We start from the raw sequence: 57,671 nt of genomic DNA, 5'->3' as shown, positions 1-57,671 counted from the left end.
GCCTTCACCTGGGGCGAGGCGCGCTGGACCGCGGGCGAGGATCAGCAAGGGGGTCATTCTGCCCGAATCTGGCAGAAGCGGCACGAAGGCTGGCGATTGATCGTCGACCTGCTGATCCCGGCTCCGCCTCCGGCCTGAGCGCCGGAACAGGCGCATCTCCAGCGGGTTCTCCGAAGTGCCACCCGGAGGAACGCACATGCCGCAGGCCGCTCATCACCAATCCTATTGGAACGCCACCACGCCGAGGACGTCCTATCCGCCGCTTTCCGGCACGGTCCAGGCGGACGTCGCCATCATCGGCGGCGGGATCGTCGGAGTAACGCTGGCGCGAATGCTGAAGGACCGCGACATCAGCTTCGCGCTGGTCGAAGCGCGCCACGTCGGTGAGGAGGTGACCGGAAAGTCGACCGCGAAAGTCACCTCGCAGCACAATGTGGCTTATACGAAGATTGCTCGAAAGTTCGGCGAGAAGGGCGCTGCCCATTATGCCGAAGCGAACGAAACCGGCCTGAGGACAATCGTCGATCTCGTCGGCCGCCACGGCCTGTCATGCAATCTGGAGCGCTGCGCCGCCGTCACGTATACGAGGGACGAGCGGCATGTGGCGGAGATCGAGCAGGAGGTCGACCTCGCCCGCCGCCTCGGCCTGCCGGCCTCGCTGACCCGCGACACCGGCCTTCCGTTCGACGTCCGGGCGGCAATGCGCTGGGAAGACCAAGCTCAGTTTCATCCGGTCCGCTACGTCAAGGGGTTGGCGGCCACCCTGCCCGGCGACGGCGGCCACGTTTTCGAGCAATCGCGAGTGGTGGACTGGGAAGCGCACAAGGTCTCCACCGAGACCGGCACCGTCGAGGCAAGGCATGTCGTCATGGCCACCCATCTTCCGCTAGGCCAGACCGGCCTCCTCTACGCCGAAACCCACCCTTTCATGCATCCGGTGATCATGGGCAGGGTCGAAGCCGGCCGGCTGCCGCGCGGAATGTATATCAACGTCGAGAGCCCGCGCCACTCGGTACGCGGCCACCGCGACGATCAGGGCCAGGACTGGATCATCTGCGCGGGACCGAGCTTCAAGCACGGCCATGTGCAGCAGGAGCAGGAGGCCTTCATCGAGATCGAGCGCTTCGCCGCCCAACATTTCGGGATGGTCGCGGAGTATCGGTGGACCAACGAGGATTATGCGCCGATCGATCACGCGCCGTTCGTCGGCTGGTCGTCGCGCTCGCCGGGCGCCTGCCTGGTGGCGACCGGATTCAACGCATGGGGAATCACCACCGGAACCGCCGCCGCGAACCTGCTCGCCGACCTGATCAGCGATCGCGACAATCCATGGCTGGAGCTGTTCGACGCCCGTCGGGTCAAGCCCATCGCCGGCGGAGCCGAGTTCGTGAAGAACAATGCCGAAGTCGCACGCGACCTGGTTGGCGGCTATCTCGCGCCCAAGCCCGGGGGCCTCGATGCGCTAGAGCCCGGCGAGGGCGCGATCCTCAAGATCGATGGCCGGAACGTCGCCGCCTATCGCGCCCCGGACGGGCAGATTCACGCCTTGTCGGCCGTGTGCACGCATATGGGATGCCTGGTCGGATGGAATTCGACCGATCGAAGCTGGGATTGTCCCTGTCACGGCTCCCGCTACGCGGTAGACGGATCGGTCATTCACGGCCCGGCCGTGAAGGCTCTCCAGCCGCACGGGAAGGCACAGTCAGACCCGGATCAGGCGACCCTGTCGGCATAGAGGAAGTGCCCGGGACCGAGCCGGGCCAAGGTCTCCTGGAGGCTCTGATGCGGAAGCGCGAAGCAGCCTTCGCTCCGGCCCAAGCGCCCGGTCTGTGCGACGACGCCGGGTTCCGCATACCAGGCAGTGTGAACGACGATCGCCCGCGCCTCCGCATTGCTGTTCGACGGATCCAGGCCGCGCACCCGCATCGAGCGGCCGTATTTTCCGTGATAATATTCGCTGGTCACATAGGCGCCGTTGGAGGTCGCCTCGGAACCGACGCGGTTCGAAAAGCTATGCAGGAAGCCGGTATGGCCCGGATCGGAGCCGCGTCCGTGCGAGACCAGGTGACGTGTCACGCGTCCGGTATTGGTGTCGAGAAGGAAGAAGCGGGGATCCGCGGAGACCCGGGTGAAATCGACGATGGCGACCACCTCGCCGTGGCGTATCCACGGGCGGTGCCGATCGAAGGCGGCACGAGCCCGGGTCACGATCCGCGGATCGAGGATCGGATCGACCATGACGCGAGGACGGGCCGGAACCGGCGCGGCTGGTGCCGGCGCGGTGGGCGCCGCCGAAGCGACGACCTGCGCGAGCAGCGGCGAGCTCGTCATCAAGCCGAGCGCTCCGGTCGCGGCTCCTGCCTCGATGATCTGCCGACGCGTCAACGACATGAAACACCCTCCCCGGTCATGGGCCAGAACCTACCCGATTTTCCGCTCGCCTCAATGAAAGAGATGTTATTTCCCAACGCTTTGCCGCGACAGCGCCGCGCTCTACCGCATTGTTGCGGAACAATTCCTAACGACTCTTTTCCGGCAGCGGCGAGGCGTGCCGGAACCGCGCCCAGTCCCGAGCGTCTCCGCCGCAGGAAGAGGAGATTCATGCCCGCCTTCGATCGCCTGTCGACGAAGCCGCCGCTCCCGCCGATGGAGGCCAAGCTGGTCGATTCGCTTCCGGACGGCGAAGGCTGGCAGTTCGAGCCCAAATGGGACGGCTTCCGCTGCCTCGTCTTTCGAGACGGCGACGAGGTGGTCCTGCAATCCAAGGCGGAGCGGCCGCTCGAACGCTATTTCCCCGAGATCGTCGCGGCGGTGAGGTCCGTCGAATCCCGGTCCTTCGTGCTCGACGGCGAGTTGATCATCCCCCTCGGCGGGATCCTGTCCTTCGATGCGTTGCAGATGCGCCTCCATCCCGCGGAGAGCCGGATCCGCAAGCTCGCGGCGGAAACCCCTGCTCAACTGATGCTGTTCGACTGTCTGGAGCATGAGGGCAAGGCGCTCCGGCAGCAGCCGCTCGACGCGCGGAGGCGCAACCTCGAGAGCTTCCACCGGCGCGCTGGGCGCGACGACCTGCTCATCTCTCCCTGCACTCTGGACCGGCGCCTGGCGCAAGCCTGGCTCGACGAGGCCGGCGGCGCGCTCGATGGCGTGATCGCCAAGCGGCGCGATGGCGCTTATGAGTCGGGGGAACGGGCGATGCTCAAGGTGAAGCAGATGAAGACTGCGGACTGCGTTGTCGGTGGCTTCCGCTATGCCGCCAAGGGCAAGCTGGTCGGATCGTTGCTGCTCGGCCTCCACGACGAGGATGGGAAGCTCCATCATGTCGGCTTCACCTCGGCCATTCCCGCCGGCGAAAAGCCCGCCCTCACCACGCGGCTCGAGAAGATGGTCGAACCTCCCGGCTTCACCGGTCGCGCCCCCGGCGGGCCGAGCCGCTGGAACACCGAGCGATCGGCGGAATGGAAGCCGGTGAGGCCGGAACTGGTCGCCGAGGTGCGCTACGATCATGTCTCCGGCGATCGCTTCCGCCACGGCACCAAGTTTCTGCGCTGGCGCCCCGACAAAGCACCCCGTCAATGCCGGATGGATCAGCTGCGCCACGAAGCGCCTCCCGCCGAGCTGGCCTCGCGGCTCGCGTTCCGATGAGCGAGCGGATCGTCGAAGGCGTCCGGCTCAGCCATCCGGACAAAGTGCTCTTCCCCGAACAAGGCATTACCAAGAGCGATCTCGCCGATCACTATGTCGCGGTCGCGCCCCACATGCTCCCTCACGTCGCAATGCGGCCGATAACGATGGTACGATGCCCGACCGGGCGCCAGAAGAACTGCTTCTACCAGCGCCACGCCGGCGCCGGCACGCCCCGGCAGATCGAGAAGATCGTGATTCCGGGATTTGATAATCCCTATCTGTTCATCCGCGACCTTCCAGGCCTCATCGCGCTCGTGCAGATCGGTGTGCTCGAAATCCATCCGTGGGGCGTCACGGCCGATCGTCCGGGCCGGCCAGACCGAGTCATCTTCGACCTCGATCCCGGCGAGGGCACCGCGTTTCGGGCCGTGGCGGCGGCGGCGATCGACGTCCGCGAGCGGCTCGATGCTCTCGGCCTCGTCAGCTTCGTCAAGACCACGGGCGGCAAGGGCCTGCATGTCGTGCTGCCGATCGAGCCGCAACATGAGTGGGCCTTCGTAAAGGACTGGGCGAAATCCCTGTCGGAGCAAATGGCCGCCGACTCACCGGACCTCTATCTGACACGCGCGGCGAAGGCGGAGCGGGTCGGGCGCATCTTCATCGACTATCTGCGCAATGATCCGACGGCGACCGCGGTTGCACCTTATTCGACGCGCGCCCGCCGCGGCGCTCCAGTGGCGATGCCGATCGATTGGGATCAGGTCGGCCCCGACCTCGATCCAGCGCTCTTCTCGGTGGAGACGGCCGCGGACCTGCTCGCCCGGCGCAAGGAAGACCCGTGGGCCGGCATGGCGCGCGTGAAACAGCGGCTTCCCAAGCGCCCGCCCTCCTGACTGGTTCTCACGCGCGGCCGCGACACCGGCGTCAGGGCCTCTGCGCCCCGACGGCGTTGAAAAGTTGGCGAGCCGCCGGCGCTTCTATTGCGCTCCGACGGACAAACGGCCATTTGGGGGCCGTCAAGTCAGACCCCGGCTGAACGAGGATATCGAGCTGAATTCCCACTTCGTCTACATAGTCGACGACGATCGCGACGTTCGCCGCTCCTTGAGCTTCATGCTGGGCGCTTCCGATATCCGTTCCCATCCGTTCGGATCGGGAGAAGATTTCCTGGACGCCCTTCCGGACCTTCAGCCGGGTTGCATCCTGCTCGACCTCAGGATGCCGCAAATGGACGGCTTTCACGTCATGGCGGAGCTGGGAAGCCGGGAAATAGACTGGCCGATCATCGTCATGACAGGTCACGGCGAGGTGCCGGTCGCGGTGCGGGCGATGAAGCTCGGGGCGATCGACTTCATTGAAAAGCCCTTTTCCGAGGAAGCCTTGCTCGGCTGCTTCGCCCGCGCCTTCGAGCTGCTGGATGCGCGCGAGGCGAGCGGACGCAAGCGGCGCGTCGCGCGCGACCGCGTCGGCCAGCTCACCGCGCGGGAGACGGACGTCCTTCGCGGCCTGCTCGCGGGCGAGTCCAACAAGCAGCTTGCCGCGCGCCTGGGCATCAGCCTCAGGACGGTGGAAATGCATCGCGGCAACATGATGGACCGCCTTCAAGTGGCAAGCCTCGCCGAGGCGCTGACGCTTGCCCTCGAAGCCGGGCTGGAGGCGGCGCCGGCAGCGAAGGAATGAAGATGAGCGCCTCGCGCGCGCAGGGCAGCAAGGCGACAGCAGGGCTCGACTCCGACGCCCTGCGCTCGGAGCTTCGCCGTCTCGAGGCCGAGGTTGCGCGATTGCGGTGCAGCGAGAAGATGTACCGGATCTCGGCCGCGATCAGCGGACAGCTGGCATGGTACGCCGATTCCGAAGGCCGACTCATCGCGATCAGCTCGGGCTTTTCGCCGCTGACCGGCATCCCGGAAGACAGGTTATTGGGCGGAGCATGGATCGAGGCGATCCATCCCGAGGATCGAGAGCTTTTCCAGGAGGCCTGGGCCCACAGCCTCCGGACCGGCGACAAGCTGTTCGTGCAATTCCGCAGCCTCCGCGCGGACGGAGCGGTAAGGATGGCGCTCGCGCGGGCGGTGGCCGAACGGAGCGAGGACGGGCGGATCCTGTGCTGGTACGGCCTGACCCAGGACGTCCATGAGGAGCAAGAGGCGGAGCAGGCGCGCTACGCGGCCGAAAGCCGGCTGCGCGAGAGCGAGCAGCTGCACCGCTTCACGCTGGAGTTGACCCGCCAGATCGTCTGGTCAGTGGAGCCGGACGGCAGCGGACTGATGCTGAGCCCACGCTACGCCGAAGTGACCGGGATGGATCCGACGGTCGAGCCGAGCCTGGCGATCCACCCCGACGACCGCGAGCGGATCGAATCGAGCTGGATGGAGGCGGTGGCGACCGGCGAGCCCTATAGCGCGGAGTGTCGGCTCGTCGTGCGCGGCGGGGACTATCGCTTCTATCGGCTGCGCGCGGCACCTCTCCGAGACCCGGCCGGACGGATCGTCCGCTGGTACGGGGTCAGCGAGGACATACATGAGGAGAGACAGGCAGAGCAGGCCCGGCGTGACGCCGAGCAGCGCTACCGGCTGGCGGTCCAGGCGACCAACGATGCCGTCTGGGACTATGACGTCGACAACGACATACTCGACTGGAGCGACAACAGCGCCAGGATCTTCGGCTCCCCCGAGGCGCCGATCGGCCATACCCGCCTGTCATGGTGGGTGACCCGCCTCCATCCCGACGATCGTGAGCGGATTTCCGAAAGTTTTCGCCGGGCGCTTCACGGGCATCGCAGTCACTGGTCGGCAAGCTACCGGTTCCAGCGCAGCGACGGCGGCTATGCCGACATTCTCGACCGCGGGTTCATCATCCGCAATGCGGACGGACGTGCCCTCCGGGCCGTGGGTGCGATGGCGGACGTCACCGAGCGCAACCGCGCCGAGGAAGAGATAATCCGGATGCAGTCCGAGCTTATCCATGTCTCGCGCCTCAGCGCGATGGGCGCGATGGCCTCGACTCTCGCGCACGAGCTCAATCAGCCGCTCACCGCGGCCAGCAATTTCATCAGTGGTGCAAGACGGCTCGTCGACGCGGAGACGGATCAGGCGGTCGAGCTCGTCGCGGCGCTCGAATCGGCCGGCTCGGCGACGCAGCGTGCCGGCGAGATCCTCCGGCGCCTGCGGGAACTCGTGTCGCGCGGCGCGGTGGCGGTGACCGTCGAGGATCTTCCTCGGCTGATCGAGGAAGCGAGCGTGCTCGGCTTCGTCGACGAGCGCTCGCTGGGGATAAGCCACCGGCTCGAGCTCGATCCGGCGGCGCGATGCGTGCACGCGGACCGGATCCAGATCCAGCAGGTCCTGATCAACCTTATCCGAAACGCGATCGACGCGATGGAGCAAAACCCTGAAGGCGAGATCGTCCTCTCGACCCGCGCCATGGGGGACATGGTGGAGGTCGCGGTCGCCGATGACGGCCCGGGGATAAGGCCGGAGCATTTCGGCAATCTGTTCTCACGCTTCATGACGACCAAGAGCGCCGGAATGGGGATCGGCCTTCCGATCAGTCGAACCATCGTCGAGCTGCACGGGGGGAAAATCTGGGCAGAGAATCGCCCGGGCGGCGGCGCCATCTTCCGATTCACCTTGCCCACGGCCTCCGAAGCGAAGCACAAGCCGCGCTGAGGCGTTGTCGTACGAGCGCATCTTTCGAGTCGCCGGGCCGCTTGCCTGGCGGGAGTGCGCCGAGCCACCCAGGAGGAGACAGGATATGGCCACCCAGCAAGCCACCCTCGCCGGCGGATGCTTCTGGTGCACCGAGGCGGTGTTCAACGACGTGATCGGCGTGACCGCCGTCGAGAGCGGCTATACCGGCGGACACATCGCCAATCCGACCTATCGCCAGGTCTGCGATGGCGACACCGGCCACGCCGAAGCGATCCGGATCACCTACGATGACGAAGCGATCAGCTACGACGACCTGCTCGACATCTTCTTCGCCACCCATGATCCTACCCAGCTCAACCGCCAGGGGAACGACGTCGGAACCCAGTATCGATCGGCCATCTTCCCGCATTCGCCCGAGCAGGAGGAAGCCGCACAGCGCGCCATCCAGCGCGCGCAGGCCGATTGGGACGCGCCGATCGTCACCCGGATCGAGCCGCTGGGCCAATGGTATCCGGCCGAAGATTACCACCAAGGCTATTGGGAGGGCGAGGGACAGCGCAGCCCCTATTGCCTGGCCGTCATCCCGCCCAAGCTTCGCAAGCTGCGCAAAAGCTTCGCGGAACGGCTGAAAAGCCAGCCGGCGGAGGGATGAGGCAGGCTCCGAGCAACGCTATTGCGCCCTGCCGACGAACGCCGGACTCCACCAACGCGAACCTTCCATCCTCGCCGGCGGATGGCCCTGGATTCCGAAGCCATGCGCGATCGCGCTAGCGGACTTTCGGTCTGCCGGGCCGAAGCGGCGCCGCGGCGCGCCTGAGCCGATCGTTGATCGCGGCGCCGATTCCCTCGTCCGGGATCGGCGCGACGGCGATCCTGGGACGATCGGCCCCATCCGCCTCGTGAAGACGTTCGAACAAGGCGGCGGCGGCTTCGACGAGGTCGCCCGAACCGCTCAGGCTGGAATCGCCTCGAACCTCCCCGAACCCGATCAGCCATTCGTCTGCCGCAGCAGCGCTTGCTTCGAGCCTGACCGGCTTGCCTGGCGCATAATGACTGGCAAGCTGTCCGGGCGCCTCGATCGGGCCGGGGGTGGTGGAAGCGGCAAGGCCGAGATCGATCGGCCCCGGCCTCAGCAGCCGCAGCCCTTCGGGTCCGACCGCCACGATGGTCGATTCGAGTCCATGCGCGGTCGGTCCGGCGTCGACGACAAGGGGAATGCGGCCGCCGAGGCTCGCCAGGACATGCTCGGCGCGGGTCGGGCTGATCCGGCCGCTTGCATTAGCGGACGGCGCGGCGAGCGGCTTGCCGGTCGCCGCCAGCAAGTCCCGCATCGCCGGATGCGACGGCACCCGGAGGGCGATCGTGGGCAGGCCTGCCGTCACCAGAGAGGCAGCCGAGGACCCGTTCCGGACCGGCAGCACCAAGGTGAGCGGACCCGGCCAGTAGATCTCGGCCAAGTTTCGCGCAGCAGCATCGACTTCGGCAAGCACCATCGCCTGGTCGAGATCGCGGACGTGGACGATCAAGGGATTGAAGGCCGGCCTTCCCTTCGCTTCGTAGATGCGCGCTACGGCCGCACCGTCGGTCGCATCGGCGGCGAGGCCGTAGACGGTCTCGGTGGGAACGGCGACCGGCAGCCCCGCTCGAATCAGCCGCGCCGCCTCCGCGATCGCCTCGGGCCCGTAGGGAAGGAGCTGCGTTTGCACCATGTCCCACGCGGGCTATAGCGCGGGTCCAAGCAGCGCAACTTCCGGCGGAACCCGCATGACCTATTCGCCTCCCGTCGAGGAACAGAAATTTCTGCTCCGGCACATCGTCGGCATCGAAGAGCTGGCCCATCATTCCCCCTTCTCCGAAGCGACGCCGGACTTGGTCGACGCGATCGTCTCCGGCGCCGGCGACTTCGCCGCGGGCGTGTTCGCGCCCTTGAACCGGGTCGGCGACGAGGTTGGCGCGAAATGGACTCCCGACGGGGTCGTTCTTCCGGAGGGCTTTCGGGAGGCCTATCGCGCCTATGTCGAAGGCGGCTGGAACACGATCGCCGGACCGGTCGAGTTCGGCGGACAGGGCCTTCCGCTGAGCCTCGCGACGGTAGTGATGGAGGATCTCGGATCGGCGAACATGGGCTTCTCGCTGGTCGTGATGCTGTCGCCAGGGGCGGTCGAAGCCTTGCTCCACCATGGAAGCGCGGCGCTGCAGCAGGCCTGGCTGCCGAAGCTGGTCAGCGGTGAATATAGCGGCACGATGAACCTGACCGAACCCCAGGCCGGGTCGGACGTGGGGGCGCTCAAGACCCGCGCCGAGCCGGCGGATGACGGCAGCTATCGGATCAAGGGCCAGAAGATCTTCATTACCTTCGGCGACCACGATCTCGCGGACAATATCGTGCACCTGGTGCTCGCCCGCCTGCCCGACGCACCGCGCGGCACCAAGGGCATCTCGCTGTTCCTGGTGCCCCGGATCCTGCCCGACGGGAGCCCGAACGACCTTCGCTGCGTCTCGATCGAACACAAGCTCGGCATCCACGCCGCGCCGACCTGCGTCATGTCCTATGGCGACGAGGACCGCTGCACGGGCTGGCTGATCGGCGAGGAGAATAAGGGCATGGCGGCGATGTTCACGATGATGAACAACGCCCGCCTCTATGTCGGCCTGCAAGGCGTCTCCATCGCGGAGCGGGCGATGCAGCAGGCGGTCGCTTATGCCCGCGACCGGGTGCAGGGCTCGCGCGAGGGCCGGCCGGCGCGGATCGTCGAGCATCCCGACGTGCGGCGGATGCTGCTCAGGATGAAGGCGCTGACCCAAGGGGCGCGGGCGCTCGCTTATTACGCTTCGGGCCAGATCGACCGGGCAGGTGTCGGCGACGCGGCCGCTCAGGCGCGGGCCGACCTGCTGACGCCGCTGGTCAAGGCCTATGGCACCGATGTCGGCGTCGAGGTGACCAGCCTGGCGCTCCAGGTCCATGGCGGAATGGGCTATGTCGAGGAGACCGGCGCCGCCCAGCATTTTCGCGACGCCCGCATCTCGCCCATCTACGAAGGCACGAACGGCATACAGGCGGCCGACCTGGTGGGGCGCAAGATCGGATTGGAGGGCGGCGAGGTGCTCGGCCGGTTGATCGCCGACATGCGCGCCGACGCGCAAGGGCGGCCGGCGCTGGAGCGGCTGGTCGGCAGCTGCGCCGAAGCGGGCGAGCGCCTCGTGGCCGCGCCGGCCGACGATCGGCTTGCGGCCTCCTATCCATTCCTCACGATGCTCGCGACCGCCGTGGCCGGATGGCTGATGGCCCGGCAGCTCACCGCCCTCGACGGCTATGACGGCAATGCGGAGTTCGCCGCGATGAAGCGGGCCGCAGCGCTCTACTTTCTCGACCATGTCGTGCCGGAGGCTCAGGGAAAGTTCGCCGCAGCCATGGCCGGCGCCGACATCCTCTATTCGGTCAGCGAGGAGGCGTTCGCCGCCTGACAAGGCTGGCGCACCCCGGAGTCATTCCGGCGTGAGCCGGAACCCATGAACACCGGCCTTGCTCATGACGGCTTCGATTCAGGAGTCCCGATTTTTCCCGGGCGCTGGCCGGGACAGGCGTCGGGATGACTCCGTTCCGGGAGGCTCTACGGCTCAGACGCGCCGGGCGAGCTTGGTCGGGCGCTGACCCACCGTGCGCCAGATGCGCGGGCCCTGGTCGACGCGGAAGGCGCCCATCTTCTCGCCGGCTGCCTGAGTCTCGCGGCCGATGATGTAGGATTTCGACGTCTGGCCGGTCCGGCCGTCGCCCCAGTCGTAAAGCACGTTGACGGCGATCACCGGAATGAACAGCAGCCGCTCGTCGAGGCGCATCGCCCGGATATCCTCGCGCTTCATGCCGACAGTGCCCTGGATGACTCCGCTGACGCCGGCGGCAACGCCGGGGAGCTTGACCTTGGTGCTCTCGCGCCCTGCCGTGCGGAAGAAGGCCCCGATCTCCTTGTCCTGCTCGGCGCCCGCATTGAACAATTTCACGTCGATCCTGAGGTTGCGCGCCGCGCTCCCGCCCTTGTTGCTGATCTCCAGCTCGAAGGCGATCTCGGCTTCGGCCGCGGTGAAGGCGGCGCGCTCGGCCTTCAGCGCGAGCTCCAGCCAGGGCCGCGGCACCGGATCGGGCCGGGGTGGAGCCGGCGGCGGCGCAGCCAAGGAAGCGGCCGCCGGTTCGCCCACAGGCCCGGCAAAGGCACGGCGACGGCGGACGAACGCGAGGCCGAGCAGCGCCAGAGCGACGGCGGGCAAGGCGAAGTACCAGTAAGGCGTTCCACCCGACGAAGATTCGCTCTCAGCCGGCGCGATAGGCGCCACCGCACCGGCAGGGGCCGAGTACGGCGCCGGCGCTGCGGCGATCGGAGCGGGCGCCGTCGATTCGGTCTCCGGCGCAGGCTGAGGAGCAGCGGGCCCTTCCGCGGGCGACTCGGGAGCCGACGATCGGGCGCTTGACGCGGAAGGCTCCTGCCGCGGCCGGTCAGCCGGAGTCGGTGCGGCGGCGCGTTGCGGCGGCTCGGGACGGGCTTCGGCCGGACCTGGCGCGACGACGGGCGGCGGCGGCGCGACCGTGACGGGCTCCGCTTCGCTCGGCGGTCGCCCGGGAACGATCGTCTCCCGCGGTTGGAGGCTGAAATCCTTGAGCTGCGGCGGACCGATGATGCCGTCACTGCTGTTCTGCGCGTACGCGCCCGCCGTGGATGACAGGAGGATAGCGCCGAGCGCGGCCAACAGGCTCCGACTGTCCTTCACCATCAAAATGCTCGACCCCGCTGCCGCCGGAACCCTCGACCGGCGCGCTGACATAGGCGCCATGGCGCGTTATTTTAACGGGGAGTCAATGTCCTCCCGCTGAACGGCGGGTTCGGTGCGGCAAATCGGTCACAGTCTCGCGAACCGGTCAGTGAGAATCACCGTGCGCCGCGCCATTTTCCTGGGCACCGGTCATGTCGAGCCGCCTCAGCCGGACGCAGCGAGCGAGCTCCCGCTCTGGGCGCGTATAGCCGTCCGCGTCCGGAGATTCGGTCAGCCGCGCCTCCTCGCCGCGCAGGGACCAGGCCAGTGCCGGTTCGCCCGCGACTGCGGTGCGGTAGCGGACCCCGTATAAAGCGGGCGCCGCGGACATTTCGAGCGTGCGCGCGTCATAGCTGATCAGCGCCCGAGCGTGCCGATAGTCTCCGCCATTTTCATAGACGACATTCGCGACTCCGCCGTCCTGGCACAGATAGGGGACGATCGCCGGCGCGGCCTTGCGGGGTGCCGACGTGCCGGCGCCGTACACGATGGCGGGCATCGACAACAGCACCAGGGCCGCACAGGCTGACGACGACTTCATCGCTTCCTCCCTTCAGCTCAGGTATCGATGGTGCGGCAGCGCAAGGACGAAATCAAGCGACGCGGCCGGCGCATGATGCTCGAGGCAAGGTTCAGACGGTGATCCGGTCCGGCGGCGGCTCGGCAAACGCGACGGAGATGGCTCCATGGCCAGCAAAAAGGACCGCCAGTCCGGCGGCGAAGGAGAGCAGGAAGGCGCGAAACGGATGCATATTCTCGTCCTTTGATCGGGCCCACCGATTCTTCAGGCAACCGCCGGCCCGGGGCGTACGGGGGGGCATGTCGTGCCCCGCGCCGGCGGTCGCAGCCGCTCTGGCCTCGCCAGGTTTCAGCCGGATGCCGGGACATGGAGAATATTGTTTCGATTGTTACAGGAGCCGCACGATCCTTCCGGCGAAATTTTCTGCCGAAAGGATCGTGGTCCTTTCCGCGGCAGGTAACTCATCCGCGCGCGCATTCCGCGAACTCTGCCGCGAATGCCGAGGCGCCCGCATTTCGCAGGCGAGCTCAGGTCAGCGCACGCTCGACCAGATCCTGAGCGTCGAGCCCGAGTCGCCGCATGTGCGAGACGATGCGCGGCCATCTTCTCTCGAGGAAGTCCTTACGCTCGGAGGCGCGCAGACGATCGGCCGCCCCTGCGGCGACGAACATGCCGACCCCGCGCTTCACCACCACGAGCCCCTCCTCCTGGAAGGTCTGATAGGCCTTTGCGACCGTAAGAGGATTGGCTCCGAAATCCGCCGCCAGGCTGCGCACCGAAGGGAGCGGGTCGCCGTCGCGCACCTGTCCGTCGAGGATCATGGCGGCAATGCGATCTCGCAGGCGGAGATAGACTGGGCGCTCTTCGTTCATTGCGTAGTGCTGGACTAACACACCACCCGGGTCAAGTCCAGATTGTTCGCTAGACTGACAATTGCCGCCCTCGCACCGGATGCCGGCGTCCGATGTTCAGAAGTCCGCAGACTTGTCGAGCTGGGCCGCGTGTCGGTTCTGAAGCTTGCGCTCAACGAAGTTCCTTGGCCGACCGGCCTGGTCGCCTCCAGAAACCTGGTCGGTGGGCCAGGCGGCACGCGCGAAAAACGCTCACGAACTGATGTTGCCGCCTGGAACGAAGCTTCGGGAAACGACTCCAGCCACGTCTGCGGGACCATGGCCCCGAGGAGCGCATCAAGTCGCGGCAGCCGGATTTTCACATCTTGCGTCAACGGCGATCAGATCGGCAGCGGCCGCCACGAGCTTGCCAGGATCGAAGGGCTTTTCCAGAGCCGCCGCCGTAAAGCCTGCCGGCAGGTGGCTCGCCTCATAGCCGCTGACGAACAGGAACGGAATTTCGCTCCTGACCAGCGCCTGGGCGATATCGTCCACCATCTCCCCTTGCAGATTGCCGTCCAACAATGCGCCATCGATCGGGATCTTGCCGATGAATTCCAGTGCCTGATCGGCGGTCGCGGCAGGCCCGATTACTTCTGCGCCTGCGTCGCGCAGGATCGAAACAAGCTCCAACGCAACCAGGGGCTCGTCCTCTATCACAAGGAAGCGCCTGCCCTCGACCGACCGGGACGCGGATCTCGTCGGGGCCGAAGCAGGGCGCACGCACCTGGCAGCTTCCGGCGACTTGATCTTGCTGCGGCTTGAAGCGCCCGCACCGATGGGGAGGCGAAGCTTCCAATGGACACCCTCGGGACCATAAGAAGCATGCGACGTGCCGCGCTCGGCCTTGATGCTGCGTTCGATCAAAGCCGTGCCGAATCCGCGCCGCGACGGCGGGCTCACCGGCGGACCGCCGATCTCGATCCAGTCGATCTCCAGCATGTCGTTCTCGACCCGCCAGCCGAGCTGCACCTTGCCCACGGAATTTGAGAGCGCGCCATATTTGTTCGCGTTCGTCGCGAGCTCGTGGAGAACCAGGGCGAGGTGAAGCGCCGGCTCCGCCGCGAGATCCAGGTCCGGGCCCGACACGTCCAACCGCGCCGCGTCGATCGTCCCGATCTGAAGCTGCGCCTCGACCATGTCGCGCAGGTTGGCGCCCTTCCACGTGGTTCCGCTGAGCAGCGAATGCGCGCGGGCCAGAGCATGAATGCGGCCGATGAAGATCGGCGCGAACTCGGAAGGGCCCGAGGAGTGGCGCAGTGTCTGCGTGGCGATCGCCTGGACCGAGGCCAGCGTGTTCTTCACGCGGTGATTGAGCTCGCCGATCAGCAGCCGCTGCGTTTCCTCCGCCCGCTTGCGCTCGGTAACGTCGAGGATCTGGACATTGATGGAGGAGAGCCGGCCGCTCCCGTCAAGCAGCGCCGAACAATACCATTCGCAGTCGAACAGCCTGCCGTCCGCATGCATCACGCGGTAGCCACACATCTCGCGGAGACGTCGGCCACGGGCCATATCCGCGACCAACTCTGCGAGCGCGGAATCATCCTCCTGGGGAAGCCAGTGCAGCTCCGCGGGGCGGCGTCCGACCGCCTGGCTGGCGCTGCGTCCGAACAGTCGCTCGGCACCCTGGGACCAGGCGAGAATATGCAGGTCCGGATCGAACTCGACGATGGCGAGCGGAGAGTTGTCGCCATGCGCCTGCAGCCGGTTCAGCGCCGCGGCAAGCGCATCGCGCTGGCGCGCCAACTCCTGCCGCTGGCGCGCCAGCTCACAGAAAATCTCTACCTTGCTTCGCACGATGTGCGCATCGACGGGCTTGAGCAGATAATCGACGGCACCCGTCTCATATCCGCGGAACCGGCGACGCTCGTCGGTCGCGACGGCGGTCAGGAAGATGATCGGTATGCCGCGCGTGCGTTCGGTGCCGCGCATCAGTTCTGCCAGCTCGAAGCCATCCATGCCGGGCATCTGCACGTCGAGCAGAGCGAGCGCGACTTCATGCAGCAGCAGCAATTCGAGCGCCTCGGGCCCGGTCTGCGCCCGGAGCAGCTCGATTCCGTCGCCGCCGAGCAGCGCTTCCAGCGCGTTCAGATTCTCCTCGACATCATCGACAATCAACAGTTTCACCGGATCAAGCCGCATGGCTAATCTCCCGAGCGGCTTGCGGGATCCTGCGATAGACTTTCTCGCCGGGATCATACTCCGCAAAACGGGCGGCCTGATGCGAGAAGCGCAAGGTCTCCTTCGAACCGAGGCCGAGAAAGCCACCGCGCACCAGCGAATCCCCGAACAGGCCGAGCGCCCGATCCTGCAGGTCACGATCGAAATATATGAGGACGTTCCGGCTCGACACGAGGTGGACCTCGGCGAATACCTCGTCGGTGGCGAGGCTGTGCTCGGCGAACACGGCGCGTGCGCGCAGCGATTTGTCGAACATGGCGGCGCCATAGGCTGCGGTGTAATAATCCGACAGCGACGACCTTCCGCCTGAATGGCGGTGGTTCGCAGTGAATTGTGGAATGCGGTCCAGCTCATACACCCCGGCCCGCGCCTTCTCCAGCGCGGCGGGGCTGATATCCGTGCAGTAGAAGATGGTCCTTTCCTCCAGCCCTTCCTCGCGGAACAGGATGGCCAACGAATAGAATTCCTCGCCATTCGCGCAGCCTGCGATCCAGACCTTCAGTGAAGGATAGGTTCGCAGGTGCGGCACGACCTTCTCGCGCAACGCCCGGAAATAGCCCGGGTCGCGGAACATCTCGCTGACCTGGATGGTGAGAAAGCCCATCAATTCGGCGAAGACGGCGGGCTCGCGCAGCATGCGGTGCTGAAGCTGGGACAGGCTCGCGCAGCCGAACCGGGACTGCGCCCGTGCCAGACGCCGCCGGAGCGATGCGCGCGAATAACCGCGAAAATCGTAATGATACTGGCGCCAGATCGCTTCCAGGAGCAACTCGAGCTCGATCTCCTCGTGAGGAAGCAAAGCAGGACTCATCGCGGCATCCAGACCCGCACCAGCGAGAGCAGCTTATCCACGTCGAGCGGCTTGGCGAGATAGTCGTTCGCGCCCGCCGCCAGGCACTCCAGCTGGTCGCGCGCCATTGCCTTGGCGGTGAGCGCGATGATCGGCAAGTTCTTCCAGCGCTCGTGGGTGCGGATCTCGCGCATGGCGGTGAGCCCGTCCATCTCGGGCATCATGACATCCATCAGGACCAGATCGATTGTGTGTCCTGCGTCCGACAGGCTCTCCTCCAAGGCCTTCAGCGCTTCACGCCCGTTGCGGGCGATCCGGATCCGAACCCCGTGCGGCTCGAACAGGCTGGTGAGCGCATAGACGTTGCGGATGTCGTCCTCCACAACCAGGATTTGCCGCCCTTCGAGCGCGGAATCCCGATTGAGCGACCTTTCGATCAGCTTCTGCTGCGACTCCGGCAGATCCGACACGACCTGGTGCAGGAACAATGTCACTTCGTCGAGCAGTCGCTCGGGCGACTTGGCGCCCTTGACGATGATCGACTTCGAATATTTGCGAAGCCGCAGCTCCTCGTCCGGCGAGAGGTCGCGGCCTGTGTAGATGATCACCGGAGGAAAACCGACGCTCTCGTCGACGCTGAGACGCTCGAGCAGGTCGAGCCCGGACGTGTCCGGGAGATTGAGGTCGAGCACCATGCAGTCGAACGTTTCCAGGCCCAGCCGTTCCAGGCAGGCCGCGGCCGTGTGTGCCTCGATCGTCTCGACCTCGCGCGAGGCAAGGAGCAGCTTGATGCTTTGCGCCTGCTGCGTGTCGTCCTCGACCACCAGCACGCGCCGCATCCGCTGCGCCATGCGCGCCTCGAGCCCTTCGAGCATCTCGATCAGCTGCTCGCGCTTCACCGGCTTCAGGAGATAGCCGACGGCGCCGCCGGAGAGGGCCGGCAGCGTATCCTCTTTCACCGACACCACGTGGACCGGAATGTGGCGCGTGCGCACGTCCCGCTTGATCCGGTCAAGCACCGAAAGCCCGGTATGATCTGGAAGGCTCATGTCGAGGATCACGGCGTCGGGAAGGTACTGGCGGGCCATCAGCGCACCCTCGTCCGCCGTGCCTGCAACCAGGCACTGGAAGCCCAGCTCGCGCGTGAGATCGCAGAGGATCTTGGCGAACGCCGGGTCGTCTTCCACGACCAGGATCACGCGCTTGTCTCCGGAAAGCCGCTCGCGATCGTCATCAAAGGGCGGTGGCGCGCTCTTCGATGTCGAGGGGACGGTCCGCTCGGTCGCGGATGCCGAGGGGCTCGCCGGCCGGCGCGGAGGCGCCTCCTTGACCAGAGCCGCGTCATAGATTTTCGGCAGGACCAGGCTGAACGCGCTTCCCTCGCCGACCGCGCTCGCGACGTCGACCTCGCCACCCAGCAACCGGGCCAGCTCTCGGGAAATCGAAAGGCCGAGGCCGGTGCCGCCATGCTTGCGGCTGACGGTGCCGTCCGCCTGGCGGAACGCCTCGAAGATCACCTGCTGCTGATCGGGCGCGATTCCGACCCCCGTATCGCGCACTGTGAAGGCGAACCGCCCGTCGTCCACCGCAGCGACGCTGAGGACGATTTCGCCCCGCTCGGTGAACTTGATCGCGTTCGACAGGAAGTTCTTGAGCACCTGCTCGACGCGTTGCGGATCGGTCTCGACCTCAGCGGGCATATTCGGCGCGATCTCGGTCCGGAGCGCCAGACCCTTGGCGTCGGCGGCGGCATCGAAGGCGGCCTTGAGCTTTTCCACGAGCGGCGCGACCCGGATCCGACGCGGCTGCAGCTCGAGCCGCCCCGCCTCGATCTTGGAGATGTCGAGCACGTCGTTGATCAGCGCGAGCAGATCGTTGCCGGAGGTTTCGATCGTCTCGGCATGTCTGACCTGATCGGGGGTCAGATTGCCGGTCCGATTCTCCGCCAGCAGGCGCGCCATGATCAGCAGCGAGTTCAATGGCGTGCGCAGCTCGTGCGACATGTTCGCCAGGAATTCCGACTTGTAGCGGCTCGCCTGCTCGAGCTCCAGCGCCTGCGTCTTGAGAGAGCCTTGGGCGCGCGCAAGGTCATCGCGCTGCGTCTCGAGTGCCTGCGCCTGTTCCTCCAGCTGGGAATTGGCTTCCTCGAGCTCGGACTGCTGCGCCTCTAGTCGAGCCTGCGACTCCAGCAATGCCTTGCTCTGCGCTTCGAGCTCCTCGTTGCTCGAACGCAGTTCTTCGCTTTGCGCCTGGAGCTCCTCCGCCTGCTGCTGGGTTTCTTCGAGAAGTTCCTGCAGGCGTGCGCGATATTTGCCGGATCGGACGGTGACGCCCAGCTGGTCCGAAATGCGATCCAGGAGCTCGGACACTTCGCCGGTCCCGCCGCGCCGAAGGCCGAGCTCGACCACCGCATTGACTTCGCCGTCCGTACAGGCGGTCGCGATAAGGAGCTGGCGCGGCCGAGACTGACCGAACGAAGATCCGAAGTAGAGATAATCCTCGGGCACGTCGTCGACGATGAAGCCGCGCCGATCCTGCGCCGCCTGGCCAAGCAATCCGTCCGACAGGCGGAAACGCTCCGGTACCCGTGCGTCTTCCGGAACGCCGTAGGTCGCGTAGCGACGGAACTCGTCGCCCTCGCGGATGAACATCGCGCCGGCCGAAGCGTCGACATATTCGGCCAGGAAGCGCAGCGCGCTGGCGCTCAGCTCATGCAGCGGCTGCTCGCCTCCCACCGCTTGCGCCAGACCCACCTGCCCGGCCTGGAGCCACTCCTGTGTGCGGATCGCCAGCCGATTGCGAATGAAGAGGAAGCCGACACCGGCCAGCAGCCACGTCGTCACCAGCCCGAGCGTGCGGTTCAGCTGGGCAATTTCGGGATCGACGCCGGTCGGCGCCAGAAAAAAGCCGATGACGACCAGGAAGGTCGAAAGGCCGGCGACCGCGAGCGGCACGAGCGGCCGCGACGCAAAATAGGCGAAGACCGTCGGAAGGAGATAGATGACCCAGACGGCGGTACCGAGCGGCAGCAGAAGATCGGCGGCGAAGGGCACCGCCAGGAACATGACAAGGGCGCCGTACAGCCACGGCTCGTGCTTCAATCCGGGATTGAATCTCATTCGCACTGTTCCGAGGGATTGGGGGGCCTATATACAGTTTGGTTCCCGACACGCAACGACAGCCGGTCGAGCGGCGGAACGTTGCGCATGAGCGCCAGTCCGTCGGCCGCCGCGCCGCGAGATGGGTAGCGCGCCCCGGGTAAGTCGGACGCGCGTCAGTGCTGCCACTCGCTCACCACCTCCTCATATTCGGGCCTCGGCCGCTCCTCGAGCGTGATTGCCGGGGTCCCGATGAAGATGAACCCGGCAATGCGCTCCGGCGGAGCGCCGAAGGCGCGCAGAACGGCGTCGGAATAAGCCGCCCAGCCGGTGACCCAGCCCGCCGCATAGCCGAAGGCATGGGCGGCAAGGATCAGGTTCATGCAGGCCGCGCCGCAGGACAGCTCCTGTTCCCACAGCGGGATTTTGGCATTGTCCTTGGGACTCGACAAAGCGACGACGAGCTCGGGCGCCTGGTGGGCGAAGCGGTCGACAGCCTCCACCTCCAGCCGGCCGGGAGTGGGCGTGCCGAGACGATAGGCATCCTGCAGCATCGCGGCAAAGGAGTCCCGACGCGACCGGGGCACGTGCACGAAACGCCACGGATGGAGCTTGCCATGATCGGGCGAGCGGATCGCGATCTCCAATATCCGGCGCAGCTCGTCGGGGCTCGGGCCGGGATCGACCAAGTCGCGCGGCCGGCCGGAGCGCCGCGTCCTGAGCAGGTCGAGCGTGGAGGATCGGTCGTTGAACATGGCGGTCCTTTTGCTGAGCGGCCCCAGGCCCGGTACCGTTCGGGCCGATGGCCGGACGAACGCTGTTTCAGGATAAACGCATCGAAGTCCAGTCGGCCCCGATGATCGAAGCCACGAAGAAGTCGGCACCTCACGATGCTCCGCCACCCGCCAAAGACGGACGGGGATCCTTCCCGGCCGAATTCGGGAAGGAATATCAGGGCCGCGATTCCATCGCCCGCCCCGGCCGCTCACAGCAAAATTCAACCCGCGATGGCTGGCCTTCGACCCCGTTTCCACCTCTCCAGCAGCCGGGATGGGCAACAATCCCGCTTCACAAGTCGAGACAGGGCGTTAGGGTACAGCGCCATTCGGAGCGCCGCGCGGCGACCAGCAGCGATCAGAGAGGTGAGCGTGAACGGCTTCAAGGACATATCCCTTTGGGCAGAGGGCGATTGGATCGCGGCGATCGCCGCGACCGTGCTCGCCATATTTCTCATCGCCGGCGCCTATCTGGTCACGCGTCCGAAGCCCGAGGTGCTGAACCACCCCAAGGGCCTCTACATCCTGTTCTTCGCCGAGATGTGGGAGCGCTTCTCCTATTACGGAATGCGCGCCCTCCTGATCTTCTACCTGACGCAGCACTGGCTGTTCGCGGACGATGCCTCGAACATCATCTACGGCGCCTATACGAGCCTGGTCTACATCACGCCGGTGCTCGGCGGCTATCTCGCCGACCGCTATCTCGGCCAGCGCAAGGCGGTTCTGTTCGGCGCGGTCCTGCTGACCTGCGGGCACTTCCTGATGGCGTTCGAAGGCACGGGCGGCCAGAATGACGCGACGATCAACGTCTTCTGGCTGGCGCTTTCCTTCATCATCGTCGGATCGGGCTTCCTCAAGGCCAACATCTCGGTGATCGTCGGACAGCTCTATCCGCGCACCGACGTGCGCCGCGACGGCGCCTACACCATCTTCTACATGGGCATTAACACCGGCGCGGCGGTGGGCACGATCCTCGCCGGCTATCTCGGCCAGACTTTGGGCTGGCAGTACGGCTTCGGCGCGGCGGGCGTCGGCATGCTGCTCGGCCTGATCGTCTTCGTCATCGGCAAGCCGCTGCTGCTCGGCCGCGGCGAGGCGCCGGACGCCGCTGCCTTGCGCCGGCCGGTGGCCGGCCTGAAGCTCGAATGGCTGCTCTACGCCATCGGCCTCGTCGCGATCGCGGTGATGTGGGTGCTCATCCAATATCAGAGCGTCGTCGGAGGACTGCTGCTCGTCATGGGCATCGCCTTGCTGGGCTATGTGCTGATGCAGGCGTTCAAGCTCGACCCGGAGGCACGCGACCGGATCTTCGCGATCATCTTCCTCATCGCCCTGCAACCGCTCTTCTGGGGCCTGTTCGAGCAGGCCGGCGGCTCGCTCAACCTCTACACCGACCGCTATGTCGACCGAGCCGGCGTCCCGGCGTCGCTGTTCCAGTCGATCAACCCGATCTACATCATCCTGCTGGCGCCGCTCTTCGCCTGGATGTGGACCGCGCTCGGCAAGCGGGGCCTGGAGCCGTCGACACCGGCCAAGTTCGGCCTAGGCCTGATCCAGCTCGGCGCGGGCTTCCTGGTGCTGGTGGCGGGCGCGATGTCGGTCGGCATGGGCAATCCCACGCCTGTGCTGTTCATCTTCCTCGTCTACCTGCTCCACACGATGGGCGAGCTGTGCCTGTCGCCGGTCGGCCTTTCGGCGATGAACCGGCTGGCGCCCCGCTACCTGGCTAGCCTGATCATGGGCGCCTGGTTCTTCGCCACCGCCGGAGGCAATTTCGTCGCCGGCATGATCGGCGCGGCGACTGGCGGCGAGCATGGCGCGATGACGCAGGAAGGGACGATGTCGGTCTATTCGACGATCGGCTGGATCGCGATCGCGATCGGGATCTTCGTCGTGCTGATCTCGCCGCTCGTGAAGCGACTGATGCATCTGTCGACGCTCCGCGACGAGGATGACCTTGCCGGCCAAAGCGAGCTTGCAGAGCCAGCCGCGCCCGGTATGCATCCGGAAACGGAAACCAAGCCGACGCCTGGGAGGGCCTGATGAAGTCACATTGGGGGATCGCGGCGGCCGCCGCCGTCGCGATGCTGGGCGGCTGCGCTGCCCAGACGGAAGGGCCGGCGACAGCGTCGTCGGAGAGGAGCTCGAACCGCTATACGCCGCCGGACGACCCCTATCCTTCCACCTATCGCGCCTATCCCGGCGTTCCGACTGCGATCACCGGCGCCACCGTCTTCGACGGCGAAGGTGGGCGGATCGACAACGGGACGGTGGTCCTGGTCGACGGACGCATCCAGGCGATCGGCGGCGCCGACACGCCGATCCCCGAGGGCGCGGTCCGGATCGACGGCACGGGACGCTGGGTCACGCCGGGCGTGATCGACGTCCATAGCCACCTGGGCGACTATCCGAGCCCGGGCGTCGAGGCGCATTCCGACGGCAACGAGGTCACCAGCCCGGTCCGCCCGGAAGTCTGGGCCGAGCACAGCGTCTGGCCGCAGGATCCCGGCTTCTCGCGCGCGCTCGTCAATGGCGGCGTGACGACGCTCCAGGTCCTGCCCGGATCGGCGAACCTTTTCGGCGGCCGAGGCGTCACCTTGCGCAACGTGCCCGCTCGTACGGTCCAGGGGATGCGCTTTCCCGGAGCGCCGCGCGGGCTCAAGATGGCCTGCGGCGAAAATCCGAAGCGCGTCTACGGGAACCGCAACCAGATGCCGGGCACGCGCATGGGCAATGTCGCCCTGATGCGCCAGACGTGGCAGCGTGCGGCGGAGTATCGCGACAAGCGCACGCGCGACCCCAGCACCGCCCGCGACCTGGCGCTCGAGACGCTGGTCGAGGTGCTCGAAGGCGACGTCCTCGTCCACAATCATTGCTACCGCGCCGACGAGATGGCGGTCATGATGGACATGGCACGCGAGTTCGGCTTCCGCATCTCCACCTTCCACCATGCGGTCGAGAGCTACAAGATCGCCGACCTGCTGCGCGAAAACGACGTCTGCTCGGCCATGTGGGCCGATTGGTGGGGCTTCAAGATGGAGGCCTATGACGCGGTCAACGAGAACATCCCGCTCGTCCACAATGCCGGCGCCTGTGCGATCGTCCATTCGGATGACCCGAACGGCATCCAGCGGCTCAATCAGGAGGCGGCCAAGGCGCTGGCCGACGGCCGCCGGATGGGGATCGACATCAGCGACGCGGTCGCCTGGCGCTGGCTGACCTTCAATCCGGCCCGCGCGCTCGGCATCGACGAGGAGACCGGCAGCCTGAGGGTCGGCAAACGCGCCGACGTCGTGCTGTGGAACGGCGATCCGTTCAGCGTCTACTCCCGCCCGCAGCAGGTCTGGATAGACGGCGCCTTGCTCTACGACATGAACGATCCACGATTGAGGCCGGTATCCGACTTCGAACTCGGCCAGCCCGGCGAGGGAGACGTGAAATGAAGGCGCTGGCGCATTTCCTGGCTGGCGTAGCCGCCCTCGCCTCCGCACCCCTCGCCGCCCAGACGGTGGCGATCACCGGCGGGCGTGTCGTCGTCGGCGACGGCTCCGAACCGATCGACGGAGGCACCGTGGTGATCCGCGACGGCCGCGTCGCCGCCGCCGGCGCCGGCGTGACCGTGCCGGCAGGAGCAACAGTGATCGACGCCACCGGCAAATGGGTGACGCCGGGCATAGTCGCCGGCTTCTCCAGGATCGGCCTTACCGAGGTCGACGCGGTGGACGCCACCAATGACATACAGGCGACCAACTCGCCGTTCAGCGCAGCGATCGACGTCGTCCCGGCGATCAACCCCCAAGCGGTTTCGATCGCGGTCAACCGCGCTGCGGGCGTAACGCGCGCGATCGTCTCCCCGGCAACGGGGCGCAGCATCTTCGCGGGTCAGGGTGCGGTGATCGACCTAGGTTCGGACATGCAGCCGATCACTCGCGCGCGCGCCTTCCAGTTCATCGAGCTGGGCGAGGAGGGAGCGCAGGATGCCGGCGGCAGCCGCGCCTCCGCCCACGTGCTTTTGCGCAACGCCTTGCGCGAGGCGCGCGACCTCAGGCTTCCGATCGGCGGCGGCGCGACGCGGGAAACGCGCGAATCCGACGCGCCGATTGAGGATATTTCGGAAAATCCCTATATCCTGCCGGACGCGCGGCGGCCCGAGGACGTGCTGCTGACCCGGTTCGACGCAGCCGCTTTGGTGCCCGTCCTGCAGGGACGGCAGCTGCTGCTCGTGCACGTCGAGCGGGCGAGCGACATCCTGCAGACTTTGGCGCTCAAGCAGGAATTCCCGCGGCTGCGCCTGGTCCTCGTCGGAGTCGCCGAAGGCTGGCGCGTGGCCGAGCAGATCGCCGCCGCGCAAGTGCCGGTGATCGCCAATGCCCTGCAGGACTTGCCGTCGAGCTTCGAGCAGCTCGCTGCCACCCAGTCCAATATCGGCCGGATGCTCGCCGCCGGAGTCCCGGTCGCGATCGGCATGAACAATGAGGACGAATCGCGGCAGGTCCGCGTCTCGACCCAATTTGCCGGCAATCTCGTCGGAATCGGTCGCGTCCCGGGCCATAGCGGCCTCAGCTGGAACGAGGCGTTCGCGGCGATCAGTTCGCGGCCGGCCGAGGCGATCGGCCTGGGCGGCGAGATCGGATCGCTGCGGCCGGGGCGACGCGGCGACGTGGTGATCTGGGACGGCGACCCGCTCGAGCTCGCCACCGGCGTCGAGGCGGTGTGGATCGACGGCGTCCAGCAGAATCTGGAGAACCGGCAGACCCGGCTCCGCGACCGCTACCGCCAGCCGCAGGAAGGCGCGCTTCCGAACGCCTACGACAGGTGACCGAGGGCAGCCGGCGATGAACCCGGCCCTCAGCCTCGCTGGGGCGACGGCCGCCTTCGTCGGCACCCATCTTCTGATGTCGCATCCGCTTCGGAGGTCCCTGGTCGCACGGCTCGGCGAGCGCGGCTTTCTCGGGGCTTATTCGCTGGTCGCATTTGCCACCCTCGCCTGGATGATCCTGGCTTGGCGCGCCGCCGCCGACCCGAGCCCAGCCTGGGTGGCGCCCTTGTGGTGGTGGCCGATCGCATCGGCGATCATGCTCGCGGCGAGCCTCCTCCTCGCGGGGTCGCTGGTCCGCAATCCGGCCTTTCCCCATCCCGGCGCGCGGCCCGAGGAAATCCCGCCGCCGTGCGGCGTGTTCGCGATCACCCGCCATCCGATGAACTGGAGCTTCATCCTGTGGGCGCTGGTCCACATCTCCCTCTCGGGAAGCGCCCGCAACCTGATCGTCGCGGTCGGCATTCTCGTCCTGGCGGTGGCCGGATCGATCGGCCAGGATCGCAAGAAGGGCCGCTTGCTCGGGCCGGCCTGGAAAGCCTGGCAGGCGAAGACTTCTTTCCTGCCCTTCGCGGCTTTGCTTTCGGGGCGGGTGCCGTGGCGCGCCGCGACGCCGAACTGGACCACACTGGTCCTCGGCCTGGCATTCTGGGCGGTAGTCACGTCGCTCCATGCACCCCTGGTCTCGCCGCTGGGGGACTGGCTCAGGCGTTAGCCGATCGCGGCCCCCCGCTTGCGGCCAAGCCGGAGCCGAGGCCCGAGTCAGCCCCAGGTGCCGGCCGTCGCCGCGACGCGCACGGATCAGCTGCCGAAGGTGACCTCCTCGACCTTCTCCCCTTCCCTCCCGACGCCGTTCGGGAACAGGCGGTTGGCGATCTCCGCCACGTGCCGGCCCTGGAAGCGGGCGCCGGCCAGCTCATTCTCGCTCGGCTGGCGCGACCCGTCGCTGGCGGCGATGGTGGTCGCCCCATAAGGGCTGCCGCCGGTAATCTCGTCGAGCGTCATCTGCCCGGCGAAGGCGTAAGGCAGACCGACCGCGACCAGCCCCAGATGGAAAAGGTTCGTGTGGATCGCCATCAGCGTCGTCTCCTGTCCGCCATGCTGGGTTGCGGTGGAGGTGAAGGCCGACCCGACCTTTCCATTGAGCGAGCCCTTCGCCCAGAGCGAGCCGGTCTGATCGAGGAAGTTCGCCATCTGCGACGCCATGCGGCCGTAGCGCGTGCCCACGCCAATGATGATCGCATCATAGTCGACAAGCTCGTCCACGGTGGCAATGGGGGCTTGCTGGTCGAGCTTGTAGCCGGACTTGCGGGCGAGCTCTTCGGGGACCAGCTCCGGCACCCGCTTGACCACGACTTCGGCGCCCGCCTCGCGCGCGCCCTCGGCCACGGCATAGGCCATCGTCTCGATATGGCCATAGGTGGAATGATAGAGGACCAGGACCCGGCTCATGGCGCGTCTCCGCATTTTTTGGATTCGGCCGGTGAACGCGCGGGAAGGCGGCTGGTGCCGAGCGGGCGCGGGGCATCGAGCATCGTCGCGCCGCGCGCTGTCGATCCCGAAGCCGATCGGCCGCGCCCTCACCGCGGAGGCAAGAGGCCGGTCTGCCGATACCAGGAGACCGTGCGCCGAAATCCCTCGTCCAGGTCGACCTTGGGACGGTAGCCAAGCTTCATCCGGGCCTTCTCGCTCGTAAAGGCACGATTGTGCTTGAAGAACGTCAGCCGCCGCCTGTGCAGCGGGGGCTGGAGCCCGAGCGGAGCGCACACCGCCTCGACGGTCCGGGCCAACAGATTCATGGGCCTGTAGGGTAGATGCAGCCTCGGGGGCTTGCGGCCCAGCGCTCGTGCGGCGGCGGCGACATAGTCCCGCAACGGCAGATAGCGGGGCCCTCCGATGATGAACACCTCACCGGCGGCGTCCGGCGTTTCCATGCTCGACACGAAAGCGTCGACGAGGTCGTCGATATAGACCGGATGGAAGTTGGCCGCTCCATCGCCGACGAAGAAGAAGAGGCCGCGCCGTATCATCCGAAACATCTTCAGCATGCGCGTATCGCCCGGGCCGTAGATGGCGCAGGGGCGTATGATCACGATCTCCAGACCTCCGCGGCCCATCTCCTCGAAACAATATCGTTCCGCGAGCGCCTTTGTCTCCTGATAGGGGTCGCGCGGGCTGATGGCGGCGGTTTCGTCGGCCGGGCTGCGCTCGACGCTGCCGTGGACGCCGATCGTCGAGCAATGGACGAAGCGTCGCACCTTGGCCCGGCGGCTGGCCTCGACGAGCGCGCGCGTCGCCTCATAATTGACCGCGAGGAACTCGTCGTAGCTGCCTTCCGACCGATACATGGCCGCGATGTGAAACACCGTGTCGGCGCCCTCCACCAGTCGGGCGAGCGCTTCGGGGTCCTGAAGGTCCCCGTCGATCCTCTTGATGCCCGCCTCCGGCGGAAGCACCGATCCGGCGCGCGCCAAGGCGCGCACCTGGTGCCCGTCGGCCGCCAGTCTTTTCGCGAGCGCCTGGCCCGTAAACCCGGTGGCGCCCGTCACCGCAACGGTTCGCGCGATGCTCATCGTGCCACTCGGTCGAATCGGGCGAGAACGGGATTGCCGACCAGCCGGGTCACGCCGGCGGAGCGGAACATCTTCTCCATCCTCTGCGCGAGCTGAGGCTGCGGCAGGGCTCTGTGCAAAGCCATCGGAAGCACAAACTGCCGCCAGTCGCGCCTTTGCCGAAATCCGTGCGCGGCAAAGGCGGATCGAAGTTCGCGCGCAAAGAATGTCCTGTAGGTGCGCGTGTTCTTCTCGATCAGGCGTTTGATCGGAAATGCGAGCAGCGACAGCGCGTTGACGCTGGAATAGACCGGATAATCGATGATCACCGCCTTGTCGGCGACGCGGCAGAGCTCGCTCACCAGCCGCCGCCAATCCTCGACATGCGACATGAGGCGCACGCTCGTCACCACATCGAATTGCCGTTCGTCGAACGGCATGGACAGGAGGTCGCAGGCGACGAAATCCACGGCGTCCGCACGCGCGTCGGCCCGCAGCCTCCTCGCACAGCTCGAATCGCTGCCGGCGACGGTGACCGAATAGCCGGCGGCCGCAAGGGGGGGCGCCAGCTGGGCATGCCCGCCCCCCACGTCGAGAAGCGTCGATCCGGAATCCGGCGGATCGGTCGCGAGCAGTGCGAGCACTCCGTGCTCCTGCACATCGAGAAGGTATTTTCCGGCAGCGCCTTCAAAGCGGGAGGCATAACCGTCGGAAGACGTCGCGATGTCAGGAGGTGGGCGGTTCAACTCAGCAATCCTTCGTCGACCAGGAGGCGCGCGACAAGGATTGATCCTTGCGCCGTCAGGTGACCATCGTCGAATTGCAGCGGCTTGCCGGCACGATCGTAAGCCAGGCAGCCGGGATGTCGGCACATCATCGACCAGAGCGATACGTAGCGCACACCCTTGGCCCCGGCGATCCGTGCCAGGCGGCGATCGAGCGCGGCCAGGTGCGACAGGCGCTGTCGACCGAGCAGGTCGGACGGGCCGTGCCACCTCTGCTGCGCGAGGATCCGGGGCACGGCGCTCCGATACTGGACGATCGGCCCGAACAGCACGACCTCGACGCCCTGCTCGCGCGCCCAGTCGAGGGTTCGAGCCAGGTTCGCTACATCGTCTTTTCCCCATTGCGCGGCGATGAGGAGCTTGTCGACGCCGACAAGGGTCCGGCGGTCCCCGAAGACCCGGTCCATCACCTGCCGGCACCGCGGAAACGCGTCAGGCTCCTCGGCAAAGGGCCGGCAGCCGGATGATGTCGCCTGCATGACGTTGACGCCCGAGAGCACGGCATCCAACCCGTACCACAGATGGGCCGCATGGCTGTCCCCGACGAGCAGATAATTGCGCTCGGTGCTCGATTTCGCCAGGCAGTCCTCCGCGAAATCGCCGATGTCGAAGCCCGACGAGATCATGCATCGACCGGTCCGATACTGGTCTTCGGGATCATAAGCGAGAACGCTCGCAACCGCCTGCGCCTGGGAGGGCAGGCGCTGCGGTAGGCCGCCAGTGCCCACGGCGACGAATGCGGTCGCGGCGGCAACGGCCCCTGCCCCGGCCGCCACCCGATAGATTTTCGGGGCGCGGAAGTTCGCCCTGGAACGGAATGGCCGCTCGACGAAGCGCCAGGAAAGGGTGGCGACGACGAAAGACAGCGCGATCGCGACGCCCGTACCGACTTCGGGCCTGGCGCTCTCGACGAGGAAGGAGTCGCTGCGCTGGAACACCAGGATCGGCCAGTGCCAGAGATAGAGCGAGTAGGAAATGAGGCCGACGAAGACGACGGGCCTCAGCGAAAGCAGGCGTCCGACGAGAGTAGGCCCCGACCGGCCGGCCCCGATGACCAGAAACGTGCCGATGGTCGGCAACAGGGCGCTGGCCCCGGGAAAGGTCGTCTCGCTCGTGAACAGGAAAACGGCAGCGCCCACCATCGCCAGCCCGGCCGCCGCCGCGAAGTTGCGGATCAGAGTGCTGTCCATTCGGGGAAAGAGCCCCAGCGCGACGAGGATGCCGAGGAAGAGCTCCCAGGCGCGTGTCGGCAGCAGATAGAAGCTTGCCGTCTGAAAGTGTCGTGTCGCCCAGATGCAGAGCAGGAGTGAGATAAGCGTTCCGGCAAGGGTCAGGGCGTTGAGCTGCCGCGGTGCGTGGCGGACGAGCAGGACGAGCGCGATGGGAATGAAGAGATAGAATTGCTCTTCTATGGCGAGCGACCAGGTATGGAGCAGCGGCTGCGTCTCGGCAGGAGCGTCGAAATAGTCGGAATGCCGCCAGAAAAAGATGTTCGATACGAAGAAGAGCGTGGCCAGCATGCTGCGGCCCAGTTGCGCCAGCTCCGTCGGCAAGGCGTGTGCGGTGGCGACCGCGAATGTCGCGAACAGCACGACCACGAGCGCCGGGAACAGCCTTCGGATGCGGCGTTCGTAGAATCGCGAAAGGGAGAAGCGGCCCTCGCGCGCCTCGTCGAGTATGATCGAGCCTATGAGGAAACCCGAGATGACGAAGAAGACGTCGACTCCGACGAAGCCCCCGCTCACTGTTTCGATGCCCGCATGGTAGGCGACGACCGCCAGAACGGCGACGGCACGCAATCCATCGATGTCGGGCCGATACTTCAGTCCAGGCTGTATGTCGGGGTGAGCCTTCTCTGCAGACTGGCCCTCGGCCCGATGGTGCGATGCTATCCGGTCGGCGGACATGGGCACATCTCGTCCTGCACAGCTTCCGGGCCAGCGATCGTTGCATATGCGCGCGTCAACCGGTCGGCGAAGGCCGAAGCGCTATAGAGCCGGGCCGCCTTTCCCGCCGCGCTCCTCCCCAACGTCTCGCGCAACTCGGGATCGTCGAGCAACCGGGCCAGGCCCGTCGCGAATGCCGATGGCGTGGCCGGCGCCAGAAGCGCGCAGCCGGGATCGAGGACCTGGCTATGACTCGGGATGTCCGTGGCCAGGACCGCCCGGCCGGAGGCCATGTAGGAATAGATCTTCATCGGCGTGTTGACGCCGCGCAGACGCGGCGAGCACAGGATGTCGGCCTGCTCGAGATAATGGCCGAGCATGCTCAGGGGGCGATGTCCGAGGAAGCGGACCCGCTCGCCGATCCGCATCTCCGAAGCCTTTTCGGAATAATGCCGGGTAGCGCCCTCGCCTCCGCCGATGACGACCAGATTGCACGGCTTTTCGGGCGGAAGCTGCGCAACGGCCTCGAGCATCAGGTCGATGCCCTGATAATGCTCGAGATTGCCCACGTAGAGCGCCAGCGGCGCCTCGGCCCGAAACAGGCCGCGAAGCGCCTCGATCTCGCCCGTCTCCGTCCCTTCGCCATCGAACGCCATGTCCGGCAGGAGGTGGACGCGGGAGGGGGCAGTCGTTGAGGCCGCCCGGTCGGCGACCGCCTGGCAGACGGCAAGGACGAGATCCGATCGCCGGATCGCCTGGCCTTCGAACCAACGCAGGGGCGGCAGCAAGCTTCTCGCCCAAGGCCATTTCTCGGCGATCTGGTCGGGCATCAGCGAGTCCATGTCGTAGACGAGCTTGAACCGGCGCAAGGTGCGGCACATCAAGCCGATGAAGACGGCCTCTTCCACCGCATGGACAACGTCGTAATCGTGACGGCGCACGAGCCGGAATGCGGCCAATGCCATCCAGGCGTCGCAAACCAGCTTCCTCAGGGAGAAGCCGATCGGCACGTTCCTGATGCCCGGTCCCGGCCTGATGCGAATGAGGCGGGCGCCCGGAATTTCGATATCCTCGCCTTCGTGATACGTGAGCAGATCGATCTCGTGACCGTGCTTGCAAAGAACGGTCACCGCCTGCCGCACCGCGATCGGCGTTCCGCGTTCCGCGAAGAAGGGGTGAGGCGCCAGGAACAGGATCCTCATCCCGGGCTCCCGCGGCCGCCGCTTCGAAGCCGCGCCTGATCGAAGGCGAAGCGAAGCGGAGTCGCCAGCCTGCCATAACGCACCAGCCTGATTTCCGGATCGCGCAGGCAGCGGCGCAGTGCGGCGGCCGGAGTGTCTATGGGAAGCGCCCCGTGCAAAAGGCTCCCGAAGCTGCCGATGGCCGTCCATGCTCCGGCGACCGGCAGCGGATCGGAGCCGGCAACCACGCGAACGCCGCGTGCGAAGCGGCGAACGGGCCAGAAGATCGGCCGGCCGCCATTGTCTCCGAGGAAGATTCCCGTCGTCTCGCCGATCAACCGATCGACGAGCCGGCCGCGCCGGCCGATCCATTTTCCCGCGCCCCAGGGAAGCACGGGCAACGCGCCGATCTCCAGGAGATCGGCAATGATCTCGCGCGCCGGCCTGCCCTCGAGCCGGTCCGGGACAAGCGCGGCGAGGCCCAGTATCTCCAGCCCCTCCGCGCTCACGATCTGACGCCCCGCCAGCACGAGCAGCCGCCGGCTTCCATCGAGCCAGATCGACTCTGCTTCGGCCGTTCCCACAAGCTTCGTGCGAAGCGATTCGAACACGTTGAAGCCCGTGCGTTCGGCGAGCATGCAGACCGCCACATCCACGCGGCCGGCAGCGCGCCGGAAGGTCTCCAATGCAAGTTCAAGCGTCCGCTGCGCATCCGCTTCGTCGTGAAGATGGACGTGCGCGTCGATCGCGATGACGTCGGCGGATCCGGTCATGCGGTTCCTTGGGCCCGGCTTGGCCAGAGCTTCGCCGCCGTCTCGAAGCTCAGCAGGGGTGCCGTCGTCAGCTTGGTTCCCAGCATTCTGCAAAAGCCTGCCGGACCGCTGGTCGACACGACATCCTCGGTCGACAAGCTTCGACCCGTGCCGTCGCGGTCGGGCAACAGCCCGGCCATGACGCGCCGAACAGGCGCGGAAGCGAGGGCGGAGCCCGGCAGGGCTCGTTCGATCGACTTCCGAAAGGCGGCGACGTCGCTGGGTTCCACTTCCGGATGGCTTGCTCCAGGAGCGGCCCGATAGAAGGTCCCGACCAACGTCCCGCCTTCATAGGGCCTAAGGAAATAGCTGCGCCCGCGACCGGGTATTTCGGAGACGGCGAGCGCCGCATCCAGCGGAAACGGGGCGTCGAGAAGCAGATTGAACGCCAAGACGGCCGTGCTGGCGGGCTCTCCACCAGCCAGATTCGGCAAAGTCCAGGACCCGGTGCAGACGATGACTTGCGAGGTCGCTATCTCCTCGAACGAGCGATCGGGCCGGACAATGCGCACGCCCCGGACACGGTCATTCACGACCATGACGTCCCGGACTTCCGCCTCCTCGATCAGCGCCGAGCCGGTTACCTCCGCGTCCGACAGGATGGCGAGAAGAAGCGCCTTCATGTCGGGAACCACGAGATCGTGCCAAACAGCCGCGCCGGCCAGATCCTGTCTGGGGATCGGATATTCACTCGGCACATCGTCCGCCGAGAGCAGAACGGGCGGCGACAGCCGGGGGGCATCGCCGGCGGCGCCGGACAGCAAGGATTCCGCGGCAGCGAGTATGCGAAAGGCGTTCGGCGAGCGTATGCGGCCCCGGTAGAGCGGCATGATGCAGCGCAGCGGCCGCACGAGGTCGGGATAGCTCTTCAAGAACCAGGCCTGGGCTCGGCGCGAACGCCGCCAGCGCCCAAGATGCATGGTCTGGAGGTAGCGAAGTCCGCCGTGGATGAACCCGTAGCTATTGCCGGTGGCGCCGCTCGCGATCCTGTCCCGCTCGACGAGGACCGGCTTCAGCCCGCTGCGTGCCGCCGCCAGGGCCATCGTCGCTCCCTGCATTCCGCATCCGATGATCACGACATCGGCCCGAACCATCATTCCTCGTCCGGCTGCGCGATGATCTTGTCGATTCGATAGACCGTCTGGCTGCGATTGCGCGTGAAGATGATGATCTCGGCGATCAATCCTACCGCGGCGATCTGGATGCCGAGCACGATGAGCAGCACGGTCAATACAAGGATTGGCCGGTCTGCCATTTCCTGCCCCATCTGGCGCTGGACCATCATGAAGATTCCGGTCGCGACACCGAGGGCGATAAAGATCGCGCCCAGCGATCCGAAGAAGCGGAACGGCTTCTGCATGAACCTCGTCAGGAAGCTGAGCGCCACGAGATCGAGAATGATGCTGAGATAGGTGAGCGGACGATGCCTCCGAAGGCGTCGATCCGTCTGCGCCTGGGGCAGGGAAACTTGGGCGACCTTGAACCCGAGTTGCTCCGCCAGCATCGGCAGAAATGGATGTTGCTCGTGATGCAGCTGCAACTCATCGAAGACGTGCCGCTTGACCGCACGCACAGCGCAGCCGGGATCTCTGAAACGAGAGCCAGCCATGCGTGCGAACATCTCGAACCACCAGCCGCGCAGGCGACCGAGCGAATTGTCACGGCTGCGGTCCCGGTAGGCGGCCGCCACGTCCACCGAGCCCATTCGATCGAGAAGTGTCGGAATCGCCTCGGGCGCAACCTGGAAATAGGCCGGGAGAATGAGCAGCGTGTTCCCCCGGGCACGCCTGACGCCTTCCAGCAGACAGGCCACCTGGCCGAAAGGCCGGTTGAACTGCACGACGTGGAGCGGAAACTCCTGCTCGCTGATGCGGGCAAGAGCCTCGGCATATTCGGGGTGCGGGCCGTCCAGAACATAGATGAACTCGAACGACCGCTCGGTGCTCATCAGCACTGTGCGATAAGCCCGCCAGACTGCCTCAGCCGGATCCGTCCGATCGACCACCGGGACGATCACGGAGACCTCGACGTTCTCGAGCGAGGGACATGGCGCATTCATGACGCGTGCGGACGCGCCGGCTTGTGCTGCGGAAGACGGGCCGACAGGCTCGCCGCAATCTGGGCGTAGGTTCTTACGTTGGGCTCGATCGCCGCGAAGAGACCGCCGGCCAGTCCCCACACCATCAGAAAGAGCGTCAGCGACGCCAATAACATCGCGACCCCTCCAATAACGACATAGCTGTCGTGCTGGCCCATGAAGACGTACCCGACCACGACGACGGTCAGCAAAGACGAAAGAGCGACCGCCTTGAGATGCCAGGTCAGCGGCGCGCGTGCGTAACTCAGCAGCGCCCGAATGGAGATCATGTCGAGCATGACCTTCTGGATTCGCGAAAATCCATACTTGGAGATCCCGAACCGGCGGGGGCGATGGTTCACTTCGAGCTCGATCAGCCGCGCACCAGCAAGTTGCGACAAGGCAGGAAGGAATCGATGCATCTCGCCATACATCGGAATTCCCTTGATCAGCTGCGCACGATAGGCCTTCAAGGAGCAGCCGCTGTCCCTGACCGCTATGCCCATGATGCGTGTCATGATCCGGTTGGCGATTTTCGAGACGAGCACGCGGGCGCTGCCGTCCCGCCGCCGGCGACGCCACCCGATCGCGATGTCATAGCCATTGTCGATGCACTCGAGCAGGCGGGGAATATCGGCGGGGTCGTTCTGGAGGTCGCCGTCCATCGTCACCAGGACGTCTCCGCGCGCCACCTCAACCCCAGCGGCCATGGCCGCCGTCTGGCCGTAGTTCCTGCGAAACTTGACGACCCGGACGCGCCGATCCCGTCGCACGAGCGCAACGGCTCGCTCGCAGGTTCGGTCCTTGCTTCCGTCGTCGACGAGCACCAGCTCGTAATCGAGGTCGCAGACAGCCAGAGCCTGGGTCACCGCCGAATGAAGCGGGTCCACATTCTCTTCTTCATCGTACATCGGCACGATGATGGACACCGCAACCATGTATCGAACTCCACCAAGGCTGAGCCCCCCCACGAGCGGCGCTGCTATAACCCTTTGTGACGGCGATGGTTCGCTATGAAATGTAAAGAATCGTAAATGCAGTTCTCAAATAACTGCAACAAGACTATCGAGTGCTGCGCCCATCATTCTGGAGCAACCCTCTTATTTCTGCGGACACTCCACAGTGATTCGAAATAATTGATGCTTAGCGACTTCGCCTCTCAACAGTTCAGTTCCTGCCAAAAGGCCGACAGGGGTCCTATCGAGATGACCGATATTTGCCGCTCGTATCGCAGGACGATCTTGCCTGTCAATTCGTATCGAACCCCAAAATAGGGGCGGATTTCGGGGAGCTGTGCCATTTTAGAGATGACTCGTTGAGATGAGGTCCGCGCGGGAAACCGGAGAGCGCCGACCGGCCGTGCTCTGCTAGGGCCTCTCCACGGACCGGTCGGCCGGCAAGCTTGGCAGCACGCATTCTTGTTCAGGTCGCGGGCCAAGACAGGCCGGCCACGGGCAACGGACCAGCCCAGCCGTCAAACCCGCTGTTTGAATGCAAGAGCTTTGTGGCACAATGAGCCGACGAATCTCTGTCGGGGCATGCCGGGCATGTGGATCATGTGTGAAGCTCGGCCTGTGCAGCTTGATCGTCGTGGCAGGCGCGGGTCCGGTGCGTACGAGCAGGTACGTTAGGGTGATGCGGCACCCTCGCGACATGCCTGCCCCGGCCTCGGGCGGGCGGGCACTGGCCTATCAGACGTTCGCTCTCTTTCTCATCGCTCTGCTCGTCCGCCTGCTGGGGAATGGGAGCATGCCCGTTCACGTGGATGAGTTCTATCATCTACTTGCCGGCCAATCCTGGGCCGATGACGGCAGCCTCGCGATTCTCGACGGCGCCTACCCTCGCGCAGCCGGCTATACGGCGCTTACCGGTCTCACATTCCTCGTTTTTGGCGAGGCCGGCATGTTCGTGGCGCGGCTTCCCGCACTTCTCGCCGGAGCCTTGCTCGTCCCGATCATGTTCCATTGGACGGCAATAAACGTCAACCTGCGGACGGCATGGCTCGCCGCGCTGATGCTCTGCTTTGCGGATAGCGCCATCGAGCAATCTCAATTCGCCCGATTCTACACCTTGCACGCGCTCCTGATCTGGCTGGGCGCCACCGCCACATATGGAGCACTCTGTTCCGGGCGCCCGCTCGGGCCTTCCGTCCTCCGCCTGCTTGGTGCCGCCGTCTGCTATGTCGCCGCATTGCATCTGCAGGTGACGACCCTCATCCACTTGGCAGGGTTGGGCCTGTTCGTCGTCGGCTATGTCCTGACCCGTCCCGCCGCCATGTCGGCCATGTCGGAAAGGCGCTTCCGGTCCCTGCTGGTCGTGGCGGCCATCGCGCTCCTATTCGCCCTGGTTGCCCTCGGGGTCGCATCGCCCCTGGCGAGCGAGTTTCGCCAAACCTCGCTGTGGGCCGAGGAGCACCGGAACGATATTCTCTTTTATGCGCGCAATTTCGTCACGCGAATGCCGATCCTGACCGTGCTTGCGCTCGCGTCGGTTGGATTCGTTGTGTTGCGTCGGCTGCGGGCAGGCTATTTCTGCCTTGCGCTCATTGCGGTCCCATTCATCGCGCATTCGCTGGCGGGGATGAAGAGCTTCCGTTATCTTCTTTACGCCCTGCCCTTCTTTTTCGTCCTTGCGGCGATCGCTACCGATCTGATGCTATCGGCACTTTCCCGGCTCGTCGCGTCGCGATCGGCAGCGATGGACAGGATGGGTCGGGCGACGATTTCCCTTTCCGCGCGTCCGATCGTCACGACTGTCCTGCTCGGGCTCGTCGCTTTTGCCGCCATAGCCGGCAACTGGTCGATCGCGCGCAGCGTGAAGCGAATCGCGGTCGATGCGCATCAAGCAGCCATACGGCCCGCAAGCCTCGTTTCGCCGCCCCCCGATTGGCCGTGGCAGGGCGCATCAAGCGAGTTGCGCAACGCGATCGGCAATCCTTCATTGTTCGTAGTCGCCGACGACCTTCGGGCAGTCCACTATCTCGGAACATTCGATCTGCTGATAAATCGAAGCCGCATCAGCGACATCGTGCCGGCGGTGGAGTTCGGGCGTGACTTTCGAACCGGCCGCCGCGTCGTCGGCAGTGGCGCCCTGCTGGCAGAAATTGCGGCCTGCTATCCGGATGGCGCAATCTTGGTGCCGAATGAGCGATGGGGCGTTCACTACGCCGTCCCCCCGGACGTAACCCGCGCCATCGAAGATTTCGCCCAGCCGACCGGCCCGGGCGTGGAAGGTTTCCATCTGTATCGCTGGCGGCACTCACCTAGAGGCGCCCGATGTCCTTATCTTCGTGCCAGGATTGCGGACCGCTCTGCGTGATCATTCACCCGCTCCCGCAGGTCGATAGATGCTGTCGCTGATCCGATCCAAGTCGGTGGGCGCCAGCCTGGGCTTCGCCTTCGCGGGCGCCGCCTTCACCTTCGGCAATCTTCTCCTTGCCCGCGAACTGCCCGCCGCCGAATTCGGCCAGCTCGCGCTCGCCATCGCCGTCTACAACCTGTTCATCTGGCTTGCCCCGCTAGGCGTCGATCAGGTGCTGCTACGGCGTCGCCTGGATCCTGGACCTCGCTTGCTGCTGCGCGTACTCGCCTCATGCAGCCTTGTCGCGGTCTTCGCCTGCCTCGCCACGTCCGCCATCTATGGGCCTGCACTCGGCTTTACGATATCCCTTGGTACCGCAATCCTGGGCGGCGGGATGGCCATGGCCGCGGGAATGGGCCTTCGGCGACATGGCTGGGCCGCGCTTCCTCTCGGGGCGACCAACGTGGCGAGCTGGTCGCTCCTCATTGCGGGCGTGCTGGGCTTCGCCCTTCCGTTGGCGTCGGCGGTAACGCCCTTGATCATCCTGGCCGGCGCCGCTGCTGTCGCTGCCGCCCTGACCTGGGCCGCTCTTATGAGACATGGCCGCGTGGATGGAGCGGACCAGGACATCGTTCCGCGCGGAGAAGCGCTGTCACTGATGGTGGCCGCCGCGGCCGGGGCGCTGCTCGTGCAGATCGAGCGTTTCGTGATCCCGCATGTCCTGGACTATGAAGCGCTCGCGACCTTTGCCGTCATCGCCTCGGTGGCGATCTTCCCGTTCAGGCTGCTGCGGTCCGGCTCGAGCTTCGCGCTCGTCCCAAGACTTCGTGCCGCCTCCGAGAGGTCGGCCCGCTTCGGCCTGCTGATCGCCGAGGGAAAGTCCCTGGCCGCGACATTGCTGATCGCGTCGGTGCTCGTCGTCGCCCTGGCGCCCACCGTTGCATGGGTTCTGACCGACGGCCGGTATGAGCTGGAACGACCGATACTATTCGCCGCCTGCCTCAACGGCATCGCGAAGCTCCTCGAAAGCGTGCCTCAATCGGCCGTGGTCGCCTGTGGAACCGCGCCGGAAGTGAGACGGCTCAGCTGGATGAGCTGGGTGACCATCGCCGCCAGCATTCTCGGCGCATGGTTCGGCGCGCGGTGGGGGCTCATGGGCCTGATCTGCGGGAGCGCGATCGGCTGCGTCATCGGCAGCATCCCGAGCGCCCTGCTGGCACGAAAGGTCGTGGCGCGCGGCTTTATCGCCTAGGACCCAGATCCAAATGTAGAGATGACCGCGATCGGCCGGAGGCGTCTACCGTTGCGCCTCGGCTATGGCGATCAACGAGGACAAAGTCGCGCTGTCATCCGCCTTCCGCCAGGCGAGTCCCGTCTCGAGGCAGGGCGGCTCCGAGGCGAGACCGACATAGCGCACTCCCGTTCGGGCGAGATGCCGGAGCGAGGCCGGAACCAGCGCCAGGCCCATGCCGGCGGAGACCAGGCTGATGATGGTCTGCATCTGGATGGCCTCCTGCCGGATGACCGGCTGGCGTCCCCTGGAACGGTAGAATCCCAGCACGAGATCGTGGAAGGCCGGCGACACGCGTGAAGGGAAGATGATGAGCGGTTGATCCATCCAGTCGTCGCCTTGAAGGCTCTCGCCGGCCATGGACAGGCGGCCTTCCCCGATCCAGGCTTCCGGGACGGCGGCGACGAGCGGTTCGCGCAGCAGCGGCCGATAGTCGAGCGGCGCCGGCAAGGCAGGCCGGGTGGAGATCAGGATGCCAGCATCGAAGCGGCCGCCGAGCAGCGCTTCGATCTGCACGTCGCTGGTCGCTTCGACAAGGGTGACCTCGACGTCGGGGAAAGCCGCCGAATAGCTTTGGACCAGCCGCGGCAGCACGCTGTAGTCCGCCGTGCTGACGAACGAGAGGGCAAGCCGTCCCGCCCTTCCGTCCCGCAGGCGACGCGCGATGTCCGGCAGCTCCGCAACCTTCTCCACCGCCGGGCGGACATGTTCCAGCCACTGCCGACCGAAGGCCGTCAGCGCGACGCTGCGCCTGGACCGCGTGAACAGCGCCGCGCCGAGCTCGCGTTCCAGTGCCATGATCGACTGACTGAGCGGCGGTTGGGTCATGCCCAGAAGGTCCGCGGCCCGCCCGAAATGGAGCGTCTCCGCGACCGCGAGGAAATGGCGAAGCTGGCGCAAGTCCATCTGATATGCCCTGCGACCTTCTACTCCATCTATAATATATTTCTCAACTCAATCCCAAATCGGTAAGGCTCGTGGAGCAGTCGCCATTTTGCAAGGACAGGCCGTGCCTCACTATCGTTCACGCACCAGCACCCACGGCCGCAACATGGCCGGCGCGCGCGGCCTGTGGCGCGCCACAGGCATGACGGACGAGGATTTCGGCAAGCCGATCATCGCCATCGCCAACAGCTTCACGCAGTTCGTGCCTGGCCACGTCCACCTCAAGGACCTCGGCCAGCTCGTCGCGCGTGAGATCGAGGCCGCGGGCGGAGTTGCCAAGGAATTCAACACCATCGCCGTCGATGACGGCATCGCCATGGGCCATGACGGCATGCTCTATTCGCTGCCCAGCCGCGACCTGATCGCGGACAGCGTCGAATATATGGCCAACGCGCATTGCGCCGATGCGCTCTTGTGCATCTCCAACTGCGACAAGATCACGCCGGGCATGCTGATGGCGTCGATGCGCCTCAACATCCCGACCGTCTTCGTCTCGGGCGGGCCGATGGAAGCAGGCAAGGCAGACATTCAGGGCCAGACCGTCGCCCTCGACCTCGTGGATGCCATGGTCGCCGCCGCCGACGACAGCTACACCGACGAAGAGGTGGGGGTGATCGAGCGGGCGGCCTGCCCGACCTGCGGCTCCTGCTCCGGTATGTTCACCGCGAACAGCATGAACTGCCTGACCGAGGCGCTCGGCCTTTCGCTGCCCGGCAACGGCTCCGTCCTCGCCACCCATGCCGACCGCGAGAAGCTGTTCCGCGAGGCGGGGCACACGATCGTCGATCTTGCCCGGCGCTGGTACGAGCAGGAGGATGCCTCCGCTCTGCCGCGCAGCATCGCGAGCTTCGCGGCATTCGAAAATGCGATGAGCCTCGACATCGCCATGGGCGGTTCCACGAACACGGTGCTGCACCTGCTCGCCGCGGCCCATGAAGGCGATATCGGCTTCACCATGGCGGACATCGACCGGCTCTCGCGTCGGGTGCCCTGCCTGTGCAAGGTCGCGCCGGCCAAGCAGGACGTCCACATGGAGGACGTCCACCGCGCCGGCGGCATCATGGCCATTCTCGGCGAGTTGGAGCGCGCGGGTCTGGTCGATGCCAACCTGCCGACCGTTCATTCGAAGACGCTGGGTGACGCGCTCGAGCGCTGGGACATCGTCCGCACCGAAAGCGAGAGCGTCCGCCAATTCTACAAGGCCGCGCCGGGAGGTGTCCGCACCACCGTCGCATTCAGCCAGAACAACCGCTGGAAGGAGCTAGATCTCGACCGGGAGGCCGGCGTCATCCGCGCGGCGGCGCATCCCTTCTCCAAGGATGGCGGCCTCGCGGTGCTGTACGGCAACATCGCTCCCGAGGGCTGCATCGTGAAGACCGCGGGCGTGGACGAGAGCATCCTGACCTTTCGCGGAACCGCACGCGTCTACGAGAGCCAGGACGCCGCTGTCGCCGGCATTCTCGGCAACGAGGTGAAGGCAGGCGACGTGGTGGTCATCCGCTATGAGGGGCCGAAGGGCGGGCCGGGCATGCAGGAAATGCTCTATCCGACCAGCTACCTGAAATCGAAGGGCCTGGGAAAAGCCTGCGCCCTCGTCACGGACGGGCGCTTCTCCGGCGGCACGTCGGGCCTCTCCATCGGCCATGTCTCGCCGGAGGCTGCCGAAGGCGGACTCATCGCTTTGGCGAAGACGGGTGACCCCATCCTGATCGACATCCCGAATCGCATCATCAGGCTCGACGTGGACGAAGCCGAACTCGCGGCGCGCCGTGACGAGATGGTCGCGCGAGGCAGCAAGGCCTGGAAGCCCTTCGGCCGCAAGCGCAACGTCTCTCCGGCGCTCCGCGCCTATGCCGCGCTCACCACCAACGCGGCGCGCGGCGCGGTACGGGACGTAAGCCAGGTAGAGAAGGACTAGGCGCAACCGCGCGCCTTCTTGCGGCGGCAGCAGGCCGAGCCCTGCTGGTCACGGCGGTGGCTCGGCCCGATGTTGTTCGTTATATGTTCCGCATGTCCGATTCGCGTATCACCGTCTCCGTCGACGAGCTTTCCAAATCGATCGCCATCTGGCTCACTGTCGTAGGACAGCGCCGGCCCGGGCTGCTCCGAGACCTTTGGACCCGCACCGGAGAGGCACGGGACCAGGTCAAGCGCGAGCACGCACGGCACGAACTCGCCCGCTATCTGGCCGAGAAGCTGGCCATGTCCGGCCACGAAGTGACGCGGCAGGCGACTGGGAACGACGCTCTGATGCAGGAATGAACGCGGCGTAATTTCGTTGAAGGCCGGTGGACGCACGGCCCGGTTGTCCATGGGCCGGCACGGGTTGCGCATAAAATTGCGCGATAATGCCTGCATGGGATTGCCGCGAGCATGGCCCGAAATTCCGCTTGCTGGCGGTGGACCCGGCCGGAAGCGAATCCGAGTCGGATGGAGGTTCAAGATAGCCGCGTCCGCCGCCTGAGATCCGGTTGCGGCCCGCCTTCCGCTCGACTCCAGGGGAGGAGATCGCCCTATGGCGATCAGGCCGCGTCGGAGATGGCGGACGAGCGCCGGGCCTCGAGCCAGGCGGCAATCTCGTCGGCCGGCATGGCGGCGGCGTAATGATAGCCCTGAAGGGCATCGCAGCCAGCCTCGAGCGCGATCTGCTCCTCCTCGGCGCAGGAAATCCCTTCGGCCACGACCTCGAGGCCCATGGCATGTCCCAGTGTCGCGGCGGCGCGAATGATGGCGACGCTCTGATCCCGCTCGGCCAGGTCGATGAAGCTGTGGTCGAGCTTGATCTTGTCGACCGGAAAGGTGCGCAGACAGCTCAGCGAGGAATAGCCGGTGCCGAAATCGTCGAGGACGATCCGGAAGCCCGCTCGGCGCATCTCCTGCATCGCCTGGGCGCAGAGCGTCCCGTGCTCGATGAACAGGCCTTCGGTGATTTCGAGCTCGAGCTGGGTGGGATCGACCTCCTCCTCGCCGGCGATGCGCCGCAGCGTCGCGGGCAGCGCCGCCCCCCGAAACTGCACCGGCGAAAGGTTGACCGCGACAACCAGGTCGGGCCAGCGCCGCGCGACGCGGCAGGCCTCGCGAAAGGCGATCAGGCCGATCTCGTCGATGATGCCGCATTCCTCGGCGATCGGAATGACTTCGGCGGGCGGCAGCGCCCCCAGAATCGCATGATTCCAGCGCAGCAGTCCTTCCAGTCCGACCGGCGCACCGCCGCTGTCGACGATCGGCTGGAAATGGAGGTGCAGCCCAGAGCCGTCGCGAAGCTCTGTGCGCAGGCTGCTCTCGATCTGGTCTCTTCGCTGGACGTCGGCGTCCATCGCCTCGGTGAAAATGCGGAAGCAGTCGCGGCCGGCCGCCTTCGCGCGGTACATGGTGATGTCGGCCTTGCGCAGCAGCTCGGAGGCTTCGAATACCTCACGGCTGGCGAAGACCGCGCCGATGCTGACCCCGACTCGCGCCTCGCGATCGCCGATCACGAAGGGCTTGCGGATGACCTCGATGATCCTCTCGCACAGGCGACGAATGTCGGCCTCACCCTTGGGGCTGATCTGCACGATCGCAAACTCGTCGCCGCCGATCCGGGCGACGGTGTCGGTCTCGCGAACCAGAGAACGGAGGCGTTCGCCGACTTCCTGGACAAGCCGGTCCCCGGCATTGTGCCCAAGCGTATCGTTGACCTGCTTGAACCGGTCGAGGTCCAGCATCAGCAGAGCGACCTGCTCGCCCGTTCGGCGATATCGGGTCAGCGCCTGGCCGAGACGATCCTCCAGCAACGCGCGGTTGGCGAGGCTCGTCAGCTGATCGTGAAGGGCCAGATGCTGGGCGGCGGCCTCGCGATGCTCCAGTTCCTGGACCAGCTCCACGAGCGAACGGTGAAGGAGCGACATGACGAGAATGACCGCGACCGCGGACGTCAGCGCGATTGGCCAGATCGTGTCGAACAGCTCGAGCCCCTGGCGGGCGCCGTCGCGCACGACAGTGACGGTCGCAAAGTTCGTCAGGACGAGCGTCGCGACAGCTGCAGACACGATTGGCGGACCAATCTTGCGCGAGTAACCCACCTCGTTCTCCCCGAGGGCCGGGGAAATAGCAGGTGCGCGGTTAACAAATCGCTCAGAACCTCGATCAACAGTAGATCGGATCGCCTGCTGCGAAGCCGACTTCAGGACCGGCCTGAAAAGGCGTTCAAAACAGGTGGTTATGCCCGGGTACCCGGTCGGAGCAGCGGTCAGAGCAGGCCGGACGACCCTTCAGGCGACGGGGAGCGAGAATTCGATTCCCTGGGCGAGGGGCAGGTCGCGACCATAATTGATCGTGTTCGTGGCGCGTCGCATATAGGCGCGCCACGCGTCGGATCCGCTTTCGCGGCCACCGCCCGTCTCCTTCTCTCCGCCGAATGCGCCGCCGATCTCCGCACCCGACGGGCCGATATTGACGTTGGCGATCCCGCAATCGGATCCGGCGGCCGACAGGAACAGCTCCGCTTCGCGCAAATCCGTGGTGAAGATCGCCGAGGCAAGGCCCTGCGGCACCGCATTGTGAAGGGCGATCGCCTCGTCCAGCTCGCGAAAGCCGAGGACGTAGAGGATCGGCGCGAAAGTTTCGCGCATCACCACGTCGGACTGGCCCGCCATCTCGACCAGAGCCGGCCGGACATAATAAGCGTCGGGCCAGCTCTCGGCGTGAAGGCGCTCGCCGCCAGTGACGATGCCACCCTGCGCTCGCGCCTCCGCAAGGACCTTCTCCATCGCCTCGAAGGCCATGCGGTCGATCAGGGGTCCGACCAGCACGCCCGGGTCGAGCGGATTGCCAACCGGGATGCCCGACCAGATCCGCTTCAGCCGGGCGAGCAGCGCGTCCTTGATATCGTCATGGACGATCAGGCGCCGCAGCGAGGTGCAGCGTTGACCGGCCGTGCCGACGGCGGCGAAGGCGATGGCGCGCTCGGCGAGCTCGAGATCGGCCGAGGGGGTGACGACCATGCCATTATTCCCGCCCAACTCGAGCAGGGTCCGGCCGAAGCGGGCGGCGACGCGGGGGCCGACTTCGCGGCCCATCCGCGTCGAGCCGGTCGCCGAAACCAGTGCCACGCGCGGATCGTCCACCAGGGCCCCACCCGTCTCGCGTCCACCGTGCACGACCTCGAGCAGGCCGGCGGGCGCATCGCCGAAACGCTCGGCGGCGCGGCGGAACAGGGCCCCCACCGCCGCGGCGGTGAGCGGCGTCTTCTCCGACGGCTTCCAGACGAGGCTGTCGCCGCAGACCAGAGCGAGACAGGCGTTCCATGCCCAGACCGCGACCGGAAAATTGAAGGCCGAGATCACCCCGACGACGCCGAGCGGATGCCAGGTCTCCATCATCCGGTGGCCGGGCCGTTCGGTGGCGATGGTGAGACCATAGAGTTGACGGGACAGGCCGACTGCGAAGTCGCAAATGTCGATCATCTCCTGGACCTCGCCGAGGCCCTCCTGGAGGATCTTGCCCGCCTCGAGGCTGACCAACCGCCCCAGCGCCGCTTTCTCCTCGCGCAGCGTCTCGCCGAACAACCGTACGAGCTCGCCGCGGCGGGGAGGCGGCACCAGCCGCCATTGGAGGAAAGCCTCGTGCGCGCGGCCGATCGCGGCCGCGACCGCCTCGCCGTCGGCGGCGTCGACACGGCCGATCGGTCCGCCGTCGATCGGCGAGCGCGATTCCCAGGTGCCGGCGGTCGAATCGACTCCCAACCCTTCCAGCAACGTCTTCGCCTCGACGGCGGAATCGAAAGCGGTCAAGGCGCGCCGCCTCCCACCCGCTCGATCAGGCCCTGCGCCGCGAGAGGGTTGCGGACCTTGGCACCGCTGATGACGAAGGCGAAGACTTCACGCGGTTGCTTGGGTGCGGACGAATCTCCGGCATAATCTAGGCCCGGCGGCGCTTCGCCGTCCGCCCAGCCGCGCAAGGTCCGGGCCCAACGGTCCAGTTCGGTCCCGGAATAGCCGGCCGGCTCGTCCTCGCGCGTGCGCTGCAACCGGGCATAGACGAAATCCGAGGTGAGATCGGCGATCTGCGGATAGGTCTCGTGATCGGCGAAGACGATCGCGACTCCCGCTGCCTTGGCGATGGCGACGAATTCGGGATTGCGGAAGGTCTCGTGCCGCACCTCCAGCGCATGCCGAAGCGCAACTCCGTCCTGGCTGGCGGGAAGCAAAGCGAGAAAGGCGCCGATCTCATCGGGATCGAAGCGCTTGGTGTGCGCGAGCTGCCAGAGGATCGGGCCCAGTTTGTCACCAAGGTTGGTGAAGCCTTGAGCGACGAACCGGCCGATCGCCTCGCCGGCATCGCCCAGGACCTTGCGGTTGGTGCAGAAGCGCGAGGCCTTGATCGCAAATTTGAAGCCGTCCGGCACCGCCTTGCCCCAGCGTTCGAACAGCTCGGGCGACTGCAGCTTGTAGAAGGTGGCGTTGATTTCCGTCGCGGTCAGATGAGCGCCTGAATATTCGAGCTGCTTCGTCTTCGGCAGGCCCGGAGGATAGAAGGTCCCCCGCCAGGGATCGAAGTCCCAGCCACCGACGCCGACGTGAATCGATCCAGTCACCGCCGTCCCTTATCTGCCGCCGCCGCTGCGCGGCAAGGGCCGTTTCCATCTTCTGCCCTTGCGCCGGCGGGCCGGAGGTGGAAGCAATCCGCATCGACGACTCAATTCGGGGAGCGGGATTCTTCCATGGACAGACGGACCTTCATCGGCGCGCTCGGCGCGACCACCACACTCGCTTTTGCCGGCGGCCTTCCGGCGCGGGCCTTCGCCCAGGCGGCAGCACAGACGGCCGGTACGGCCGACGCCCGGCTCGCAAACCTGCTCGAGCGCATGTTCTACAACGTGATGGAGACCTCTCCGGAATTCGCCACTCAGTTAGGCCTCGATACGGGCGAGCGCGCGGGACTACGATCCGAGCTCTCCGATTATTCGAGCGCTTCCCAGGCGCGCGACCTCGCCACCTTCCGGGGCTATGATCGCGAGCTCAAGGCGATCGATCGCAGCCAGCTCTCCGAGGCGAGCGCGCTCCATTACGATACGGTCGGCTTCCTCGGCAGCAATATCATCAACGGCCTTTCCAACTTCAACTACGGCAATAACAGCATCGGCTATTCGCCTTATGTGATCAGCCAGCAGGACGGCGCCTACCAGAACGTTCCGGACTTCCTCGACCAGCATCACCGGGTCGCGAACGCCGCCGACGCCGACGCCTATCTGGCGCGGCTCGAGGCCTTCGAGACCGCGCTCGACCAGAATTCGGAGAAGCAGCGCGAGGATGCCGGTCGCGGAGTCTTTGCCCCGTCCTTCTGCCTCGACACGGCGCTCGACCAGCTGCGCGCGCTACGCCAGGTCCCGGCGGCCGAGTCGATCCTCGTCACCTCGATCGAGCGCAAGGCGCGCGAGGCGAATGTCGGCGGCGACCATGCCCGACGTGCGCAGGCGATCGTGACGGAGCGGGTCTACCCGGCGCTGGATCGCCAGATCGCCCTCGTCGAGGAGCTGCGCGGGCGCGCGACCGACCAGGCCGGCGTGTGGCGGCTACCGCAGGGCGCCGAATATTATGCCTCCGCCGTGCGCTCCGCGACGACGACCGACATGAGTCCCGAGGAGGTCCACCAGCTCGGCCTTTCGCAGGTCGCCGACATCCAGTCGCGCCTGGCCGAGATCTTGCGGGCGCAGGGCGTGGCCGGCGCCGACGTCAGCGCCCAGCTGACGACGCTCAACAACGATCCCAGCCAGCTCTATCCCGATACGGACGAGGGCCGCGAGGCCCTGCTCGCCGACCTCAACCGCCAGATCGAGCAGGTCGACGCCCTCCTGCCCCGCGCCTTCGCCTCGCTACCGCGGGCGCAGATCCGCGTGGTCCGCGTTCCAGAATTCATCCAGGACGGCGCCCCCAACGGCTATTACCAGTCCGCGCCGTTCGACCTGTCGCGTCCGGCGCTTTATTATATCAACCTCAAGAGCACCCACGACTGGCCAAAATACGGCCTGCCCTCGCTCACCTATCACGAGGCGATGCCGGGCCATCACCTGCAGATCAGCCTGGCTCAGGAAAGCCGGGACACGCCGATGCTGCTCAAGCTGAGCCCGTTCGGCGCCTATACCGAGGGCTGGGCGCTCTATGCGGAATCGCTCGCCGACGAGCTCGGAGTCTATGAAGGCGACCCGCTGGGCCGCGCCGGCATGCTCCAGTCCCTGCTGTTCCGCGCGGCGCGGTTGGTCGTGGACACCGGTCTGCACCACAAACAGTGGACCCGGGAGCAGGCGACAGACTATATGGTGCGGACCACCGGCTTCCCGGTTCCGCGCACGCAGCGTGAGATCGACCGCTATTGCGCCTCGCCGGGCCAGGCGTGCAGCTACAAGGTCGGCCACACCGTCTGGCTACGGCTGCGCGGCGAGGCCGAGCAGGCGCTGGGCGACCGGTTCGATCTCAAAGCGTTTCACCAGATCCTTCTGAAGGGCGCGCTGCCGCTCACCATCCTGGAGCAGGAAGTGGACCGCTGGGTGGCCTCGCAGCAGGCGTAGTGGACCGGGTGGCCGGAACCTCGATGCGTCATCCTGACGGAAAGCCAGGATGACGCACAGGGAGGTGTCGATAGCTTGTCGGCCGCCGCCTAGATGAGGATCAGGGCCGCCGCGTAAGCGGCGCCGCCGAGGGTCGCGGTCGCGACCATCCAGAGGCCGATATCGTAGAGCAGGTCGTCGAGGCGCAGCGCCGTGAAGCCGCGCGACTGGAGCGCCTCGCCGACCGACATGGAGAGCGCGCCGACCGCGACATAAGCGAGCACTTCGACGATGCCGAGATGGACCATGCCCATGTAGAAGGGAATGGCGACGATCACCGCGAGCATCGCCAGCGCTTCGAGCCAGAGATCCGCCTGTGAGTTCACGTTCCGCCTTCCCAGGATGTGTGGCCGCGCCCGCTGAGTTGGAGCCCTCCCCCATCCGGAAACCCGCCTGCAATGGAGGATGTGCCGCGCCGCGCGCCGCCAGCCTCCTATAACGCGGGACCGGGAGGCCATCAACCGACGGGTGGGACGTTCTCACGTTGAGCCGGCGCGGATGGTCTCGAACGCGGGTGAAGTCGCAGCCGGTCACTCGGCCCAACTGATGTCGACTGGACTTCGCACAGGCGCTCCGCCCGATTCACTGCAGCAGCAGCTTGAGGCCGGCAATGACCAGCACGGCACCCAGCGCCTGCAACAACCGTCGGCGCGGCAGCCGCGCGACGCCAAGCCACGTGCCGACCACCGCGCCGGCGGCAACGGCTCCGACCAGGATCGGCAGCTCGGGGGGCAGGTGACGCATGCCGGCGGCGTTGCCGAGCAAGCCGGCGGCGGAATTGAGGAAGATGAAGGCCGCGGCGACGCCCGAAGTTCGGCGCGCATTCTCCCAGCCGAACAGGATGATGAGCGGGCTGAGAAAAATGCCGCCGCCGGTGCCGGTGAGGCCGGCGAGCAGGCCGAGCGCGGCGCCGGCCGGCAGGCTGACCGCGAGCGGGGGCGCATGGGTCGCCCGGGCGGCGAGCCGCTCGGGCTGCCAGAACAGGCGGACCGCCGCGGCAAGCAGCATCATGCCGATCAACGGACGATAGAGGCCCGGCGAGAGCTCCATGCTGCCGCCGAGAAACGCGGCCGGAACCGCCGTGACCGCGAAGGCGGCCAGCAGGCGCCAGTTGGTCTGTCCGCGCCGGGCGAAGCTGAACGCCGCAAAGCCGGAGACGACGAGATTGAGCGCCAGCGCCGTCGGCCGCATCGTCTCGGGCGCGACCGCGAACAGGGCCATGATCGCCAGATAGGCGGAAGCGCCGCCATGCCCGACCGACGAATAAAGCGCGGCGGCGATCGCCATCGCCAGAGCGATCCAGACGAGCATGTCGCCGTTCAACGGCCGCGCCTCCGCCGTTCGCGCTCAGGATCGAGCCGGATCATGCCACCTCCTCCGGCAACGTCCGGACCTGATCACGGGCATAGGCAAAAGGGCGGCATCAGGCCAGAAGGGGGTCTGTAGAGGGTGGGGCACCGGGATGGCGGACAACGTTCTGCCTCTCGGGCCTGCGGGAGGACGAAGATGGACGACGTGATGGAGCTGCTCGGCAGGGACGATTTCAGCCTGCTGCCGCATATGTTCGCGCTCGCGCTCGCTTATGCCCTGGCCTTCCCGATCGGCTGGAACCGCGAGCGCGAGGAAAGAAGCGCGGGCCTTCGCACCTTCCCGTTGGTCGCGGTGGCCACCTGCGGCTTCGTCCAGGCGGCGGAATCGCTGACCGTCGACAGCCCGGAGGCGATGGCCCGGATCGTCGAGGGATTGATCACAGGCATGGGATTCATCGGCGGCGGCGCCATTCTGCGCCTCAAGGATTCGGTGAAAGGGACGGCGACGGCGGCAAGCCTGTGGGTGACCGGTGCAATCGGCATCTCGGTGGGCCTCGGCAGCGCGGATGTCGCGGTGATGCTGTCGGTTGTCACCATCGTCACCTTGTGGGTCCTTTCGCCGCTCAAGCGCGACGAAGGCGAAAGGGAGGAAGCTGGTAAATCGCAATGAGTCGCTCGGCCTCACTCCTGCCTCATCAGGCCCAAGCGATCGCCGCCGCCTCCGGTGCCTTGCGCCGGCCTTCCGAGGCAATGCAGTATTAGCCTGAGCAGAAAGTCTCGCTGACGCGCCGGCGGGGCTACAGCCCGTCCAGAGGTACCCGCGTCGTACACTTGATCTGCTCCATCGCGAAGGCGGCGCTGACGTCGCTGAGCGGGGCCGCCTTGATCAGCTTCTTGTAGATGCGGTCGTAGTCGCTGATGTCGGTGCAGACGATCTTGAGCATATAGTCGATCTGCCCGCTCATGCGGTAGAATTCGACGACCTCGGGGATGAGCTTCACCCCCTCCGCGAATCGTTGAAGCCAGCTTTCGTCATGCTGCGACGTGCTGACGGAGACGAGCGCCGTCACGCCGAGACCGAGCCTGTCGCGATTCAGCAGGGCAACGCGCCGCTCGATGATGCCGGCTTCCTCGAGGCGTTTGACCCGCTTCCAGCAGGCGTTGGCGGACAGACCGACGGCCTCCGACAATTCGCCGAGCGAGCGGTCGGCATCTTCCTGGAGCGCATCGAGGATCCTGATGTCGAGACGATCGAGCTTTCCGGATCTTGCACTCATGGCGAAAGGAATCTCCCGTTCCGGTTAGATTGGCGACAACTTTGGGAGGATCGCTGCCGAACACGCTGCTATTGTCCACCTACAGAATAGCGAGGAGCCGGCCGATGCGAAATCCCTTTAGCGATCATCCTGCCGCGGTGGGAGAGAGCTATGCGGAGCATCTGCTTGCCGCGGCGCGGTTCGGAATCCGGCTGATCGGCGCCGGCCTCGCCTGCCTGGTACACGGCCTGCTGCCCTTCCTGTTCGAGCGAACGGGGAGCAATGCCGTGACGGCCTTGTCTTCTGAGATGAATGCGCGCCGCCCCGGCGCGAGCAAAAGAGAGATAGGCGGGCGGGCGCATGGCGCCCGTTCCTAGCCCGGCAATCGGCAGCGGCACGGTCGCGACCGCCGCGCGGCGGGCAGCCGGCTACGCTCCCGGCCTGTTGCTGGCCGTCGCCATCGCCTGGGCGGCGCGATTGCTGGACGGCACTTTCGCCCTGCCGTCCGTGTTTCTCGCCCTCGCCTTCGGCATGGCCATGGCCGGCCTTGCCACAAGAGGACCGGCGGAGCCGGGCCTCGAGATGGGAAGCCGGGGCGTGCTTCGGCTCGGCGTGGCCCTTCTTGGCGTCCAGGTGACGTTCGCCGACCTCGCCGGACTCGGACTCGGCTCGTTCTTCCTGGCCGTCGGCGCCGTGGCTGTAACCTTGTGCGCTGGCTATCCGCTTGGGCGGGCCGTCGGCCTCGGCCGCGGACCGGCATTGCTCGCCGCCGGCGGCGTCGCGATCTGCGGCGCCTCCGCCATCCTGGCGATTGCGGCCGTGCTGCCGAAGAAGGAAGCCGGCAGCGAGGATGTGGCCGCGACGGTCGCGGCGGTGACCATCCTCGGGACGGTGGCCATGATCGCCTATCCCGCCCTCGGCGCAGCCCTGGGCCTGGGGCCGACGGAAATCGGAATCTTCCTAGGCGCCACCCTGCACGAGGTCGTTCAGGCGGTGGGCGCAGGCTTCAGCGTTTCCGATCCTGCCGGCGAGACCGCAACGGCCGTCAAACTGATCCGCGTCGCTTGCCTTGCGCCGGTCGTCATCCTCGTGGGCTGGGCAGCGCAGCGTCGGGTGGGCGGGGGTTCGACCGCAAGAGTGCCGATCCTGCCTTACTTCCTGGTGAGCTTCGCCGCTTTGGCGACCTTGTCTTCGCTCGGCCTCCTCCCCCAATATGGGGTCGACGCGCTGACCGAGGCTTCACGCTGGTGCCTGCTGATCGGCATCGCCTCGCTTGGCGCGAAACTCTCCTTCGCGCGATTGTGCGCGGTCGGTCCCCGCCAGATGCTGGCGCTGCTCCTCCAGAGCGTCCTGCTCGCAGCCTTCGCGCTGGCCGCCCTGATCGCCATGTCGAGAGGATAGCCGGCGCGCTAGGGAGCGGCTGGCGACTCACCCCCGGTCGGCCTCAATTCGACGGTCGTGGGCGAGGAAGTGAGGCCGATGACAAAAGCGCCGCGGACTTGCGGCAGGTCGCCTGCCGGCCGGTAAAGTCGCTTGCCGGCGGCCGTCGTTTCGACGTTCAAATAAGCCCTGGGCGTATGCGGGTCTGCCGGATCGAGGTGGATGCGCACGAGGCCGCTCGCGGCATCATAATCGACGCGCCGGAATTTCCCCGCGTCGAGCGTCAGCCAGAGGCCTGCCGGCGCGACGAACAATCGGCTTCGGAAGCTGTCCCGCGGGACGATGCCGACTTCGGTCCCGTCACGCTCCACTTCACCGCCATAGCCGATCCAGCCGAAGGTCGGATGGTCGACGAGGTAAGATGCCGTCGCATAGGCATGCCCGAAGAAGCTCACGCCATAGTCGCCGCTATAGCCGTCGAACCGCATCATGTCGGGATTCGCGTGAAAGGCCGCCGAGGCGAAGCCCTCGCGGTCGATATTGGAAAGCGATCCCATCAGCCCGCCATAAGCGACGCGCAGCAGATATTGGTCAGTCGGATCGCGGCGATAGGAATCGAACAGGGGTATGGCATTGTTGGAGGATCCGTAGTGGTGGATCTGCCGCTCCAGACGCCTGGTCTTACCAGCGTAAACGAAGTCCCAGTAGCGGCGCGCATTGCCGTTATAGCCCCAGTGGGGAAGCGTCGGGTCGTAGCCGAGGATCACCTCGCGCGTGAGCTCCGCTTTCTCGTCGTAGCCGAAATGGCGCATCCAGGCATAAACTTCGGGCTGGCCGGTCGAATCCCACGGCATCTCGCTCCCGAAGGGATAAGTCTCGGCCGCCCAGCGTTCGGCACGGGCGCGCATGACGGATTCGAGCGCGCGAGCTTCCCGATCCATCCCCTCGCGGCGCAAGTCTCGAAGGATGTCGACATAAACGTCGCCTTCCATCTGTCCGAACTGTGCGTACCGGGGCGCGAGGCGGACCATGGCGATGGCGGTTTCGTAGGCGCGGTCCAGATACCATTGCCAGTCATGCGCCTTCACCAGGCCTTCGTGGTAGCGGGCCAGCCGGTAGAGCACCCAGTGGGCAGCCGCCACATGGACATAATTGAACGATCGGACGACCGAATGGGCCTGCTCCCGGTCCCATGAGGCCCATGTGCTCCAGTCGATGGAGGGGTCGTAAGCGAATTCGGGCAACTCTTCCGGATCATGGAAGAAGAGACTCTTTCGCACGCCGAAGGCATTCGGGCCTTCGTTGATCTGGAGGCCGCCGTCGAGCGTCTCGGTGACGAATCGCTCGATCTTGGCGAGCTCCTCGGGATCCGGCGCGCCGAGCTGCTTCATGACCGCCGCAAGCCACGAACCGGCCCCGCCTTCGTCGCTGAGCCCCGCGATCCAGGCGCGCGGATCCTGCAGGACGATGGCGCCCGCCTCCTTGTCATAGCTCATGATTGATGGGCCGCGCCCGAAGGGATCGGCCGGGTCGTCATACCATTGCCGCGTCGTCAGGAATCGCCCCATGTCCGCGACCGCCTCCGCCGCCGGCTTGGTCACGAAATAGTGGACGGTCTGCACCGAGCCGTCCTCATGATCGATTCGCAGCCTGGCCCGGCCCCACATGCGCCCACGCAGCCGGTAGCGGCGCCAGCCGTTGACCGGCGGCGCTTGCCCGATCTCGATCGCACCGGCCGGCTCGCTGCTGACGGCGCGGACGCCTTCGGGAGCATTGAGGAAGAGGTCGGCCCCGAGATCCATCGGCAACACGTAGCCCGGCACGCCGACCGCCACGGGTCGATCCTGAGCAACCAACGTGTCCTCGATTTCCCGAATGGAGGGGGAGAGCACGAATCGAAGGCCGATGTCGCGCGTCTCGCCGGGCGCGAGCGTCAAGGTGGTGGGCTCGTTCCATTGCCGGGCGCCCCTCCACTCGTCTTCGGCGAAGGCACGACTGGCAACCATCCAGTCGTAAAATCCCTCGAAAGTCTGCGCACGCTCGGTCGCATCGTTGAACATCGTTGGACGACCGTCGGCGCCCTTCTCGTCGAGGATCGGCTTGTAGGCTTCGAACGGTGTGCCGCGCTCCGGCAGGACGAGCAGCACGGGACCCTTTCCGTTGAGGCGCGTCACCTGGAGAAAACCGGCGTCCTGCCCGATATACGGATCGGCAAAGCTCGCTTGCTCGTGGGCTTCGGCCAGAGACCGTCCGGTGAGGATGTTGTCGAAGACCATCGGGATGCCGAGGCCGCCAATCTCGACCGCCCGATCGGCCCGATTGACGAGGCGGAAGCGGAGCACGAGCCGCCCCTCCTCCGCCGCCCAGCGGCGTTCGATGCGCAACGGCATCGTCGCGCCCAGAGTGGGCGTGAGGTCCGCCGCCGCCAGGATCGTTCCGCCCGCCTCGAGCGGGCGCACCGGCGCACGGCGAAACGCCGTCGAGAAATCCTGCCACGCTTCATCGCCGGCGAACCTCAGCTTCAGGTCGAGGTCACCCAAATGATAATAGCCGTCACCCCGCCGCTCTGCCCGCCGCCCGGCAGGGGCAAAGTCGAACCCATCGGCCCCTTTGGGCGCGAGCGAAATCAGGGTCTGCGAAGTGCGATCGAGGACAAGCGCGAAGTCGCGCGTCTCGAGGCGTATCTCTGTGCTCGGGCTTCCGGCTTCGGCCTCAGGCGGAGCGGCGTCGATCGCCGCCAGCGGACTCGCCGTGCCCGCGAGCAGCGCCATCAGCGCTGCCGCGACCCCACCGCGCTTGAAACGCCTGCGCACCATTCGGGCCTGCTCCCCTCTTCGCGACCATCGGGCATAGCCCCCGACCTTCAAATAGCATTGTCGCTTGTCGGAATAAAGTATACGAACTTGCTGCAGAGAGGGGGATCGATGACGAGGCGCAAGCTGAACATCCGACACGCCGCGGCTCTCGCCGCTGTCCTGTTTCAGGCCGCAGCGGCTGTCCCGGGCCAGGCGGCGCCGCAGCCGTCGCCGCAAGTCTCCACCCTACCACAACAGCCAGTGCCGCCGCCGGAGGCCGGCCCGCGCTTCACCAGCGCAGACCTGTTTCACCTCCGCTCCGCATCCGATCCCCAGCTCTCCCCAGACGGTCGTTCGGTGCTGTTCACCGTACAGCATGCGGATCGCATCGGAGCGCCTTACACGCGGATCTTCATGCTGGATCGCCGCACCGGCGTCTCACGGCCATGGGGCAGCGCGGAAGGGATCGAGGGCGGATCTCCGCGCTGGTCGCCCGATGGCTCGAGAGTTGCCTATCGAAGCGAGAATGGCTTGGTGATCGCGAACGCCGACGGGTCGCAATCGCGACCCTTCGCGAGCATCGACGCCACCAATCATCCGCTGCCGCGCGCCAGTACTGGCTTCGCCTGGTCGCCGGACGGGAGACGGATCGCCTATGTGTCGGCGGTCGCGGCGACCGATCCGCCGATGGAAGCCGATCCGATCGTCATCACCCGCTACTGGTATCGTCCGGCACGCGGATGGCCGGAACGCTTCAACGACAATAAGCGCCTCCACCTCTTCGTTGCCGATGTCGCCACGGGCGAAGTCACCCAACTCACCCAGGGCGACAATTACGAGCATTCGCTCGACTGGGCACCCGACAGCCGCACCTTGCTCTATCTGGCGAACCCGGAATTGGACCCCGATAGCACGCACAATTACGACATCTACACGATCGACGTGGAAACGAAGTCGGTCAGGCGGCTCACCGAGACGCGGGGCGTGGAATATGCCGCGCGCTGGTCGCCTGACGGGCGAACGATCGCCTTCCTGGGCCTGATGCGGCCCGTCACTTCGTCCGAAACCAACATGGAAGAACCCCATGTCTGGACGATCGATGTGGAAACCGGCCGGCGCGAGGAGATCGGCGCGGTCGTGGACAGCGTTCAGGGCACCCCTTCCTGGTCGCCCGACGGCCGCTGGCTCTACACGACGGTTCAATCCCGCGGCACGGTGGGCCTCTATCGAATGCCGGCAACCGGCGGCGTGGCGAAACGGGTCGGCCCGGCGGACTCGGAGCGCGGCTCCGTCGGCAGCTTCGCGGTCGCGGCAAACGGGGACGCGATCGCTGCGATGGCGACGCCCGGCGACCTGCCGCAGCTTCACCTCCTGCGCCCTGCACGATCCGAGAGATCGGCGAAGCTCACCGAGCTCAATGCCCACCTGCTCGGGCGCAAGCAGATCGCCGAGGTCGAGTCCTTCACCTTCCGGACCTATGACGACCGGGAGATCGAGGCCTTCCTGACCAAGCCGATCGACTTCGACGCGAACCGCAAATATCCGATGATCGTCGTTATCCATGGCGGACCCCATGGCCAGCAGGGCCCCGCCTTCACGGCCAAGACGCAGGCGCTCGCGAGCCGAGGCTACGCTTCTCTGATGGTGAACTATCGCGGATCGACCGGCTACGGCCAGAGCTTCACCAACCTCATCGCGCGCGATCAGAATGGCGGGGAAGCGATGGACATATTGGCGGGCGTCGACGCGGCTCTGGCCCGACATTCGTGGCTCGACGGCGATCGGCTAGGCGTGGAAGGCGGCAGCTATGGCGGCCAGCTGACCAACTGGCTGATCACCCAGACCCCGCGTTTCAAGGCGGCGATACCCTGGGCGAGCATCTCCAACCTCGTCAGCCACAATTACATGTCCGTCTATCACGATTATCTCGAGCAGGAATATTTCGGCAAACCGCATACCGGCGGTATCATGGACATGCTGTGGCTGCGTTCTCCGATCCGATTCGTCGATCGGGTGCGCACGCCGGTGCTGCTTAGCCATGGCGACGCGGACCTGCTCGTGAACGTGGCCGAGATCGAGCAATATTTCATCGCCCTGCGCGATGTCGGCGTCGAGGCCGTCATGCTGCGTTACCCCCGCGAGGGCCATGGCATGCGCGAGACCCAGCATATCGCGGATTTCCTGGACCGGTCCCTCGCCTGGTACGACGAGCACCTGACGGCCACCAGCCCCGCCGGAGCGCAGAGGCAGGAGCCGCCAGGGTCCTAGAAACCGACCTTAAGACGCCTGCCTGACGATATTAGGTCTATTGTTTGCGGCGTTTTCGACCATTTGGATGACTTCGGCGCGTCTTTGTCCCTGGAGGG

47 protein-coding genes (1 of these 47 running past the window's edge) are annotated in these 57,671 nt (G+C 66.2%); 21 read left to right on the top strand and 26 right to left on the bottom strand.

Annotated elements, in window-relative coordinates; all coding sequences use genetic code 11:
• Positions 1–138, top strand: partial view of a nuclear transport factor 2 family protein gene (locus EKM57_RS03510; RefSeq protein ID WP_129791104.1) — the final stretch only. The gene continues 717 nt to the left of window position 1, outside the view; only the last 138 of its 855 coding nucleotides appear in the window; its start codon lies beyond the left edge, outside the window; it ends in the stop codon at positions 136–138.
• A 58-nt stretch (positions 139–196) separates the two neighbouring features.
• Entirely contained in the window at positions 197–1,735 is a 1,539-nt protein-coding gene (locus EKM57_RS22390) for an FAD-dependent oxidoreductase (protein WP_305849904.1), read from the top strand.
• Here the strand turns inward: EKM57_RS22390 and EKM57_RS03500 are convergent.
• On the bottom strand, positions 1,714–2,391 hold the full coding sequence (locus tag EKM57_RS03500; protein WP_129791103.1) for a murein L,D-transpeptidase catalytic domain family protein: 678 nt from the start codon (positions 2,389–2,391) through the stop codon (positions 1,714–1,716). The two genes, EKM57_RS22390 and EKM57_RS03500, sit on opposite strands and share 22 nt — an antisense overlap.
• A 210-nt stretch (positions 2,392–2,601) precedes the next feature.
• On the opposite strand from EKM57_RS03500, the gene EKM57_RS03495 reads away from it, so the two are divergent.
• The 5 genes from EKM57_RS03495 to msrA all read left to right on the top strand — a co-directional run bounded on the left by EKM57_RS03495 (position 2,602) and on the right by msrA (position 7,929).
• Positions 2,602–3,645: an ATP-dependent DNA ligase gene (locus tag EKM57_RS03495; protein WP_129791102.1), complete on the top strand. Its 1,044-nt coding sequence runs from the start codon at positions 2,602–2,604 to the stop codon at positions 3,643–3,645.
• Positions 3,642–4,520, top strand: coding sequence for a non-homologous end-joining DNA ligase (gene ligD / locus EKM57_RS03490; protein ID WP_165357162.1), 879 nt, complete (start codon positions 3,642–3,644; stop codon positions 4,518–4,520). The genes EKM57_RS03495 and ligD overlap by 4 nt, the downstream gene beginning before the upstream one ends.
• Positions 4,521–4,659: 139 nt before the next feature.
• Positions 4,660–5,307 (top strand): response regulator transcription factor, encoded by a 648-nt coding sequence (locus tag EKM57_RS03485; RefSeq protein ID WP_371414119.1) that lies wholly within the window; start codon positions 4,660–4,662, stop codon positions 5,305–5,307.
• A 2-nt stretch (positions 5,308–5,309) separates the two neighbouring features.
• Complete coding sequence (locus EKM57_RS03480) at positions 5,310–7,295, top strand: PAS domain-containing sensor histidine kinase (protein WP_165357161.1); 1,986 nt, start codon at positions 5,310–5,312, stop codon at positions 7,293–7,295.
• A gap of 85 nt (positions 7,296–7,380) precedes the next feature.
• Positions 7,381–7,929 carry a peptide-methionine (S)-S-oxide reductase MsrA gene (gene msrA, locus EKM57_RS03475; protein ID WP_129791099.1) on the top strand — a complete coding sequence of 183 codons (549 nt, stop codon included), beginning with the start codon at positions 7,381–7,383 and terminating at the stop codon, positions 7,927–7,929.
• 115 nt (positions 7,930–8,044) lie between these two features.
• On the opposite strand, the gene EKM57_RS03470 is transcribed toward msrA, so the two are convergent.
• A complete protein-coding gene (locus EKM57_RS03470; RefSeq protein ID WP_129791098.1) occupies positions 8,045–8,986 on the bottom strand; it encodes an L-threonylcarbamoyladenylate synthase in 942 nt (313 codons plus the stop codon).
• A gap of 55 nt (positions 8,987–9,041) precedes the next feature.
• Here EKM57_RS03470 and EKM57_RS03465 point away from each other — a divergent pair, with 55 nt between their 5' ends.
• Positions 9,042–10,742 (top strand): acyl-CoA dehydrogenase, encoded by a 1,701-nt coding sequence (locus EKM57_RS03465; RefSeq protein ID WP_129791097.1) that lies wholly within the window; start codon positions 9,042–9,044, stop codon positions 10,740–10,742.
• Positions 10,743–10,895: 153 nt separating this feature from the next.
• Here EKM57_RS03465 and EKM57_RS03460 read toward each other — a convergent pair whose 3' ends face one another.
• The 7 genes from EKM57_RS03460 to EKM57_RS03430 all read right to left on the bottom strand — a co-directional run bounded on the left by EKM57_RS03460 (position 10,896) and on the right by EKM57_RS03430 (position 20,314).
• Positions 10,896–12,092, bottom strand: a complete 1,197-nt coding sequence (locus EKM57_RS03460; protein WP_129791096.1) for a hypothetical protein — start codon at positions 12,090–12,092, stop codon at positions 10,896–10,898.
• 94 nt (positions 12,093–12,186) lie between these two features.
• Complete coding sequence (locus EKM57_RS03455) at positions 12,187–12,621, bottom strand: MliC family protein (RefSeq protein ID WP_129791095.1); 435 nt, start codon at positions 12,619–12,621, stop codon at positions 12,187–12,189.
• Between the two features lie 506 nt (positions 12,622–13,127).
• Positions 13,128–13,472 carry a GntR family transcriptional regulator gene (locus EKM57_RS03450; protein ID WP_129791094.1) on the bottom strand — a complete coding sequence of 115 codons (345 nt, stop codon included), beginning with the start codon at positions 13,470–13,472 and terminating at the stop codon, positions 13,128–13,130.
• Positions 13,473–13,787: 315 nt separating this feature from the next.
• A complete protein-coding gene (locus EKM57_RS03445) occupies positions 13,788–15,632 on the bottom strand; it encodes a response regulator (RefSeq protein WP_129791093.1) in 1,845 nt (614 codons plus the stop codon).
• Entirely contained in the window at positions 15,622–16,482 is an 861-nt protein-coding gene (locus EKM57_RS03440) for a protein-glutamate O-methyltransferase CheR (RefSeq protein WP_129791092.1), read from the bottom strand. Before EKM57_RS03440 ends, EKM57_RS03445 begins: the two co-directional genes overlap by 11 nt.
• Positions 16,479–19,580: a response regulator gene (locus EKM57_RS03435; protein ID WP_129791091.1), complete on the bottom strand. Its 3,102-nt coding sequence runs from the start codon at positions 19,578–19,580 to the stop codon at positions 16,479–16,481. Before EKM57_RS03435 ends, EKM57_RS03440 begins: the two co-directional genes overlap by 4 nt.
• Before the next feature lie 155 nt (positions 19,581–19,735).
• A complete protein-coding gene (locus EKM57_RS03430) occupies positions 19,736–20,314 on the bottom strand; it encodes a nitroreductase (protein ID WP_129791090.1) in 579 nt (192 codons plus the stop codon).
• Between the two features lie 393 nt (positions 20,315–20,707).
• Between EKM57_RS03430 and EKM57_RS03425 the strand changes: the two genes are divergently transcribed.
• Genes EKM57_RS03425 through EKM57_RS03410 form a run of 4 tightly spaced genes read left to right on the top strand, consistent with a single transcriptional unit; the run spans position 20,708 to position 25,866 of the window.
• Positions 20,708–22,378, top strand: coding sequence for a peptide MFS transporter (locus EKM57_RS03425; RefSeq protein WP_243450867.1), 1,671 nt, complete (start codon positions 20,708–20,710; stop codon positions 22,376–22,378).
• Positions 22,378–23,778 (top strand): amidohydrolase, encoded by a 1,401-nt coding sequence (locus tag EKM57_RS03420; protein WP_129791088.1) that lies wholly within the window; start codon positions 22,378–22,380, stop codon positions 23,776–23,778. The genes EKM57_RS03425 and EKM57_RS03420 overlap by 1 nt, the downstream gene beginning before the upstream one ends.
• Positions 23,775–25,154, top strand: coding sequence for an amidohydrolase family protein (locus EKM57_RS03415; protein WP_129791087.1), 1,380 nt, complete (start codon positions 23,775–23,777; stop codon positions 25,152–25,154). The genes EKM57_RS03420 and EKM57_RS03415 overlap by 4 nt, the downstream gene beginning before the upstream one ends.
• A gap of 16 nt (positions 25,155–25,170) precedes the next feature.
• Positions 25,171–25,866 (top strand): NnrU family protein, encoded by a 696-nt coding sequence (locus tag EKM57_RS03410; RefSeq protein WP_129791086.1) that lies wholly within the window; start codon positions 25,171–25,173, stop codon positions 25,864–25,866.
• Between the two features lie 86 nt (positions 25,867–25,952).
• On the opposite strand, the gene wrbA is transcribed toward EKM57_RS03410, so the two are convergent.
• The 9 genes from wrbA to EKM57_RS03365 form a co-directional block, all read right to left on the bottom strand.
• On the bottom strand, positions 25,953–26,603 hold the full coding sequence (gene wrbA, locus EKM57_RS03405) for an NAD(P)H:quinone oxidoreductase (RefSeq protein ID WP_129791085.1): 651 nt from the start codon (positions 26,601–26,603) through the stop codon (positions 25,953–25,955).
• A 128-nt stretch (positions 26,604–26,731) separates the two neighbouring features.
• Positions 26,732–27,724, bottom strand: coding sequence for an NAD(P)-dependent oxidoreductase (locus EKM57_RS03400; protein ID WP_129791084.1), 993 nt, complete (start codon positions 27,722–27,724; stop codon positions 26,732–26,734).
• Positions 27,721–28,347, bottom strand: coding sequence for a class I SAM-dependent methyltransferase (locus EKM57_RS22380; protein ID WP_243450866.1), 627 nt, complete (start codon positions 28,345–28,347; stop codon positions 27,721–27,723). The genes EKM57_RS03400 and EKM57_RS22380 overlap by 4 nt, the downstream gene beginning before the upstream one ends.
• A 98-nt stretch (positions 28,348–28,445) precedes the next feature.
• Positions 28,446–30,395, bottom strand: a complete 1,950-nt coding sequence (locus tag EKM57_RS22375; RefSeq protein ID WP_129791082.1) for an acyltransferase family protein — start codon at positions 30,393–30,395, stop codon at positions 28,446–28,448.
• Positions 30,377–31,576, bottom strand: a complete 1,200-nt coding sequence (locus EKM57_RS03385; RefSeq protein ID WP_129791081.1) for a glycosyltransferase family 4 protein — start codon at positions 31,574–31,576, stop codon at positions 30,377–30,379. Before EKM57_RS03385 ends, EKM57_RS22375 begins: the two co-directional genes overlap by 19 nt.
• On the bottom strand, positions 31,573–32,328 hold the full coding sequence (locus EKM57_RS03380; RefSeq protein WP_243450865.1) for a hypothetical protein: 756 nt from the start codon (positions 32,326–32,328) through the stop codon (positions 31,573–31,575). The genes EKM57_RS03385 and EKM57_RS03380 overlap by 4 nt, the downstream gene beginning before the upstream one ends.
• Positions 32,325–33,461, bottom strand: coding sequence for an FAD-dependent oxidoreductase (locus tag EKM57_RS03375; RefSeq protein ID WP_129791429.1), 1,137 nt, complete (start codon positions 33,459–33,461; stop codon positions 32,325–32,327). The genes EKM57_RS03380 and EKM57_RS03375 overlap by 4 nt, the downstream gene beginning before the upstream one ends.
• Entirely contained in the window at positions 33,461–34,426 is a 966-nt protein-coding gene (locus EKM57_RS03370; protein WP_129791080.1) for a glycosyltransferase, read from the bottom strand. The genes EKM57_RS03375 and EKM57_RS03370 overlap by 1 nt, the downstream gene beginning before the upstream one ends.
• A complete protein-coding gene (locus EKM57_RS03365) occupies positions 34,423–35,382 on the bottom strand; it encodes a glycosyltransferase family 2 protein (RefSeq protein WP_129791079.1) in 960 nt (319 codons plus the stop codon). The genes EKM57_RS03370 and EKM57_RS03365 overlap by 4 nt, the downstream gene beginning before the upstream one ends.
• A gap of 670 nt (positions 35,383–36,052) precedes the next feature.
• Between EKM57_RS03365 and EKM57_RS03360 the strand changes: the two genes are divergently transcribed.
• On the top strand, positions 36,053–37,762 hold the full coding sequence (locus EKM57_RS03360; protein WP_165357159.1) for a hypothetical protein: 1,710 nt from the start codon (positions 36,053–36,055) through the stop codon (positions 37,760–37,762).
• Between the two features lie 28 nt (positions 37,763–37,790).
• On the top strand, positions 37,791–38,996 hold the full coding sequence (locus EKM57_RS03355; RefSeq protein ID WP_129791077.1) for a hypothetical protein: 1,206 nt from the start codon (positions 37,791–37,793) through the stop codon (positions 38,994–38,996).
• 45 nt (positions 38,997–39,041) lie between these two features.
• Here the strand turns inward: EKM57_RS03355 and EKM57_RS03350 are convergent, their stop codons facing one another.
• Entirely contained in the window at positions 39,042–39,941 is a 900-nt protein-coding gene (locus EKM57_RS03350; protein WP_129791076.1) for a LysR family transcriptional regulator, read from the bottom strand.
• Positions 39,942–40,044: 103 nt separating this feature from the next.
• Here EKM57_RS03350 and ilvD point away from each other — a divergent pair, with 103 nt between their 5' ends.
• Together ilvD and EKM57_RS03340 are read left to right on the top strand one after the other, a co-directional pair.
• The gene (ilvD, locus tag EKM57_RS03345; RefSeq protein ID WP_129791075.1) at positions 40,045–41,898 is read left to right on the top strand and encodes a dihydroxy-acid dehydratase; all 1,854 of its coding nucleotides are present in this window, start codon (positions 40,045–40,047) and stop codon (positions 41,896–41,898) included.
• A 92-nt stretch (positions 41,899–41,990) separates the two neighbouring features.
• On the top strand, positions 41,991–42,242 hold the full coding sequence (locus EKM57_RS03340) for a hypothetical protein (RefSeq protein WP_129791074.1): 252 nt from the start codon (positions 41,991–41,993) through the stop codon (positions 42,240–42,242).
• Between the two features lie 260 nt (positions 42,243–42,502).
• Here the strand turns inward: EKM57_RS03340 and EKM57_RS03335 are convergent, their stop codons facing one another.
• The 3 genes from EKM57_RS03335 to EKM57_RS03325 all read right to left on the bottom strand — a co-directional run bounded on the left by EKM57_RS03335 (position 42,503) and on the right by EKM57_RS03325 (position 46,554).
• The gene (locus tag EKM57_RS03335) at positions 42,503–44,008 is read right to left on the bottom strand and encodes a bifunctional diguanylate cyclase/phosphodiesterase (protein WP_129791073.1); all 1,506 of its coding nucleotides are present in this window, start codon (positions 44,006–44,008) and stop codon (positions 42,503–42,505) included.
• A 222-nt stretch (positions 44,009–44,230) separates the two neighbouring features.
• Positions 44,231–45,751: an aldehyde dehydrogenase family protein gene (locus EKM57_RS03330; RefSeq protein ID WP_206185283.1), complete on the bottom strand. Its 1,521-nt coding sequence runs from the start codon at positions 45,749–45,751 to the stop codon at positions 44,231–44,233.
• Entirely contained in the window at positions 45,748–46,554 is an 807-nt protein-coding gene (locus EKM57_RS03325) for a DUF72 domain-containing protein (protein ID WP_129791072.1), read from the bottom strand. The genes EKM57_RS03330 and EKM57_RS03325 overlap by 4 nt, the downstream gene beginning before the upstream one ends.
• 126 nt (positions 46,555–46,680) lie before the next feature.
• Here EKM57_RS03325 and EKM57_RS03320 point away from each other — a divergent pair, with 126 nt between their 5' ends.
• The gene (locus EKM57_RS03320; protein WP_129791071.1) at positions 46,681–48,525 is read left to right on the top strand and encodes a DUF885 family protein; all 1,845 of its coding nucleotides are present in this window, start codon (positions 46,681–46,683) and stop codon (positions 48,523–48,525) included.
• 89 nt (positions 48,526–48,614) lie between these two features.
• Here EKM57_RS03320 and EKM57_RS03315 read toward each other — a convergent pair whose 3' ends face one another.
• Positions 48,615–48,890: a hypothetical protein gene (locus tag EKM57_RS03315; protein WP_129791070.1), complete on the bottom strand. Its 276-nt coding sequence runs from the start codon at positions 48,888–48,890 to the stop codon at positions 48,615–48,617.
• 256 nt (positions 48,891–49,146) lie between these two features.
• The gene (locus tag EKM57_RS03310; RefSeq protein WP_206185282.1) at positions 49,147–49,887 is read right to left on the bottom strand and encodes a sulfite exporter TauE/SafE family protein; all 741 of its coding nucleotides are present in this window, start codon (positions 49,885–49,887) and stop codon (positions 49,147–49,149) included.
• A 183-nt stretch (positions 49,888–50,070) separates the two neighbouring features.
• Here EKM57_RS03310 and EKM57_RS03305 point away from each other — a divergent pair, with 183 nt between their 5' ends.
• Complete coding sequence (locus EKM57_RS03305) at positions 50,071–50,544, top strand: MgtC/SapB family protein (protein WP_129791069.1); 474 nt, start codon at positions 50,071–50,073, stop codon at positions 50,542–50,544.
• Between the two features lie 127 nt (positions 50,545–50,671).
• Here the strand turns inward: EKM57_RS03305 and EKM57_RS03300 are convergent, their stop codons facing one another.
• Positions 50,672–51,151 (bottom strand): Lrp/AsnC family transcriptional regulator, encoded by a 480-nt coding sequence (locus EKM57_RS03300; RefSeq protein WP_129791068.1) that lies wholly within the window; start codon positions 51,149–51,151, stop codon positions 50,672–50,674.
• Positions 51,152–51,255: 104 nt separating this feature from the next.
• On the opposite strand from EKM57_RS03300, the gene EKM57_RS03295 reads away from it, so the two are divergent.
• Both EKM57_RS03295 and EKM57_RS03290 read left to right on the top strand, forming a co-directional pair.
• Entirely contained in the window at positions 51,256–51,507 is a 252-nt protein-coding gene (locus EKM57_RS03295; protein WP_129791067.1) for a DUF6356 family protein, read from the top strand.
• Positions 51,491–52,531 carry a YeiH family protein gene (locus EKM57_RS03290; protein WP_129791066.1) on the top strand — a complete coding sequence of 347 codons (1,041 nt, stop codon included), beginning with the start codon at positions 51,491–51,493 and terminating at the stop codon, positions 52,529–52,531. The genes EKM57_RS03295 and EKM57_RS03290 overlap by 17 nt, the downstream gene beginning before the upstream one ends.
• 8 nt (positions 52,532–52,539) lie before the next feature.
• Here EKM57_RS03290 and EKM57_RS03285 read toward each other — a convergent pair whose 3' ends face one another.
• The gene (locus tag EKM57_RS03285; RefSeq protein WP_129791065.1) at positions 52,540–55,326 is read right to left on the bottom strand and encodes a DUF5695 domain-containing protein; all 2,787 of its coding nucleotides are present in this window, start codon (positions 55,324–55,326) and stop codon (positions 52,540–52,542) included.
• A 108-nt stretch (positions 55,327–55,434) separates the two neighbouring features.
• Here EKM57_RS03285 and EKM57_RS03280 point away from each other — a divergent pair, with 108 nt between their 5' ends.
• Entirely contained in the window at positions 55,435–57,573 is a 2,139-nt protein-coding gene (locus tag EKM57_RS03280; protein WP_129791064.1) for a S9 family peptidase, read from the top strand.
• The last annotated feature ends 98 nt before the right edge of the window (positions 57,574–57,671 follow it).

This window comes from Sphingosinicella sp. CPCC 101087, assembly GCF_004151485.1.
Taxonomy (GTDB): domain Bacteria; phylum Pseudomonadota; class Alphaproteobacteria; order Sphingomonadales; family Sphingomonadaceae; genus Allosphingosinicella.
The sequence above is the reverse complement of the archived record's forward strand: the minus strand, read 5'-3'. Positions and strand labels throughout refer to the sequence as shown.

Excerpts from the sequence above, each read along its gene's own strand:
- EKM57_RS03430 (WP_129791090.1), bottom strand. The coding sequence starts at position 20,314 with ATGTTCAACGACCGATCCTCCACGCTCGACCTGCTCAGGACGCGGCGC.
- EKM57_RS03370 (WP_129791080.1), bottom strand. The coding sequence starts at position 34,426 with ATGAATGCGCCATGTCCCTCGCTCGAGAACGTCGAGGTCTCCGTGATC.
- EKM57_RS03410 (WP_129791086.1), top strand. The coding sequence starts at position 25,171 with ATGAACCCGGCCCTCAGCCTCGCTGGGGCGACGGCCGCCTTCGTCGGC.
- EKM57_RS03495 (WP_129791102.1), top strand. The coding sequence starts at position 2,602 with ATGCCCGCCTTCGATCGCCTGTCGACGAAGCCGCCGCTCCCGCCGATG.
- EKM57_RS03300 (WP_129791068.1), bottom strand. The coding sequence starts at position 51,151 with ATGAGTGCAAGATCCGGAAAGCTCGATCGTCTCGACATCAGGATCCTC.
- EKM57_RS03440 (WP_129791092.1), bottom strand. The coding sequence starts at position 16,482 with ATGAGTCCTGCTTTGCTTCCTCACGAGGAGATCGAGCTCGAGTTGCTC.
- EKM57_RS03460 (WP_129791096.1), bottom strand. The coding sequence starts at position 12,092 with ATGTCAGCGCGCCGGTCGAGGGTTCCGGCGGCAGCGGGGTCGAGCATT.
- EKM57_RS03465 (WP_129791097.1), top strand. The coding sequence starts at position 9,042 with ATGACCTATTCGCCTCCCGTCGAGGAACAGAAATTTCTGCTCCGGCAC.
- EKM57_RS03500 (WP_129791103.1), bottom strand. The coding sequence starts at position 2,391 with ATGTCGTTGACGCGTCGGCAGATCATCGAGGCAGGAGCCGCGACCGGA.
- EKM57_RS03445 (WP_129791093.1), bottom strand. The coding sequence starts at position 15,632 with ATGCGGCTTGATCCGGTGAAACTGTTGATTGTCGATGATGTCGAGGAG.
- EKM57_RS03375 (WP_129791429.1), bottom strand. The coding sequence starts at position 33,461 with ATGGTTCGGGCCGATGTCGTGATCATCGGATGCGGAATGCAGGGAGCG.
- EKM57_RS22375 (WP_129791082.1), bottom strand. The coding sequence starts at position 30,395 with ATGTCCGCCGACCGGATAGCATCGCACCATCGGGCCGAGGGCCAGTCT.
- EKM57_RS03470 (WP_129791098.1), bottom strand. The coding sequence starts at position 8,986 with ATGGTGCAAACGCAGCTCCTTCCCTACGGGCCCGAGGCGATCGCGGAG.
- EKM57_RS03450 (WP_129791094.1), bottom strand. The coding sequence starts at position 13,472 with ATGAACGAAGAGCGCCCAGTCTATCTCCGCCTGCGAGATCGCATTGCC.
- msrA (WP_129791099.1), top strand. The coding sequence starts at position 7,381 with ATGGCCACCCAGCAAGCCACCCTCGCCGGCGGATGCTTCTGGTGCACC.
- EKM57_RS03385 (WP_129791081.1), bottom strand. The coding sequence starts at position 31,576 with ATGAGGATCCTGTTCCTGGCGCCTCACCCCTTCTTCGCGGAACGCGGA.
- EKM57_RS03290 (WP_129791066.1), top strand. The coding sequence starts at position 51,491 with ATGGCGCCCGTTCCTAGCCCGGCAATCGGCAGCGGCACGGTCGCGACC.
- EKM57_RS03285 (WP_129791065.1), bottom strand. The coding sequence starts at position 55,326 with ATGGTGCGCAGGCGTTTCAAGCGCGGTGGGGTCGCGGCAGCGCTGATG.
- EKM57_RS03455 (WP_129791095.1), bottom strand. The coding sequence starts at position 12,621 with ATGAAGTCGTCGTCAGCCTGTGCGGCCCTGGTGCTGTTGTCGATGCCC.
- ligD (WP_165357162.1), top strand. The coding sequence starts at position 3,642 with ATGAGCGAGCGGATCGTCGAAGGCGTCCGGCTCAGCCATCCGGACAAA.
- EKM57_RS03435 (WP_129791091.1), bottom strand. The coding sequence starts at position 19,580 with ATGAGATTCAATCCCGGATTGAAGCACGAGCCGTGGCTGTACGGCGCC.
- EKM57_RS03365 (WP_129791079.1), bottom strand. The coding sequence starts at position 35,382 with ATGGTTGCGGTGTCCATCATCGTGCCGATGTACGATGAAGAAGAGAAT.
- EKM57_RS03380 (WP_243450865.1), bottom strand. The coding sequence starts at position 32,328 with ATGACCGGATCCGCCGACGTCATCGCGATCGACGCGCACGTCCATCTT.
- EKM57_RS03415 (WP_129791087.1), top strand. The coding sequence starts at position 23,775 with ATGAAGGCGCTGGCGCATTTCCTGGCTGGCGTAGCCGCCCTCGCCTCC.
- wrbA (WP_129791085.1), bottom strand. The coding sequence starts at position 26,603 with ATGAGCCGGGTCCTGGTCCTCTATCATTCCACCTATGGCCATATCGAG.
- EKM57_RS03350 (WP_129791076.1), bottom strand. The coding sequence starts at position 39,941 with ATGGACTTGCGCCAGCTTCGCCATTTCCTCGCGGTCGCGGAGACGCTC.
- EKM57_RS03295 (WP_129791067.1), top strand. The coding sequence starts at position 51,256 with ATGCGAAATCCCTTTAGCGATCATCCTGCCGCGGTGGGAGAGAGCTAT.
- EKM57_RS03320 (WP_129791071.1), top strand. The coding sequence starts at position 46,681 with ATGGACAGACGGACCTTCATCGGCGCGCTCGGCGCGACCACCACACTC.
- EKM57_RS03420 (WP_129791088.1), top strand. The coding sequence starts at position 22,378 with ATGAAGTCACATTGGGGGATCGCGGCGGCCGCCGCCGTCGCGATGCTG.
- EKM57_RS03400 (WP_129791084.1), bottom strand. The coding sequence starts at position 27,724 with ATGAGCATCGCGCGAACCGTTGCGGTGACGGGCGCCACCGGGTTTACG.
- EKM57_RS03355 (WP_129791077.1), top strand. The coding sequence starts at position 37,791 with ATGCTGTCGCTGATCCGATCCAAGTCGGTGGGCGCCAGCCTGGGCTTC.
- EKM57_RS03340 (WP_129791074.1), top strand. The coding sequence starts at position 41,991 with ATGTCCGATTCGCGTATCACCGTCTCCGTCGACGAGCTTTCCAAATCG.
- EKM57_RS22390 (WP_305849904.1), top strand. The coding sequence starts at position 197 with ATGCCGCAGGCCGCTCATCACCAATCCTATTGGAACGCCACCACGCCG.
- EKM57_RS03280 (WP_129791064.1), top strand. The coding sequence starts at position 55,435 with ATGACGAGGCGCAAGCTGAACATCCGACACGCCGCGGCTCTCGCCGCT.
- EKM57_RS03305 (WP_129791069.1), top strand. The coding sequence starts at position 50,071 with ATGGACGACGTGATGGAGCTGCTCGGCAGGGACGATTTCAGCCTGCTG.
- EKM57_RS03480 (WP_165357161.1), top strand. The coding sequence starts at position 5,310 with ATGAGCGCCTCGCGCGCGCAGGGCAGCAAGGCGACAGCAGGGCTCGAC.